General features: G+C 58.0%; 49 protein-coding genes. 23 read left to right on the top strand and 26 right to left on the bottom strand.

Annotated features, from left to right (window positions below; all coding sequences use genetic code 11):
• The first annotated feature begins 323 nt into the window (after positions 1–323).
• Entirely contained in the window at positions 324–539 is a 216-nt protein-coding gene (locus tag XH98_RS30820; protein ID WP_271620867.1) for a (2Fe-2S) ferredoxin domain-containing protein, read from the top strand.
• Positions 540–981: 442 nt separating this feature from the next.
• Here the strand turns inward: XH98_RS30820 and XH98_RS30815 are convergent, their stop codons facing one another.
• Positions 982–1,725, bottom strand: a complete 744-nt coding sequence (locus tag XH98_RS30815; RefSeq protein WP_271620866.1) for an OmpW/AlkL family protein — start codon at positions 1,723–1,725, stop codon at positions 982–984.
• Positions 1,726–2,174: 449 nt separating this feature from the next.
• Positions 2,175–2,588: an arsenate reductase family protein gene (locus tag XH98_RS30810; RefSeq protein WP_271620865.1), complete on the bottom strand. Its 414-nt coding sequence runs from the start codon at positions 2,586–2,588 to the stop codon at positions 2,175–2,177.
• Positions 2,589–3,159: 571 nt separating this feature from the next.
• Here XH98_RS30810 and nifH point away from each other — a divergent pair.
• From nifH to XH98_RS30775, 7 genes are all read left to right on the top strand, one after another.
• A complete protein-coding gene (nifH, locus tag XH98_RS30805; protein ID WP_271600172.1) occupies positions 3,160–4,044 on the top strand; it encodes a nitrogenase iron protein in 885 nt (294 codons plus the stop codon).
• Between the two features lie 146 nt (positions 4,045–4,190).
• Entirely contained in the window at positions 4,191–4,967 is a 777-nt protein-coding gene (locus XH98_RS30800; protein WP_271620864.1) for a nitrogen fixation protein NifQ, read from the top strand.
• Positions 4,968–5,452: 485 nt separating this feature from the next.
• Positions 5,453–5,590 carry a hypothetical protein gene (locus tag XH98_RS30795; RefSeq protein ID WP_271600058.1) on the top strand — a complete coding sequence of 46 codons (138 nt, stop codon included), beginning with the start codon at positions 5,453–5,455 and terminating at the stop codon, positions 5,588–5,590.
• Positions 5,591–5,842: 252 nt separating this feature from the next.
• On the top strand, positions 5,843–6,184 hold the full coding sequence (nifW, locus tag XH98_RS30790; protein WP_271620863.1) for a nitrogenase stabilizing/protective protein NifW: 342 nt from the start codon (positions 5,843–5,845) through the stop codon (positions 6,182–6,184).
• A 901-nt stretch (positions 6,185–7,085) separates the two neighbouring features.
• On the top strand, positions 7,086–8,195 hold the full coding sequence (locus tag XH98_RS30785) for an electron transfer flavoprotein subunit alpha/FixB family protein (RefSeq protein ID WP_271600060.1): 1,110 nt from the start codon (positions 7,086–7,088) through the stop codon (positions 8,193–8,195).
• An 11-nt stretch (positions 8,196–8,206) separates the two neighbouring features.
• The gene (locus tag XH98_RS30780) at positions 8,207–9,514 is read left to right on the top strand and encodes an FAD-dependent oxidoreductase (RefSeq protein WP_271620862.1); all 1,308 of its coding nucleotides are present in this window, start codon (positions 8,207–8,209) and stop codon (positions 9,512–9,514) included.
• 38 nt (positions 9,515–9,552) lie between these two features.
• Complete coding sequence (locus XH98_RS30775; protein ID WP_128947943.1) at positions 9,553–9,849, top strand: ferredoxin family protein; 297 nt, start codon at positions 9,553–9,555, stop codon at positions 9,847–9,849.
• A 230-nt stretch (positions 9,850–10,079) separates the two neighbouring features.
• On the opposite strand, the gene XH98_RS30770 is transcribed toward XH98_RS30775, so the two are convergent.
• From XH98_RS30770 to XH98_RS30750, 6 genes are all read right to left on the bottom strand, one after another.
• A complete protein-coding gene (locus tag XH98_RS30770; RefSeq protein WP_271620861.1) occupies positions 10,080–10,628 on the bottom strand; it encodes a carboxymuconolactone decarboxylase family protein in 549 nt (182 codons plus the stop codon).
• Positions 10,629–10,634: 6 nt separating this feature from the next.
• The gene (locus XH98_RS30765; RefSeq protein WP_271600064.1) at positions 10,635–11,189 is read right to left on the bottom strand and encodes a peroxiredoxin; all 555 of its coding nucleotides are present in this window, start codon (positions 11,187–11,189) and stop codon (positions 10,635–10,637) included.
• Positions 11,190–11,753: 564 nt separating this feature from the next.
• A complete protein-coding gene (locus XH98_RS41270; RefSeq protein ID WP_442868660.1) occupies positions 11,754–12,005 on the bottom strand; it encodes a DUF2478 domain-containing protein in 252 nt (83 codons plus the stop codon).
• A gap of 269 nt (positions 12,006–12,274) precedes the next feature.
• On the bottom strand, positions 12,275–13,429 hold the full coding sequence (gene modC / locus XH98_RS30760) for a molybdenum ABC transporter ATP-binding protein (RefSeq protein WP_271620860.1): 1,155 nt from the start codon (positions 13,427–13,429) through the stop codon (positions 12,275–12,277).
• 493 nt (positions 13,430–13,922) lie between these two features.
• A complete protein-coding gene (locus XH98_RS30755; protein WP_271620859.1) occupies positions 13,923–14,078 on the bottom strand; it encodes a hypothetical protein in 156 nt (51 codons plus the stop codon).
• Positions 14,079–15,496: 1,418 nt separating this feature from the next.
• Positions 15,497–15,808: a hypothetical protein gene (locus tag XH98_RS30750; protein ID WP_271620858.1), complete on the bottom strand. Its 312-nt coding sequence runs from the start codon at positions 15,806–15,808 to the stop codon at positions 15,497–15,499.
• A 714-nt stretch (positions 15,809–16,522) separates the two neighbouring features.
• On the opposite strand from XH98_RS30750, the gene XH98_RS30745 reads away from it, so the two are divergent.
• The gene (locus XH98_RS30745) at positions 16,523–18,169 is read left to right on the top strand and encodes an NEL-type E3 ubiquitin ligase domain-containing protein (RefSeq protein WP_271620857.1); all 1,647 of its coding nucleotides are present in this window, start codon (positions 16,523–16,525) and stop codon (positions 18,167–18,169) included.
• Between the two features lie 307 nt (positions 18,170–18,476).
• Here XH98_RS30745 and XH98_RS30740 read toward each other — a convergent pair whose 3' ends face one another.
• The 9 genes from XH98_RS30740 to XH98_RS30700 form a co-directional block, all read right to left on the bottom strand.
• Positions 18,477–19,172, bottom strand: coding sequence for a hypothetical protein (locus XH98_RS30740; RefSeq protein WP_271620856.1), 696 nt, complete (start codon positions 19,170–19,172; stop codon positions 18,477–18,479).
• Positions 19,173–19,231: 59 nt separating this feature from the next.
• Positions 19,232–19,981: a hypothetical protein gene (locus XH98_RS30735; protein ID WP_271620855.1), complete on the bottom strand. Its 750-nt coding sequence runs from the start codon at positions 19,979–19,981 to the stop codon at positions 19,232–19,234.
• Between the two features lie 1,207 nt (positions 19,982–21,188).
• On the bottom strand, positions 21,189–21,779 hold the full coding sequence (locus tag XH98_RS30730; protein WP_271620854.1) for a tetratricopeptide repeat protein: 591 nt from the start codon (positions 21,777–21,779) through the stop codon (positions 21,189–21,191).
• A gap of 44 nt (positions 21,780–21,823) precedes the next feature.
• Positions 21,824–23,908, bottom strand: a complete 2,085-nt coding sequence (gene sctV, locus XH98_RS30725) for a type III secretion system export apparatus subunit SctV (RefSeq protein WP_271620853.1) — start codon at positions 23,906–23,908, stop codon at positions 21,824–21,826.
• 9 nt (positions 23,909–23,917) lie between these two features.
• Entirely contained in the window at positions 23,918–24,346 is a 429-nt protein-coding gene (locus tag XH98_RS30720; protein ID WP_271620852.1) for a tetratricopeptide repeat protein, read from the bottom strand.
• Positions 24,347–24,348: 2 nt separating this feature from the next.
• Positions 24,349–24,885, bottom strand: a complete 537-nt coding sequence (locus XH98_RS30715) for a hypothetical protein (protein WP_271620851.1) — start codon at positions 24,883–24,885, stop codon at positions 24,349–24,351.
• Positions 24,886–24,918: 33 nt separating this feature from the next.
• Positions 24,919–25,812, bottom strand: coding sequence for a SctD/MshK family protein (locus XH98_RS30710; protein ID WP_271620850.1), 894 nt, complete (start codon positions 25,810–25,812; stop codon positions 24,919–24,921).
• 115 nt (positions 25,813–25,927) lie between these two features.
• Complete coding sequence (locus XH98_RS30705; protein WP_271600078.1) at positions 25,928–26,119, bottom strand: hypothetical protein; 192 nt, start codon at positions 26,117–26,119, stop codon at positions 25,928–25,930.
• A gap of 42 nt (positions 26,120–26,161) precedes the next feature.
• A complete protein-coding gene (locus XH98_RS30700) occupies positions 26,162–26,470 on the bottom strand; it encodes a hypothetical protein (protein WP_271620849.1) in 309 nt (102 codons plus the stop codon).
• A gap of 908 nt (positions 26,471–27,378) precedes the next feature.
• Between XH98_RS30700 and XH98_RS30695 the strand changes: the two genes are divergently transcribed.
• Complete coding sequence (locus XH98_RS30695; RefSeq protein WP_271620848.1) at positions 27,379–28,791, top strand: DUF1521 domain-containing protein; 1,413 nt, start codon at positions 27,379–27,381, stop codon at positions 28,789–28,791.
• Between the two features lie 678 nt (positions 28,792–29,469).
• Here XH98_RS30695 and XH98_RS30690 read toward each other — a convergent pair.
• The 3 genes from XH98_RS30690 to XH98_RS30680 all read right to left on the bottom strand — a co-directional run bounded on the left by XH98_RS30690 (position 29,470) and on the right by XH98_RS30680 (position 32,076).
• Positions 29,470–29,673: a hypothetical protein gene (locus tag XH98_RS30690; protein ID WP_271620847.1), complete on the bottom strand. Its 204-nt coding sequence runs from the start codon at positions 29,671–29,673 to the stop codon at positions 29,470–29,472.
• A gap of 536 nt (positions 29,674–30,209) precedes the next feature.
• On the bottom strand, positions 30,210–31,076 hold the full coding sequence (locus XH98_RS30685; protein ID WP_271620846.1) for a hypothetical protein: 867 nt from the start codon (positions 31,074–31,076) through the stop codon (positions 30,210–30,212).
• Between the two features lie 304 nt (positions 31,077–31,380).
• The gene (locus XH98_RS30680; RefSeq protein WP_271620845.1) at positions 31,381–32,076 is read right to left on the bottom strand and encodes a nodulation protein NolW; all 696 of its coding nucleotides are present in this window, start codon (positions 32,074–32,076) and stop codon (positions 31,381–31,383) included.
• A 172-nt stretch (positions 32,077–32,248) separates the two neighbouring features.
• On the opposite strand from XH98_RS30680, the gene XH98_RS30675 reads away from it, so the two are divergent.
• Genes XH98_RS30675 through XH98_RS30625 form a run of 11 tightly spaced genes read left to right on the top strand, consistent with a single transcriptional unit; the run spans position 32,249 to position 40,686 of the window.
• Complete coding sequence (locus XH98_RS30675) at positions 32,249–32,761, top strand: nodulation protein NolB (protein WP_333932786.1); 513 nt, start codon at positions 32,249–32,251, stop codon at positions 32,759–32,761.
• Between the two features lie 8 nt (positions 32,762–32,769).
• Positions 32,770–33,636, top strand: a complete 867-nt coding sequence (gene sctJ, locus XH98_RS30670) for a type III secretion system inner membrane ring lipoprotein SctJ (protein ID WP_271620843.1) — start codon at positions 32,770–32,772, stop codon at positions 33,634–33,636.
• 10 nt (positions 33,637–33,646) lie between these two features.
• Complete coding sequence (locus tag XH98_RS30665; protein WP_442868659.1) at positions 33,647–34,285, top strand: nodulation protein NolU; 639 nt, start codon at positions 33,647–33,649, stop codon at positions 34,283–34,285.
• Entirely contained in the window at positions 34,282–34,902 is a 621-nt protein-coding gene (gene sctL / locus XH98_RS30660) for a type III secretion system stator protein SctL (RefSeq protein ID WP_271620841.1), read from the top strand. Before XH98_RS30665 ends, sctL begins: the two co-directional genes overlap by 4 nt.
• A complete protein-coding gene (gene sctN / locus XH98_RS30655; protein ID WP_271620840.1) occupies positions 34,899–36,254 on the top strand; it encodes a type III secretion system ATPase SctN in 1,356 nt (451 codons plus the stop codon). The genes sctL and sctN overlap by 4 nt, the downstream gene beginning before the upstream one ends.
• A complete protein-coding gene (locus XH98_RS30650) occupies positions 36,230–36,766 on the top strand; it encodes a hypothetical protein (protein ID WP_271620839.1) in 537 nt (178 codons plus the stop codon). The genes sctN and XH98_RS30650 overlap by 25 nt, the downstream gene beginning before the upstream one ends.
• Positions 36,763–37,884 (top strand): type III secretion system cytoplasmic ring protein SctQ, encoded by a 1,122-nt coding sequence (gene sctQ, locus XH98_RS30645; RefSeq protein ID WP_271620838.1) that lies wholly within the window; start codon positions 36,763–36,765, stop codon positions 37,882–37,884. The genes XH98_RS30650 and sctQ overlap by 4 nt, the downstream gene beginning before the upstream one ends.
• Positions 37,877–38,542 carry a type III secretion system export apparatus subunit SctR gene (gene sctR, locus XH98_RS30640; RefSeq protein WP_271620837.1) on the top strand — a complete coding sequence of 222 codons (666 nt, stop codon included), beginning with the start codon at positions 37,877–37,879 and terminating at the stop codon, positions 38,540–38,542. The genes sctQ and sctR overlap by 8 nt, the downstream gene beginning before the upstream one ends.
• 2 nt (positions 38,543–38,544) lie before the next feature.
• Complete coding sequence (locus XH98_RS30635) at positions 38,545–38,820, top strand: EscS/YscS/HrcS family type III secretion system export apparatus protein (RefSeq protein WP_271620836.1); 276 nt, start codon at positions 38,545–38,547, stop codon at positions 38,818–38,820.
• A gap of 10 nt (positions 38,821–38,830) precedes the next feature.
• Complete coding sequence (gene sctT / locus XH98_RS30630) at positions 38,831–39,652, top strand: type III secretion system export apparatus subunit SctT (protein WP_271620835.1); 822 nt, start codon at positions 38,831–38,833, stop codon at positions 39,650–39,652.
• Entirely contained in the window at positions 39,649–40,686 is a 1,038-nt protein-coding gene (locus XH98_RS30625; protein WP_271620834.1) for an EscU/YscU/HrcU family type III secretion system export apparatus switch protein, read from the top strand. Before sctT ends, XH98_RS30625 begins: the two co-directional genes overlap by 4 nt.
• Positions 40,687–41,582: 896 nt before the next feature.
• Here the strand turns inward: XH98_RS30625 and XH98_RS30620 are convergent.
• The 3 genes from XH98_RS30620 to XH98_RS30610 all read right to left on the bottom strand — a co-directional run bounded on the left by XH98_RS30620 (position 41,583) and on the right by XH98_RS30610 (position 47,572).
• Positions 41,583–43,895 (bottom strand): S9 family peptidase, encoded by a 2,313-nt coding sequence (locus tag XH98_RS30620; protein ID WP_271620833.1) that lies wholly within the window; start codon positions 43,893–43,895, stop codon positions 41,583–41,585.
• Positions 43,896–45,582: 1,687 nt separating this feature from the next.
• On the bottom strand, positions 45,583–46,824 hold the full coding sequence (locus XH98_RS30615; RefSeq protein WP_271620832.1) for a hypothetical protein: 1,242 nt from the start codon (positions 46,822–46,824) through the stop codon (positions 45,583–45,585).
• Positions 46,808–47,572: a hypothetical protein gene (locus tag XH98_RS30610; RefSeq protein ID WP_271620831.1), complete on the bottom strand. Its 765-nt coding sequence runs from the start codon at positions 47,570–47,572 to the stop codon at positions 46,808–46,810. The genes XH98_RS30615 and XH98_RS30610 overlap by 17 nt, the downstream gene beginning before the upstream one ends.
• 1,158 nt (positions 47,573–48,730) lie before the next feature.
• Here XH98_RS30610 and XH98_RS30605 point away from each other — a divergent pair.
• Positions 48,731–50,263, top strand: a complete 1,533-nt coding sequence (locus tag XH98_RS30605) for a S10 family peptidase (RefSeq protein WP_271620830.1) — start codon at positions 48,731–48,733, stop codon at positions 50,261–50,263.
• A gap of 500 nt (positions 50,264–50,763) precedes the next feature.
• Here the strand turns inward: XH98_RS30605 and XH98_RS30600 are convergent, their stop codons facing one another.
• The 3 genes from XH98_RS30600 to arfA all read right to left on the bottom strand — a co-directional run bounded on the left by XH98_RS30600 (position 50,764) and on the right by arfA (position 55,966).
• On the bottom strand, positions 50,764–52,521 hold the full coding sequence (locus tag XH98_RS30600) for a hypothetical protein (RefSeq protein WP_271620829.1): 1,758 nt from the start codon (positions 52,519–52,521) through the stop codon (positions 50,764–50,766).
• A 920-nt stretch (positions 52,522–53,441) separates the two neighbouring features.
• The gene (locus XH98_RS30595) at positions 53,442–53,918 is read right to left on the bottom strand and encodes a hypothetical protein (RefSeq protein WP_271620828.1); all 477 of its coding nucleotides are present in this window, start codon (positions 53,916–53,918) and stop codon (positions 53,442–53,444) included.
• A 503-nt stretch (positions 53,919–54,421) separates the two neighbouring features.
• The gene (gene arfA / locus XH98_RS30590; protein WP_271620827.1) at positions 54,422–55,966 is read right to left on the bottom strand and encodes an arabinosylfuranosidase ArfA; all 1,545 of its coding nucleotides are present in this window, start codon (positions 55,964–55,966) and stop codon (positions 54,422–54,424) included.
• Positions 55,967–57,415: 1,449 nt separating this feature from the next.
• On the opposite strand from arfA, the gene XH98_RS30585 reads away from it, so the two are divergent.
• Positions 57,416–57,664: a hypothetical protein gene (locus tag XH98_RS30585; RefSeq protein ID WP_271620826.1), complete on the top strand. Its 249-nt coding sequence runs from the start codon at positions 57,416–57,418 to the stop codon at positions 57,662–57,664.
• The last annotated feature ends 7 nt before the right edge of the window (positions 57,665–57,671 follow it).

Genomic DNA, 57,671 nt, shown 5'->3' with positions numbered 1-57,671 from the left:
GACGCCAAGGTATCGATCGCTCATCTTCAGCGGCCACAGCGACCATGGCGCCCTCTCATTCCGGCTGCTTTCGCAAGGCGAGTGGGGATCAGTCCTATCCCATCGCACAATGGAGCGTTCAATCGTTAGACGTTGTGGCCGACCATGTGCTCGCACCTCATCCCTTCAGATGAAGTCTATCGGAGCATAGGCGGGTGAATTCAGAAAAAAATTTAATCTTCCTCAGCTCCTATCGGAATCATGTTTTCGGGTGCAACACGCAGCGTCCGCCAAGCATCCCCACGGCAGTTGCGCCGCCTCCGGCGCAGGGTCTCTGGGATCGAATGGGCGAGGCGATCGAAGGGCAAGGTCTCAACGATGTTGGCTTCGCGACAGCGGGCCGCCTTGGCTCTTGCACCTCTGGTCCCTTGCTGGTGGTCTATTCCGGCGCCGTCTGGTATCGCGCGAGTACGCCTGAGGACGTTGACGAGATCGTCAACTCCCACCTCAAGCAGGGCAAACGTGTCGATCGCTTTGTGATGGTGCTCAAGCGGAGCTAGAGGCGCCGCTTGCGACCACTTGCGCTGGCTGGCAAGGATGAACGGCTTGTTCGTCCATGCCGGCCGTTGGGAAACTCAGATCGTCTGAGGTTAACCGGGCACCTTGCACTCAGGAGTCCGTTGACAGCAGGTCATTGAGCTTGGCGCGGCGTACCGCTTCTATAAAGCCAAAATTGTAAAGTGGCTCCGCTGCACCGCGCGACGAAACAGGCATAGGACCATATGCCGTGTCGATGTTTGTGTACTGTCACTCGCGTGCGGCGCGATCCGTAAGTCGCAGCGGGCGCAATGCTGCGAATGAATCCCTCTCTTGCGAGCTGACGCGTCATTGACGCGTCAGCCGGCTTCTTGCCACAGGGCGGTGACAGTAGGAGATGTGCTCGATGGGCTCGCCGCGTCCGAGTTGATCAAACGAAGTCTCCTTTATGACCCCGTTCTCTCGTCAGAACTTGTAAGCGACGCCGCCGCTGACGAGCCATGGATCGATATTTGCGCGGCCGGTGACGGCAATCGCATTGTTTATTGTCGCCGAGTACTCCGGCCGCAGCCACAGCTTCTTCACGTCGAAGTTGAGGCCCCAGTGACGATCAAGCATGTAATCGAAGCCGAATTGGATTGCAGCGCCGAATTGGTTTCTGAGGTGTAGCTCGGTGACGGCAAGACCGGCGAGCGACGTGTTGGCCGCCGATTGGTTGAACAATACAGTGTAGTTGATGCCAACGCCGAGATAGGGCTTAAGCTGCCCAAAATCGGTGAAGTGATATTGCAGGGTCAGTGTAGGCGGCAACAGCCAGGTGTTTCCGATATCAAGCCCAGTGAGCGCGCCATTGCCGCTGATGTGATGTCTGGTCACGCCGAGAATGAGTTCAGCGGCCAAGTTCTTTGTGAAGAAATAGGTGATGTCCAGCTCTGGTATGACTTGATCGCTGATCGTAAGCCCAGAACTTGGTGATGAGAGCGATGGCGTCCGGGAAACGTTGACCGAACTGCCTGCGGTATCCGGCAAAACGCCGAGCACGCGCAGGCGGATCATCCATGGGTTGCGGGGTTCAATTGCAGGCGCTGTATAGTAGACCGGCGCCGGAGCCAGATCCGCACTACGTGCCGAGTTGCTGGCCAACGGGGTCGCTAGCGCGAGGACCGATGCTGTCGCCAAAACTGTTCTTGCTCTCATCGAATTCTCCATTCCAAAAAGTCGCACGAGAAGCCGCGCAAGGTCTCTGTCACACATTGCGACTGCCGGTGGATTTGATATCGATCAAAATGAGAGCGGCGGCTTGCGCAATCATCTTGGTAAGTTGCATTAGGATCACGCCCACGAAGCGTGGTGATCTGTTCTGATCTTTAGTCTATCCAAGAGGTCGTCTGAGCCAAGGCTCTTGAAGCAGCTGCCTCTCGGCTTGGTGCTCTGATCCAATCCAAGGCGCGGAAGTCATGCGTCACAAAGCAACAACTGCGGAAAACCCTCTCACGTCGCTAAGGCGGAAGGGCGGCATTCAAGCGCAATATTGGCGATGCCTCCGTACAGAGTAGGCACCTGCGCGGGCCGCCTCTGCAAGGGCCCACTCTGTTACTACTCGTGCAAGCCGCCAGTGGAGCACGTCATTATTGGCAAGGCAAACGCTCAATGTTTCCTTACGTCTGCGGGCAACGCGTGCGGTTTGTTTCTTGCAAGCATCCATCGAGCTCATCGTGAGTCTTGCGGCCAAGGAACGACAGCACGAGCTCATAATCGAGCCCAGCACATCGTGCCGCGTCTACGTCAATCAGGGGTCGTCGTGTCAGGACCGGATCGCCAACGATCAGTGCGAGTGCGTTTGCAACATCAACAGAATAGAGGGTGACTTCGCCTGACCTGGTACGCGGCGCGGCTCGGTTGAACCAGGCTTCGAGGGGCATATTGCGGAAGAAGCTGGGCAATTCGTCGGCGTGCCATCGCTCCGTCAGGATGTCCTTGACGACCAGGTCGTTGCCCGCGGATTGAGGCGGTTGAATCTGACGCGCATTTGTGGCGCAACCGGGCTTCCGATAGAAGATGATTGTCGCCACGGCAAACCGATCTACGCGTTGTGAGATGAACGGGTGGCACGGCGCTGCTGCATCCGGCGGCTCATTTCAAATGCCTGCTGATCATCTCCAATATCAGCGCACCAGGCGCCGTACCGTAGTTGCAACCCTCGCCCCGGGTCCGCCAGGTTTCGAGCCCGACCGGCGTGTTCATTCTCCTCAAATCGCCCGTCTCGTCAGAGGAGCGGCAAGTTCCGTTCCACAACTGAGACATCGGAATAGGTGCAGTCAATTCGGTTTTTGGCGCTGATGTTTGGGGTTGTTTGTTCGATGTCCGACAGCTGCGCAGATTCTGTCAGATCCAAAACGGCCAACGATCACGCACCAGCTGATGGCTTTTGCAAACGTAATCAGAAGCTTAAGCCACGCATCAAGCGATGGCACGGCCGTTGCTAATAAGCGGCAGCAACACTGAGTGAGGGCTGAGTGCAGGCCGACGCGTAAGGCGAGCGATGCGCTCCTTCCCTTCAACCCGTGTGCCCCCGCTTCTGCGAGGGAAACAACCTCGCGCGAGAAGCGCGAGCTTTTGGATAATCGGTTGATGGAGAGCAACATGGCTTCACTAAGACAAATCGCGTTCTACGGGAAGGGCGGTATCGGCAAGTCCACCACTTCGCAGAACACGCTGGCGGCGCTAGCCGAGCTGGGTCAGAAAATCCTGATTGTAGGGTGCGATCCCAAAGCGGACTCGACCCGCCTCATTCTACACGCCAAGGCTCAAGACACGATTTTGAGCCTCGCCGCGAGCGCCGGCAGTGTGGAGGACCTAGAGCTCGAGGACGTAATGAAGGTCGGTTACAAAGACATTCGCTGCGTGGAGTCCGGTGGTCCAGAGCCAGGTGTCGGCTGCGCCGGCCGTGGTGTCATCACGTCGATCAATTTCCTGGAAGAGAACGGCGCCTACGAGAACATTGACTATGTCTCATACGATGTGCTTGGCGATGTCGTTTGCGGTGGCTTCGCGATGCCAATCCGCGAGAACAAGGCGCAGGAGATCTACATCGTGATGTCTGGTGAAATGATGGCGATGTATGCCGCAAACAACATTTCCAAGGGGATCTTGAAATACGCTAACTCTGGTGGGGTGCGGCTCGGCGGTCTGATCTGCAACGAGCGACAGACCGACAAGGAACTTGAACTGGCGGAAGCCTTGGCCAAGAAGCTAGGGACTCAGCTGATCTACTTCGTGCCCCGCGACAACGTGGTGCAGCATGCAGAGCTACGCCGCATGACGGTGCTTGAGTATGCACCGGATTCCAAGCAGGCCGATCACTATCGGAAGCTCGCGGCCAAGGTTCACAATAATGGCGGCAAAGGCATCATCCCGACCCCGATCTCTATGGATGAGCTCGAGGACATGCTGATGGAGCATGGCATTATGAAGCCCGTGGATGAATCAGTCATCGGCAAGACTGCCGCCGAACTCGCAGCCTCGTAAGGGCCACGAGCCGCGGCCTTGGAAAGGCGCGCGACAGATGCCGGTCTCCCTCACCCTCCCCCGGGAGACCGGCATCCTGACAAAAGACGGTCGCCAAAACCACCGTGCGCCGTGACAAACCTAGCATTGTGAAGACCCACGGAGTTATGTCCGAGCCGCACGTCTTTCCGTTCGTGGCTGCTTGTGCTGTTGACGCTATCAGCCGGTCGCATAGGGGAATTGCAACCTACCGTCTGCTCACCGGTAGGCATCCTGCAGATGCCGATATCGCAATAGAAAGCAATCTCGATCGCCATGTTCTGGCGTCTATCCTAGCCGCTGCCACGATGGATGGTGGCTCTCTTCTTGAGAAGGTTGGTCTATCCAGCGCTGAATTGGCGGCCTTGCTGGAGCGGTACTTTCCCTCAACCGAGATCAAGGCCGCGGAGCAGGCCTCGCCTTTCAGGTGGGAAGACGACGAGGAGATCGCAATGCTTCGCGATCTGTTGCTCAATCAACGCTCGACCGAGGGGGATATCGGCCGCTGGCTGGCCGCGATGATCGCGCGCCGCGCCATTGAGCCGGACCATCTCTGGGAAGCTCTGGGTTTGCGCAATCGTGGCGAACTCTCGCTGATGCTGGGCCGGCATTTCGCGCCGCTCGCCGCGCGCAATGTCAATAATATGCGTTGGAAGCGCTTCTTCTACCGCATGCTTTGCGAGAATGAAGGCCTTGGGATGTGCACGACACCCGTGTGCACTCAATGTGACGACTTCAACATCTGCTTCGGTGAAGAAAGCGGCGAGAGCCGGATGGCCGAACGCCGGCGCGATTTGCTGTTGCAGGCTGCAGCCTGGCCGAATGTAGCCAGCGGCCGGATATTGGAAATGCCAGGAGAGTCCGCGGCCGCACCGTCATCCGAGAAGGCCTTGCCGGATTTGTAGGCCGTCCGGTGGTAGGAGGGCGTGGGTGAAGCCATTTGGATGCGAGCGGATGGCCATGGGTTCAAAGCGGCAGGATCGAGTGCTCCGCTACAATTCTCAGATCCCGGTGCGCCGCAACGAACCCGTCGTAGGGTGGCGCGTTCCGTTTCATGGCGCTGTCGCATTTGCGACAATCCATTTGCTGAAGACGATCAAAAAATGGCGTTAGCTTCTTCAATGGGTGGACTGTTACGGCCGGCTGGCATGCTTGTTGCTGGAGTGTCGGCAGTTCAATCTATGAGGAGCTTCCAAGTGGTTGCCGCCAGCACCGTCGCCAAATCGGCTGGGTCCAATACAACCGTGCGCCAATCTACCGCGGTAAACCAGACGCCATTACGCCCTGGCTAGCAGGCAGGTGGCGTTGCGTTCGCCGACGAGGAGAAGCTGGCGATTGCGCGGCCGCCGGCGTGGGGCGGAGCAAAAAGACTACGGCGGAAACACCGTCCATGGGCAACAAAGACATCGCTACATCCACGCCATCATCAAAGCGGATCTTTCGCTCGCCATCACGGGCTGGTGCGCGGACGCCGGAAGCCGGTCCCGACGTGGCGATCGAAGCAAAGGTGGCCACGATCAATACGTGATCCCAACCTACGATATCCAGGCCGGCTCCAAGCTGTGTGGTCATCAGGACTTAGGGGGAATGGGCGAATTAAGTACTAGGATATTCCGGAGGGCGAACATGAGCTCGTCGTCAATGATGAGAACTCCCTCCGCGCCATCACCGAGTTCTCATCAGATTGATAGCCCCGCGAAAGCCGCGCGCGCGTCGCTTTAGTATTTCAGACCCGCTCAGTGGGGGCGCTATTTAGAACTAATCCGAAGGAGAATGTTCGATGACCAACTCATCACCAGTAGCGGATATCTTGAATCAACTCGGAAAGGCCGCATCGGCAGAGGAATTTTTTTTGCTGCTTGGGGTCGAGTACGACCCCAAGATCGTGGATGTCGCGCGCCTTCACATTCTAAAGCGCATGGGACAATACTTCGCCCAGGAGCAATTTGCTGGTGCCGCAGAGCTGGAAATCAGAGCTCGATGCAAAGCCATGTTGGAACAGGCCTATGCAGATTTCGTAGCATCGTCACCGATCCAGGAGCGAGTGTTCAAGGTTTTGAAGGATGCCGTCGCAGACTCTAGGAAACCTGCGGCCTTTGTCCCTTTGAGCGAGTTGAAGTGACTTAGCGTTCCACTGTAAACGAAATCTGCCCGACGGAGCCGCGGCGCTCCGTGAATGCGAGCGTTCTATTCTCCGGGGCAAGTCTCTGCGGCCACCACCCCAGCAACGACTGTCGCATTCCCGGCCATGTCTGAATTGTCTTGTTCGTGACTACGACATCAGCAGCTGTTTGGAGTGTCGCGCAAGCCATTACTTCCCACCGACTTTCAATCGTCTTTGCAACTGGTACGACACTTGCCTGATGTCCTGCTGATCCGATCATCGATGCCGACAGATGGTAGCGTCGGCGATGATTTTGAAGGAGGAGCCATGATGCTGCTGTTACTGCCTGCCGAGCCGCCCTGCGCCGTCGTATCGAGGCGCACGATCCCGGCAGGTCCCTTCCCAACGGTCTCTGAAGCGGTCGCAGTTTCGTAGCGACGGTGAGATGGTGGTCAATGAATAAGTGTCCCCTTCGCGCTGCTCCTGTGGCGGGTATGCACAGCATCCGCATCGAATCGGCTCCCGATTCCGCTCGGATTTGTCTTCATCTCTTCGGAGATAGAAACGACGCCACGAAGAGCGGTAGCATCGGCCCATACGGACTGCTAGCGCAGGAGGCGTGGCGAACGGACTCATCAACCGGGCCTGGGAGCGGCCGGTTGGAATCAGCACGGCGTCCTGGCCAGCCGCGGTGGCGCTCGTCGAACCTGGCGCGCAAGGGGTCAGTTTGCAAGATCTCTCCAAATCCGACCGAACGGGTACGTCTATTGCGACGACACGTGTTGTTGTACGACCGGTGCGAGCACACAAGCGGGCAGACCAGCCAGCCACTTGCTGACCAAAAGTGAACTTCAGTTAACGAGAGCGAAAAAAGCAAACCGTGGCGCGGGTGCGCCTATCGTTGAGAGGAATTTAGACTATGAGCAACGTCAGCAGAAAGGCCATGCCACCCGGGGCCGGGCGCGGTGCAGCCAAAAAAGAACTGCCGGAGCACTTCAAGTCCTACAAGCACGTCTGGGTCTTCGTCGAGCTGGAGCGTGGCCAAGTGCATCCCGTTTCCTGGGAGCTCATGGGGGCGGGGCGCGGCCTTGCTGACAAGCTAAAGGTGAATCTTGCGGCCGTCGTTATCGGTCCGGAGGGGCAGCATACACGTAATGCAGCACTTGAAGCCTTTTGCTATGGCGCCGATCTAGCCTATCTCGTGAGCGACAACGTTTTGTCGGATTACCGCAACGAATCCTATACCAAAGCGCTTACCGAACTCGTCAACACTTACAAGCCCGAGATATTGCTGTTGGGTGCGACGACGCTCGGCCGTGATCTCGCAGGTTCCGTGGCGACGACTCTGTCGACGGGGCTCACTGCCGACTGCACCGCGCTGGACGTGGACGCCGATGGTTCACTTGCGGCGACGCGTCCAACCTTTGGCGGCTCGCTGCTCTGCACAATCTATACTCTGAATTATCGTCCGCAGATGGCCACTGTCCGCCCGCGGGTGATGCCGATGCCCGAACGGGTTGTGCGCGATCCCGCTCGTATCATCGTTCATCCGCTCGGCCTTGTCGAAGACGATATAGTTACAAAAGTATTGTCGTTCCTACCCGACCGCGATGCAGAAACGTCCAATCTTGCCTATGCCGATGTGGTGGTTGCGGGCGGGCTGGGGCTGGGATCGCCTGAGAATTTTCGCTTGGTGCGCGAGCTCGCAACTCTGCTTGGCGCTGAATATGGCTGCTCGCGTCCTCTCGTGCAAAAAGGGTGGGTTACGCCTGACCGGCAAATCGGCCAGACGGGCAAGACCATCCGGCCGAAACTCTATATTGCCGCGGGCATTTCCGGTGCGATCCAGCACCGAGTTGGCGTCGAGGGCGCGGATCTGATCGTGGCCGTCAATACTGATAAGAACGCTCCGATCTTGGACTTCGCCCACCTCGCGATCGTCAGTGATGCCATGCAATTGCTACCGGCGCTGACGGCGGCATTTCGAGCGCGGCTTTTGCCAGATTCGCGCGCCAGGATTGCGGTCTAGAGGAGATACTGATGATTGAAGAAAGATTCGATGCGATTGTGGTCGGAGCCGGTATGGCCGGCAATGCGGCGGCATTGACGATGGCCAAACACGGTATGAAGGTGCTGCAGCTCGAGCGAGGCGAATATCCGGGATCGAAGAATGTGCAGGGGGCCATCCTCTATGCCGACATGGTGGAAAAGCTGGTCCCCCAGTTTCGTGAGGAGGCGCCGCTCGAACGTCACTTGATCGAACAGCGCTTCTGGATGATGGATGATCGTTCCCATGTCGGCATGCACTACCGTTCGGAGGACTTCAACGAGGAGCGGCCGAACCGCTACACGATTATACGTGCCCAGTTCGACAAATGGTTTTCTTCCAAGGTGCGGGAGGCTGGCGCGATCGTGCTGTGCGAGACGACCGTCACAGAGCTCGTGCAGGACGACCGTAAAAGAATCATCGGTGTTCGTACAGATCGCCGAGACGGGGAAATACATGCCGACGTCGTCGTTCTGGCCGAAGGCGTCAATGGCCTGCTCGGCACGCGTGCGGGCCTACGCGCGCGTCCGACACCCGATAGCGTTGCGCTCGCCGTGAAGGAAATGCATTTCTTGCCTCGAGAGACCATTGAAGCGCGCTTCAACCTCGAGGGCGATCAAGGCGTCGTGATCGAGGCTGCCGGTACGATTTCCCGCGGCATGACTGGGATGGGTTTCATCTACGCCAATAAAGAGTGCATTTCGCTCGGCATCGGTTGCCTCGTCGCCGACTTCCAGCGCACGGGCCAAACGCCGTACGGCCTGCTCGATCAATTCAAGAGGCACCCCTCTGTGGCGCCCCTGATAGCAGGGTCGGAAGTAAAGGAATATTCGGCACATCTCATTCCCGAAGGCGGTTACAAATCCATCCCGCAGCTTTATGGGGAAGGCTGGGTCGTAGTGGGCGATGCGGCCCAGCTTAACAATGCCATTCATCGCGAGGGCTCAAATCTCGCGATGACCTCCGGCCGTATCGCCGCCGAAGCGATCGGTCTGATCAAATCGCGCGGTAAGCCGATGACTGCAGAAAATCTGTCAGTCTACAAGAAGATGCTGGACGACTCCTTCGTCATCAAAGATCTGAAGAAGTACAAGGATTTGCCACCCCTCTTGCATACCCACTCCCAAAATTTCTTTCTTACCTATCCGCAGCTTATCTCCAAGGCGATGCATAACTTCGTGCGCGTCGATGGTACGCCCAAGGCTGAGAAGGAGAAGGCGAGCCTGAAATCCTTTGTCAAGGCGCGGTCATGGTCAGGTCTGGTCGGTGATGCTTGTCGTCTTGCCCGGGCCTGGCGCTGACCGCAACAGTGTGAAGCCCAACAAAAAAAGGAAAAAGCATGAATGTCGAACCCTCCGTGCGCGTCGAAGACAAGCTGTATTACAACCGTTATCTTGTCGACGTCGGTCATCCTCACGTCAGGATACGCGCGCATAAGACGCCATCGCCGCAGCTCCTCGCACTTTTGAAGGCCTGCCCCGCGCGATGCTACGAGCTCAACGATGACGGCCAAGTCGAGATAGCAGTTGACGGCTGCATCGAGTGCGGTACCTGCCGCGTGATCGCCGAGCCGACCGGCGACATCCAATGGAGCCATCCGCGTGGCGGATATGGCGTTCTGTTCAAGTTTGGTTGATGAAAGGTCGCCGGGCAGGTGTGGGACCAACGTTAGGCGTCATCTCACCGTATCCGTGGCGCGTTCACCGTCCGTTGGGTGGCGAGGAATATTTGAGCAAGACACGCGTCATGGGAACGCTGCGCAAGGCATGACTTGCAGATATCACACTCGTTCGAAAGCCGCAAAGGGTTGGTTGTGGCGCCACTGAGTAGCGCCACAATGCCCTGGAGCGAATGGCAGAGGAAAGATCAGTCTCCTGCCCGAGGGGAGACAGGCCCAGCGGCCTCGATTGCAATCGCCACTGACTGTATGATCGCAGCAAAGCGCACGGCGGTCTGGATGGCTTCCGAATTGACGCCTGCGGCTTTCAGTGTCTTCTCATGGGCATCGATGCAGACACCGCAGCCGTTTATGGAGGAGACAGCAAGCGACCAGAGCTCGAAATCGGCCTTGTCCACGCCGGGATTGGCGATCACGTCTATACGCAGCCGCGGCGGCATCGACTTGTATTCCGGGTTGGAAGCGAGGTGAGCGAAGCGGTAGTAGACGTTGTTCATTACGACTACAGACGCCGCAGCTTTCGCTGCAGCGATCGCGACAGGTGTCATCACGGTGGAGGCCGCAGATTCGGCCGCGGCAATCAGATCTGAATTGCGGGTGGCAATCGCGCTCGCCACCAGCACCCCGTATTTTCGTTGCGGCGAAAGCGTCTCATCGGTCACCAAGGAGGTCAAGTTAAGCCTGACATCCTCCGCAAAATCGGGAATCCTGTCGTATAATTGTTCGATCGACGACATGCGGCGTCAAGCAACTTTCAATGTTTCGCCGCCGATTTCGCGGTTGCAGGGACAGAGCTCGTCCGTTTGCAGTGCGTCCAGGACGCGGAGTGTGTCCTTAGGACTGCGCCCCACGCTGAGATTCGTCGCATAGACGTGCTGGATCGTGTTTTGGGGGTCAACAATGAAGGTGTAACGATAGGCAACCCCTTCGGGCGAACGCACACCAAGACCATCGACGAGCATTCCCTTTGTGTCGGCAAACTGCCAGATTGGTAGATTGTGCAGGTCGACATGGGCGCGCCGCCAAGCGAGCTTGCAGAACTCGTTGTCGGTCGATCCACCGAGTACAATCGCATCGCGGTCAGCGAATTCCTTGGAAAGGCGGGCAAACTCAGCGATCTCCGTCGGGCAGACGAAGGTAAAGTCCTTGGGATAGAAGAAGATGATCTTCCATTTTTCCGGAAAGCTCATTTCGGTCAGCGTCTCAAATGCACTCTGTCCTTCTTGTTCGTGCGCTTGAAAACCGGGCTTCACGCCTGTGATTTCGAACGGCGGCAACTGACTTCCAATTCCGAGCATGCTGTCCTCACACATTTTGGGTTTTTGGATCGTGACCTCACTGGTGGAGCAAACTATATGCCACCCCTTCTTAGGACGGGAATGGGCGCGACAAGATGAGCCCAGCGGCTTGTTTACAGGCATATTCGCGCGCTTGGTGCCTCGATCCCGCTAAGCCGACGGTCACCTGGAGCATCTGCGCTCGCACAACGCGTTGGGGCCACCCTGAGAAACACTCCCTACGCCTGCAGACGAATGCCTACGATCGCGGTGGCTTTGAGCTCGACACAAGAGCGCAGGCTGGGCGGTTGGCGCGGACACGGCAGCCAGTCCTGAACCGTAGCAATTTCGTTCTCGACCGATGGCACTGCAGAGGCGACTAGGGATTGACGTCGGCTTGGGCCATTTAGCGGACGAAGCCGGTTGAACTGCGACCTTTCGCCATCGAAGGTCCACAATCGGCGCGTTCGCAGGGCATCGAGGTGGCCAGGAGCCAACGCCCGAGCTAAAGGTGGTTGCCGGAGATGGCCAGCGATTCCGATGGATGATTTCCGAGCCGACGTCTCGGCAGCCTCAATGTCACCTTCAAGTGGTCCGGTATCGTTGTGACCAATAATCGCAGCTGCTGCGCGCCGCCGCTTGAGATATGGAACCACTGCTGCTGCAAAAGTGGACGATCACACGACGGCGGCGTGTCAACGTTCGTGGTGAGGCTCGCCAGCCGGCAAGGCATGTTTTCGAAACGTCTGCTAGGACTGGTACGCCTCGGGTTATCGTAACGAATTCGGCGCGAAGGCCCCACCCAGCTGCTTCTCGTTGTTCGGCGAATTTGCCGATCTCGAGGCTCGGCGCCGAGTGGTTGGGAAACCTAGATCTTGTCCCGTCGCAACGTCGATTGCGAGCGCAATGTGTGCGCCATGTTCTCGCCTCGCGTGTCGCTGCGCCTGCGGCCGACGCCTACGCCCTGCTGCGCGACGTCGTGAGCGAATTCGGCCAGTACCTATCGACATCGTCTTTTGGAAGGTAGAGAACTGCCCACGAGGCTATTCGGATCTATTTCATCAAGATTACGGCCAAGATCTTGTTGGTATTTTTCAAGCATCTTGTCATATCTGTCGAAGGTTCTCATTCGGATGCGGCGGGCGTTGCAAGCAACCGCTCGGGAGCCCGAGCGGAACGGCGCGCGCGACCTCCGCGAATACTTCCGCTCCAATGCTGAGCCGTAGCACATCAAAGGAGCGGCGCGTGATGCGTGCCAAGAGCGGCACGCTAGAACGGCCGGTTTCAAGGCTCAGAACCAGGGTGACCTCGGCCTCGCCGTGCGGCAGGGAGGCTGTTATGCGTGCTCGAAATACATTGAGGATAGAGCTTCCGCGCGGGCGTTCGCACGCAATGCTGACGTCGTCGGCAGCAATGCGCAGCCGCAGCTGCGCGCCCGGTCTAAGCGGCACTCCAGGTACCCGAAGGCGCGCAGCCTTGAAGCGGAGCATGATCAGCCCATAGCGGCAGTCATAACCGCCGACCACCGTATCAAGACAGACTGCCGCGTCGCCGCGCCCGGCAAGCGCCGGCTCGCCCTGAACGACATTGAGCGGACCGGCCCCCGTCACGGCGCCATCTTTCATCATGACGAGCTGATCGGCAATACGCTCGATATCGGCCATGTCATGGCTTATGAAGATCATTGGCAGTGGGAGTGTTTGCCGCATGCGCTCGAGAAATGGCAAGATCTCGCATTTGGCGGCGCGGTCGCGCACAAGAAGTGGATCGTCCAGCAAGAGTAACCGAGGCTGGCCTAACAGCGCGCTGCCAAGGGCAAGTCGCTGTCGCTCGATCGCGGAAAGATGTGATGGCGAACGCTCGAGCAGTGGGGCCAAGGAGAGCAATTCGACCACGCCATCAAAATCGATTAGTGTCGGTTCCGATTTTGACGCGTTGTATAAAAGGGTGCGTCGTACAGACAATTGAGAGGAGAGAATCGGTGGCTGGAAGACATATGCGACGCGACGCATATGAGGTGGTCGAAACGTCGTCTCATCCTGCCAAATCTCCCCATCAATCGCACAGAATCCATTTGGTAGACGCTGCACGCCAGCGATGCAGCGCGCGAGTGTAGTTTTACCGCACCCCGGGGGACCAAAAATCGCTGTGACACCTTTGGCGGGTAGGCTGAATTGCGTATCCAGCGGAATGCCTGCGGGAGAGCCGTTGAAGGCAACTTCAATATAGCCCTTTTTAGCTTCTCTGATGAACCTGCGCATGTGCTGTATCGTTTCATCTGTGTCACGATCCCGGTGGCTGCAATGGAGGTGATCGCCAAGTGATCGCCATGCCTCCGACGATCCATTCTATTCCGCTCCAGCACGCTGTTTTCAGCTTGCGGGAGGGCCATAAGGTGGGAGAGCGGACCGCAGATCGGTGACAAGACCTCAGTCTTGTTGGGCATCTCCGAGCCGCTGGGCGCGTGGCAATGGGACGCTGTCCTGTGCGCTAGCCATCGAGAGGTAAGCGGCTTTCCAGCCGCGCGAGGTTCTCAGTCTGCTTGGTGGGCCGAGGGCTTCTGCTGAATGTTCGAATGGCACGGCTTGAGAGGTGTGCCGGCAAAGATGTCGGATCACGCCAGGGCTGAATACCGGCTTGGGGACGGAAATCGACCTCAAGCATCCCACAGTTTCGCGAGCCGATTTGAAGTTTGCCCCGGTCCCCATAATCGTGGCGTTTGCACTCTCAGGTGCGAGCAGCATCAAAGCCAGATCAATCAGGATGAATCGAATAAGCCTCATTGGAACCCCGGTCCGCCGCCACCGCTTCCTTCGCGGCAACTGGCTGATCCTCGCCCAGCAATCCGTGTGCCGCTTCGAGGAAGATCTGGGCGGCTAGTGGCAAGGCAGGCTTTGTATCGGTATCCACCCAGCGTCTAAGATCGCTGCATCTTATTGTAAGACTTCGGACGTTCGCGTCACCAACCGCACATGTAGGAGCTACGAGATGTCACCCGAAGATGATACGATGCCTCTCGCACACGACATGGTGCTTGACCAATATGCGACCGTAAAACTCGTCAATGATGCACAAGTCCATGCCATCCGATTGGTGTATTTCCGATCTGAGCAGAGGAGACGGTCGGCAGCCGGTCGTTTGGAAAAAAGCGCTGATATGAGATGATGTGCGGTGCCCGGCTTCTTAAAGCGCTTGAATCGACCGTAGCGTCAGGTTGTAGGCATAGCGAAGCAAATCGCGATATCGGGAGCCAACATCGGCACACAAGCGCTAAACGGCTGGTCCCTGTTGTATGCCGGTCTTCGCAATGAGTGTTGCGCGCTAAGGGACGATGATTCGGCCCCGTAATCATTGCGTCGGCGCGGAACAGCGAGCCAGTGGCTGCCGAGGCGCTCCAATCCGGTAAACGTATCCCCTCGCGGGGCAAGAAAAGTAGTGAAGCATATGCGGATTAAGAGAGGTGTGTTGAATCAGGGACGACGAATGGGATGGACTTGCAACGCGCATCGCTGCGCGGCCGCCCTCGCTGCGATCGCGATCGCAGCGACGTGGTTCACAGCACACGCTCGCGCGCGAGATCGTCGCGCCGAGGACGTCTTGGCGTCGTGCAAACCAGACCTGATCCGCTTCTGTGACCGCTTTACAGGCCGTAGCGATGTTGACGTGGCTTTTTTTTGTCTTAAGGACAATTTCAAAAATTTGCGCCGCGAATGCCGACGCATGGTGCCAACCGCCGCGGACGGAAACGACGGACCGAGAGAATCTCTGAACAGGCGTCCCGTAGACCTTCATCGAGAGTGAGGGCGGCATTTGCGAACTCGAACGATAGTGAGATGTTCGGACTGACTGGCGCTGGGGTTCGGCCAGCGTGGTGGCTGAAAGGCGATCGGGCTGGAGCATCAACCTGCCGAGGTACAGCTCAACTATCTGAGGATTGATCCGTGAATCGCTCGGCCTCGATTAGCGATAGACAGTGCGCCCACTCGTGTTACGAGGTGGTAGTGCGCCCCGAATTTCGATTTCGTCCTGCAGCATTTGTGCTTTATTTAGCGCTGCAGCATTCGGCGACTTCGAGGCATTCGTCAGAAGGCTATCGGTTCGCTGTAAGTGTCCGGCGGATAATCTGCGACAGCCGTAGAGATAATGGTCCGGACATATGCAGGAATTCTGTACTACTCGCCAATCTATGGTGTCGTGGCCGGCGACTAGGTATTTTAGGGAGGCGGCGAAGTCGGTTGTGACAGGTAGAAGATCATAACGGTTTTCTTACATTTCTCAGCTTGGAATTACCTTCGGCTGGACCGCCGGCCTCAGGGCAACAGATTGAGCTAGGAAACTCGTTTGTTTGCCGCTGATCGACTTGCCGAAGGTAACGATTCCATCGCGGCGTTCTCGATGACCGCTTCAGAGGAATCGCTTCGCCCGATCGTGGTGCTATCGACAGAATACACTTTGGACCCCAAGGCCAATGGAAACGCCGTCGACAAGAGCCCTTCAAAGGCAGAAAGCTGTTCAAGTAGACGCTTCTCAACGAGCTTGCGCTCCGCGCCAGGAAGACCAGCATTAAGCAACCGACGGCAGCGCCAGATTTCGTCTCGCAGCCATCTGATCTCACTTAGTGTTTCATCAATCGAAGTCATCACAGATGTTCGTCCCTGAAGTATCAAGCATGGCGATCGTCCTCGAGCGGCCGTCCCTCGGCTTTGCATTCCTGCCGATTAGTTGAGCCGAGGACTTGCGACTTCCTGCGCCGTTCTTCCGCGACGCGGCGAGCAGTTCGATGTAGCAACTCTTAGCCAATCAATATCACCCTACACTGCTCGTGTGACGATGAATCGCGGCAGATCCTCGCGTTTTCACGGCGCCGCGATCGTGTGTCCTGCACAATTCCAGCGCTCCACGCACGAGTCGGTCTAGCTCGAGCTTAGTCGTCCGCGCAGGTCCAAGCTTAAGCTTGAGAGCTCGATAGGGGCCATCAGTCTTGTCGTCGCTCCGCTGTCCGTCAGCTTGTCGACAGCTAGCCTCCATATGATGAAGATCTCTACTCGCTCGCAGGCTCGGCCCAAAGGGCTCAGATCTCGCAGCCGAGACCGGGGTGGACTCCGATATCAGCCGATCCACGGGTATCAGCCGATCCAAGGGCGAGATGTCGCCTGGTTCGCTGCACTGCTGCAGTTGCTTGGGGGGGGCGCTTGCAGAAGCGTATTCGCGCCGGTCGTGCGCGACAGCCTAATTGTGGGATCACACCTCGTTTCGGTCGGCTGGTGGAGTGTCAGCGATCGTGGGGGACTACCAGTTCTAAGATGCGCCGACCCGGCGCGTTCGCTCCATTATGCTAACGAAGAACCATATCGATGAACGCAGAACAGCTCGGCGCAGGTACTCCTTCCGCAACCTCCGATTCCGAAAGCTCCGAACCGGGCTCTCCGACCGCGTCGCAGTGGGGAGAGGCCTTGAGGGACGTGCAGGTGTCCGCTGCCGAGGCGGCTGCCTGGCAGGAGGAGGTGCTGGCCGACTGGGCTGCCGAAGACGGGCAGGGGCAACGTGAGGATCGGCAGCAGGCGGTCAGTCGAACGAGGGCTTGGCGGGGCACGGGTGATCTCGAGGAGCCGCTAGGTCTGTCATCTCTGTTCCTGACTGCGTTGTCTGCGCCCATTCTAGCTGGCGTGCGCAGCCTGAATGTCGACAACAATTGGCTGGCAAGCCTGCCCGAACACCTTCCAGCAACGCTTCAGGAGTTGGACGCCCGCGGTAACCGCCTGACCCACCTACCCCGGCTTCCGGCCGGGCTCGAGTATCTGAACGTCGAGTACAATCAGTTGACGGAGCTGCCCGAGCCTCTTCCGGCCGGGCTCGAATGGCTTAGCGCCAGCCACAACCGGCTGACCAACCTGCCTGCGACCGTCCCGCGCCAGCTGTTATGGCTCGGCGCAAGCAACAATCAGCTGACCAGCGTGCCCGAGACCCTGCTGACGCGCCTAAGCCGTGAGTCGAGCATTCATGTGGAGAATAATCCGCTCGCCGATTGGGTGCAGGTTGCCCTGGACACAGCGATGCAAGCCGAACACTATGCCGGCCCTCAGGTTTTCTTCTCCACCACGCATGGAACGTTGGAGGTTGCGGCGCGGTCCATGCACCAGGTTGCCGCGGACTGGCTCGAGGGCGAGCCCGCGGTCGTGGCCGCTTGGCAACACTTCGCCCATGAGCCGGGGGGCGCGGACTATGCACGCTTCCTTGACAGGCTCCGGGGCACCGTGAACTACCGTCACGAGACGTTCCGTCAGGCGGTTGCCGAAGATCTGCGGCAGGCAGCCGTCAGGCCGCGTTTGCGCGAGCAGTATTTCGAGTTGGCTTCGGGAGCGAACGCGAGCTGCGAAGATCGCATTACTTTGGTCTGGAACAGCATGCAGACCGCACGCCTGAACGCTGATGTCGAGGACGGCGTCTATGACGGACGACTGGGGGAATTGCTCCAGAACGGCCGCGTCATGTTTCGCTTGGAAGCGCTTGATGGGATCGCGCGCGAGAGGGTCAACTCGCTACGTCGTGCCGATCCCGACGCCGACGTCGATGAGATCGAGGTCTACCTTGCCTACCAGACCCAGCTGCGGGACGCGCTGGAGCTGGGGCACATCGCTCCCGACATGCGCTTCATGAACGTCTCTCGTGTGACCCAGGAGGATGTGGCCAGGGCCGAGGCATCAGTGCGGGACCAGGAGGCGGCGGAATTTCCGGACTATTTGGCGGCGCGCTGGCAACCATGGGAAAGCGCGGTGAGGCGCATCGCACCACAAGTCTATGCTGAAATGCAGGAGCGGCTCGTCGACGCCATGGGCGTACAGTTTGAAACCCGCTTGAGTGGGCGACTGGCCGAGCATGGCCTGACAGGCGACGCCGATGCCGAGCGGGTCCTCGGCGCCCAGATCAGACACGAGATCGCCCGCGAGATCAAAACTGCGGTTTTGCATCAGGTGCTCGGGAAATTCGACCTTGAGCTATGAGCGCCCTCCGAAGGAAGGAAGGCCCCGCCGATCCGCCTAACCGATCAAAAACTCAAGAGAGTCATCGATCCTTTCGAGGACGTGCTCTTTGAAAGAGGCATTCGCGAATGAGCCACCGTCAATTGCCCCTCGCGCCGTCTGTGGGGACGATTGCGGTAAAGATGGAGATCCAAGAAGAGTCGCGTACAAAACTCCATGCGTTCGCGTTGCGAACGCCATCGAAGTCAGGGGTCAACGACCATTCAGAGCACGGGCGAATAGATGGCGATCAGGCCGAACTCTCTAGTGGACATTGTGCAACGTAGGCTTATCGATATCCGTCCCCCAGCGGTCGAGCGGACTTTCGCAGCGTCACACTTGAATCAAGATCGCGAAACATGCTGTAATTCCGTCGGATCCATTGATGCAGCTCGGTGGACCAGTCCTTCTCGTTGCGTAGATATCCAGTGAAGGAAAAGCTAAGCCGGTCTATATATCTTTTGAGGAAGAGCGGAAGTGCGGAAATGCGAATCACCCGCTCGCTGTCCATCGCCTCGGGTAATCCGCAGCGCAGCACGAATTCATTGTGGACAGTGACCAGCGACGTCGGCGGAATTCGCCGCCGCAGCATTTCATAAGCGCGAAAGGAGACACGGTCTGCGGCTGCGACGAAGAGGATGATAGGGGCGACATAGCAGCGCGTTGTCTCCTTCATGAAGCCAATCTCCTCGCACATCTTGAAGAATTCGTCGAAGGCGTGAAAGCCGAGGTCAATTACCTTGGCTACACGATCGTGGATGATGAGAGGGTCCATCAGCTGCATCTTGCCGTAAGTGTCGATCACATCCGCGGTCTCCGTGATGCTGGGGAGGTAGTCGAGCAATGACGGCTCTTTCAAGTTGACATCAAACGACAGCGCTGTGCCGTTTTTCAGCAGCAAGAATTCGCTCATGGCGCGAGCGATGAGGGTTTTGCCAACCTGCGGGCTAGGAGAGCAGATGATGTAAATGGGGGTCGCTAACATAGCCAGCAGATCAATTTCGTTCCGTACGCGGGCCCGACCTGAGCTCGCCAGATATGCGACTACTTCTCGCCGGCCCGGGTGGCGGACTTGGCCCCGGCCAACTCCGTCAAGTTGATGCGATCAAATTCGCTCCAGACATTTGCCAGCCAGTGCCGGACATAGCCGCGCAGCACGAAGGAGTTGTTCGCAGGTTCATCATTCCGTCCCTTGTTCGCGACGAAGTCTACGAATGGGACGGACGCGACTTCCACCTGCTCATACGCCATCTCATTAAGCTTCGGGATGGTCAACTCAGTCGCATGTTTGATGCGATGAAAATAGGAATTATAAGTGGCTTGATCCCACTGGAAGAATTGAGTGTCGTTGATGAAGTTCTTGACCAGGTAGTACTTTGCACCGCTCATGAAAGTCGCGGTTTCCTCGATCTCGTCTAGCGACGCGATGGATGATCCCAGGATGTGGAACACGGCAAATGTGACCTGGCCAGACCGTGCTGAGTCCAGAAAGCCGATGTCGCGCAAAGAAGCCAGCGCAGAGGACAGTAGGCCTGCGCGAGCATCGATGACAGTGACGGACAGGCCTGAGTTCAAGGTATCGAAGATCTTCATCTGGTCCGCCGTCGCAGTCATGTCGACGATCTCAGTGATCCCGGGGTAAAAGCGCTTCAGCGTTCCCCGGGGCGACTCCGTGTCGAACGCGCGTGTTTGCACGTTATTGACGCCAAAGTAGTCCAGTAGCGTTCGTGATACGGTCGTCTTGCCGACTCCTCCCTTGTCCGCACCGACCACAATTACCACTGGCTTCACCATAGAAACATCTCCTGAGACTCTCGCTATCGCCGCGCGCGAAGTGCGCGATCGGCGCGTCTCTGCTTTGGTTGCGAACATGGCGGAAAGAAGGGGCGATGAACCTTCGATGCGAGAGTTCTGCAACTGATAGACGTTTTCAACATCAAGCGAGTAACCTCGTGTGATGATGCTTGCCAAAGAATGCGAGCAATCACTTGTAGTGTTGATTTACGTGAGGTTTGTGGGCAGCTGGAATGCGCGGGCGGTGGTCATTGTATTGCCATAGGGAGCTATGGACGCCGTCGCTGCCACCATCCAACTTTCATGAAGCAAACAAGTCTCGCGTTGCGTCAGATTGCGAGCTCGATGAGAGCGCAAATCAAGCCGATGCTATGCGGGGACCGACCATGGATTGGCAGACCATCAAAGGTCTGCTGGATCAGATCGTCTTCTTTTCGGATGAGAGCGAAGTGACTGACTAATTCCCGAGAGGTAACCCTGAACGACCGAGCTCTCATTCAGCTGAAGAATGTCGGGATATGAGAACGCTGAAACGCGCGCTCTACATAAACTCATACTCATCATCATGCGCATCGTTCGCGGCGCTGTCACACTTTCGGGACATTTGGCACTGCCGCTGTTGTCTTCAGTCGCGGCAAGATACAAAGGCAGTTTACCCGGGCCAATTGCCCCGTTGTTCTTCCATTTGTCCTAGCTGAATAAAGCGCGCTTTCTCCGAAATACATTTCGTGCCGAAGCGAAACGCCATGTCCGCTGTGCGTTGAGCCTTTTTCGAAATCCAGCGAGAGTATCGCTGCGGATTAGCAGTAATATCCTCTATGTCTCTTCTATAAAAGTCTGCCAACTTGTCCTCAACTGAAGCTCTTGAGATCTCGACCATCGGCTGCTCGTCAACCAGCGCGTATGCCGGAACTGCTCGCAAAGATGCATCAGAAGATGAGCTCGATGGCACCAAATTGAGATCAGAGAATACATCCGAAAACCTTTGGCTATCCGTATAGAAGTCGTCGGTCGCGCTCGTTCTCATTTCATCGGACCCGGAAGCATGTTCGCAATTTGATAGATTGTAAGTGTGCTTAAACGCAATACCTCCTGTTTGTGTCGACGAGGGCCGCGCCGATCGAGACCCCGCTCATAGTAAGCTTACTGTCGGCAAGCTGACAGCTATCATCATAATTTGCTATTCCGCCTCCCCCTTGATCGCCACTTATCTTGAACGAGCCAATGCTTTCCGGCCATCCGCCTGCGGTGGTGGGTTGCCATCGCCGGCCTCCGTTTTGCCTTCAAGGGCGAGGGACAGTCCGAAATTGTTGCGCAGCATCGGGTTCGCAGGTTCCGCCGCGAGAGCTTGGCGGTACAGTTCTTGGGCCTCCTGGTGCCGGCCCTCGTGATCGAGGACAACTGCTTTGGCATTCAATGCGCGCAGGTCGCCAGGGGCTGCCAATAACACGCCCTCGAGCACCTCGAGCGCATCATTCGGACAGTTGCGTGCCAGCAGGGCTCGCGCAAGAGGGATAGCCGCGTCGATGTTATTGGGCTGTTGCTTCAATGCATCGCGCAGAGCCGCTTCGTCAGGATCTCGGCCGAGCGCGTGCGAAATGCGCTCGCGCGCGGCTTGGTCAATCTCTTTGGTGTCTGCGAGGTCTGATGTGGACGTCTGCTGCGGTGAAAGACCATGTTTACCTGGGCTGGCGCAGCCAGCGAGCAGCACAATAGCCAGCACCGCAAGAAAAGTCGGCCGCGGCGTCGAACTGGTGGAGCACAAATATCGGCGGCACCTGGTTTCGTTAAATTTCATAGGCTACTCACGAGAAAATGCCGCGCACTTTTAGCTTGCAGTTGTTAGGAGGCTCCCGAGGAAGGCGCCTTGGGAAGCTTGACGGATCCAATCGGTTGGACCGTGAAGTCCGCGGCGAGATCTTGATAGGACAGAACAGGCAGGTCGAGCCCGTTGCGTGTCAGAAAACCGCGCACAAAACGCCGGATATCCATCGAACCCAGGACGACAGGCTGACTCTTACTTTGCGCGATGGTCGCATGGATCCGACGAAATTGCGCAAGCAGCTTTTCGCTCTGCCATTCGTCCAGGACGAGATATGGACCGACGGCCGTTTCCCGTACTGCGCCGCGGATGATTTCCTCGCTCTCACGCTCAATGATAAAGGCGACGACGACGCGATGGGCATTAGCATACCGAAAGCAAATTTGCCGCTTTAAGGTCGCACGAACATATTCGGTGAGAAGGACGGCGTTTTGCTCGCGCTCGCTCCATTCTGCCAATGCCTCGAGGAGCAAGCGGGTATTGCGGATTGGAATGCCCTCATCGAGCAAGCGGCGTAGGACCTCGGCGATCCGAGGGACGGTGGCTGTACGCAGCACTTCCTTCACCAGATCAGGATATTCCTGCTCCATCCGGGCAAGCAATTGGCGGGTTTCCTGGATACCCACCAGGCGCTGTGCATATCGCGTCAATGTGGAATGCAGACGTAAGGCAAGAACTTCGCTCAGCCGATGATATCCGATTCCGGCGGCCTTGAGAGCCGTTGCATGCCGTTCTTCGATCCAGACCTGATTCGTTTCAGGGTCTTGCTGAAAGGGGATGCCGCTCAATTCGATGTTCGCCACATCGTCGTTGAGCGCCAGGTGGCCAGGATTGATCACATCGCGCTCAACTGGCACACTATCGACATCCAACCGGAATTGCGACGAGGACAAGCTCTCGCCAATCTGGGCGGGGATGCGCGGAATTGTGATACCAAGGTCCGCCGATACGAGCCTAGAAACACGCAAAATGCTCTCTTCCAACTCGTCTTTGTCGATCGAATCCGTCAGGTTCGGTGCAAGGAACAACGCGATCGGAAGTGCTTCCGCATGTGCGGTCTGCTTCTGAGCCGCTGCAGGGGTCGGTGCCGAAGCAGCGGCGCTAGCCCCTATTTTGGCGGCAGGTTTGTCGCCTTTGGGGCTGACTTTGACGTAGCTTGCCGCAGCGAACAGGACGGCCAGCACGACAAACGGCGGCAAAGGAAAGCCGGGAACGAGCCCCATGAATACCAAGACGCAGGCGGCTAGCCTAAGTGCCTGCGTACTTGCGGTAAGTTGGTGAACGATATCGGCGCCGAGTTTGAGCTTGGAGGGTCCGTTGACGCGCGTGACAATGGTCGCGGCTGTAATTGACAGCAGCAACGCCGGAATCTGCGAAATGAGCGCATCGCCGATCGTCAAAAGTGTATAGTGATGCAGCGCTTCATCGAGCGACATACCTTTGGAGAGCAGACCGATGCTGATTCCACCCAGCATATTGATACAGATCACGATCAGGCCGGCGATCGCGTCTCCCTTAACGAACTTCATGGCACCATCCATCGCGCCATGAAGTTGACTCTCTTGCTCCAACGCGGCGCGCCGTCGACGTGCTTCGTGTTGATCAATGTGGCTGTTGCGTAGTTCCGCATCGATCGCCATCTGCTTGCCTGGTAGCGCGTCAAGCGTGAAGCGCGCAGACACCTCTGCGACGCGTTCGGCACCCTTGGCAAGAACCATGAATTGGACCATGGTCACGATCAAGAATATGACGATACCGACCGCAATATTCCCCGAAATGACGAAGTCGCCGAAGGTGTGGATGATGCTACCGGCGTCGCCCTCGGCAAGGATCAGCCGTGTTGTTGCAATCGTTAGCGCGAGTCGAAATACGGTGGAGATCAGAATGACGCCCGGCAAGGACGAAAAATCAAGCGGTGTGCCGAGATAGAGCGCAACCATCAGCAGCAATATGGCAAAGCCGAGATTGAAGCCGATTAGCATGTCGATCACGACGACTGGGATTGGCATGATCATCATGCCGATCGCCAGAAGCAGCATCAATGCAACCATGAAATCCGGGTGGGCCGGAGCGCGCACGATGAAGTCACGCAAGACGTTGGCCATGATAGATCCCTATTGCTCTTTGATGAGGGCTATGCTCGCGCGCAGTGACACATAGCGCTGGAAGACCTCGCGAGCCTCGGGCATGCGGCCTGCGTGCCGCAGGGCGTGACTGCGCAACAGCGTCATCGGCATGCGTGAAGAGGGTTGCTTATCAAGTGTGTCCAGCCGGTCCAGAATATGCAATGCTTCGTTGCCAAGGCCCTCGGAGATGAGCGCGTAGGCTAAAATGCGGAGTAAACCGACGTCATTGGAGTGCTCGCGAGCTGCAATTCGCAACAGAGCCAGACTCTGTGCGCTCTGCCCGCACGCGAGATGAACATACGACAGCGCGCAAAGCAGATCGCGCTCCGGCCCGGAGATCGACAGAATATCGTCGGATTTGGTGACTTCTGGAACCAGGGGTGCGGGGACATGCTGAAATTCATCAGGATCGGCCATGACTAGCCCTTGATCAAACTGTTTTGATTTTGCCTGAGCATCAATAACCGCTGAAGTTCTTGCTGCAGGATCACCAAACACTCTCGCGCCATCTTGTCATCCGGCGTCGCCTCCAACGTTCGCGTTAAGCGCTCTAGAAGAACACCATGCTTGTCGGCGCGCAGTACGTCCGGATGACGGAGGCGCGGAACGACGAAGGAGAGTAAACCGCGGGACAGATTGGGACCATAAAGCGAAGCCAACACCGCGCGTGGATCTATCTCACTTGCCCCTGCCTCGCTTTCGAAAAAAGTGACGCGCGAGATGGCGCGGACGGAATCGACCTCGAGTGCCGCTTCGCTCGTACCGTCAATTGGCAGATCATGCGGAACCGCATCCCGCCACGACGCGCGCTTCGTGCCGCTATCCGAATGGGTGCCTCCGACTTCGAGTTTATCACCTTGCGAGGGAGGCGAGCCGATGACCGCTGCGTGCTGGCCCGCGTCTAATCCCTGCGATGAGGTACCGGGCCCTATGGAGTGCTGGGGCAGCCTAGCCATCGCCTTCTCCTTCTTTCTTGCAGGGTAGAGAACTTAGTATGGCAAAGCCGCAGATCGGCCGTTGCGGCTGAGCAGAACTCGTCCATCCTCAATTCGATCAACGGTCCATCCATTACTTAAGAGCGCGCCGACGAAATACTTCTGCCCGGCAATAAGCAGATAAGGTTCGCTTCCACGCCAGACGGCTTGGACGGCAATCGAAGACGGCATCTTCTCCTCTTTCACCATGACAGCATTCACAAGGGTCGGGGTGCCATTGGTTTGACGATCGAACCATTGCTGGATTTCTTTCCATTTGGCGACGAGGTTCGGCGCAATCGTGCCTTCCGCGGTCACGACGCCGGGACCGCCCCCGATTTTGACGTCAAGAAGGCCCGCTCGTTCGATCTCTTGCCGCAGCGATACGGCCATTTCATCGGCAGTTCTCGCATCAAAATGGTCCACGGTTGGCTTAGCGGCAATTTCGGCCGCGCGCGATGACTCAGTCCTTGGCGCCACCGCCCTATCGCCAGGGGCGAACACAGTTGAGACGGTACCGATCACGACACAGCTGAGCAAGATCATGCTGAGGGTCACGATCGAGCTGCGGGACCGCCTGCTCGAAGCAACTGGCTGGACATCCTCTGTCGACCAGCGGATGGAGATTGCGCCGGCATGCACGACCGCGGGAAGGGGCACTTTGATGCGCTCACCTGAAGTGATGCTCGCGTGACCGTCTATGCCGATATTGGCGGCGAGCGCCTCGACCTCGATCCAATCGCGCTGCGGGGTGATGCGAAGGTGATGCGGTTCAAGCCCTTGCTCAACGAAGATCAGGTCAGCATCGAGGCCGCTGCCCACAATGCTGTCGCCGCCCGCCGCCTTTCCTTTGAGCCCGGTATAGAGCCCCGAAAGCACCTCGAACTCGAGCGAAATAGAGTCGTTCACGATAATCTCCTGAATAACGAGAGAAGCCGTACGGCAGTGCCGTACGGCTCATCCAGAGTTCGTCATTCACGGCGCGGCGACGGTAGCAACTCGGTGAGCCACCCGTCTTGCAGAATTACTGGACGCGCTCGTCGGCGACCTTTTTCTCGGACGAGAGTTCGGTCGTAATTCTGCGCATTGCCACGGCCTGGGCCTGAACCTTCTGGCTCACACGCTCGAATTCAGCCATCTGGTTCTGGAAACCCGAATCGCCGCTTTGCTGAACACCAGCAGCGCCGCCATTTCCGCCAACATTGTCAACCGCCATGTCTATTTACCTTTCTTTTAGGATAACCCTGGTTCTGATTTGTTACGAGATGCGGGCCGGCGAAACGATCGCAGGAATGGAAAGGAACACGGGCGTGCCGCCGAGCGTGCTGAGCCCAAGGTTCAGTTCCAGGCTCTTGCTAAGAGTGTCGGGCTTGGGTTGTATCTCGCTCTTTTCGCCGGCGTCTTTGTTGTCTGCGGCCTTATCATGCCGACTCTCGTCGGACACTAAGGTGTGGACTACCTTGTCAAAGACCTTGTCGACGGTACCTCCCAGTGCCGAGCCAATAGCCGCTCCGGCTGGACCGCCAAGGTATCCGCCGGCAGCGCTTCCGATCATTTCTCCGATCACCGCATTCTCCTATCTCGTCTTGTTGCGCTCAATAGACGACTGCTCGCCTAGAGTTCAGCGGCCTCATGCTAGGGGCGCTAGCTTTCGAAAAGCTGACGAGCCTAACGTTGAGACGAGTGGCGCGATCCTTTTGCGGCATGCTTGCATCCGCTCGCAATCATCGGCTCGCCCGGGCGTTGCTAGCCGCGACTATCGTCGGCTTGGCTTAAGGGTGGTTCAGGGTGTTTAGCTTCGTGTTCAGTAATGATTCTACCTAGCCGAGCCTGCGCAGACGTGTGGCCTGCAGGGTAGACCGCGGAAGCGGTATGAGGTCATCGTGTCGTGCGGGTCTCAGCCCTCGCTTGGTACGTTTGGCTAACATGGGCTGCTTGTGAAAAAGATCTGGGCTCGCGAAGTCGAAATGCTGAGGGAACTGGTTGACGCACGTGTTCAGGCTATCGATCGCTCCTCGCAGATGTGGGCACGACCGGCAGGAGCGCTGAGTGCGCGGTGAGGGCGGGATGGTTGGCTGAATACCGGCGGGCGTCGCGTCACTTGTCGTGAAGACGTCGGGGCGCCTCTGGAGCGAGGCGGGTCTTGCCAAGAGGGCATTGAAGCTCGCGACGAAGGGGGCGTTTCGGACATCCGATCGATGTCAAAGTGAGTGCGGCTTCGCTCGCTGATCGTCGTCAGCTTTTCGACAGGTATTCGGGCTACTATCTCTGTGAATTGAATGAGCGTGATGTGCTCGTGCGGTTACTGCGATGGGGCGGGAGCAAGGGCTGGCTGTTCTGGCAAGAGAAGTGGCGTTCCTTCGAATGAGCTAATGATGCGTTGGCGTGCAGATCTGAAGCGCCGCGCCTTGATTGACTGTGCGCGTAACGCTCACGGTTTGTACAGATTTCGTCTATGCAACAGGAGTGAACTAAATGCAGTATCTTCCCGTGGCTGGTCTCCCAGTGGTGGGCGCGCCCGACTCGATGAACGGACTGGTGCCAGAAGGCGTGGTTGTCACTCCCGCTTTCAACGCCTTGTTGGGGCCAGCCCTCGTTAGTTCTGTCGTCGGGAGTGTCGTGCCGGTCGCCGTGACGCCTACCGTCGTTACGACCCAGGCGTACATGATGGCGCCTCCTCCTCCCACCATGCTGATGAGCCAGCTGAATCAGAATTCCGAGCCTGCTGTGGATCCGGTGTGGACGCATGAGGTCAAGGATGGCAAGGCCACAATCAACCTCGGGGACAAGTATACGATTACGGCCGATGAGAAGGATGGTACTTGGACGGTTCGCAACAACCAGACCGGTCATGTCACGGTAGTTCATGGCGACCCCCACGTTGATGCCGACGGAGACGGGAAGGATGACTTCGATTTCAAGAAGGATATGACGTTTCAGCTCGACGACGGCACGAAAATTACTGTCAAAAATGTCGACTACGGTAATGGTCAGGCCATCTCTTCAAAGCTGACCATTACCAACGGTCACAACGCGATGGTTGTCGAGGGGCTCGGCGACGACAAGGATGGCAAAAACAATCTGAGGGTGACGCAGTCCAATGCTGGGATGACCATTGACGAGTTGACGTCCGATGGTGCCCAAACGATCCATGAGAGTGGCCAGGGATGGGTCGATGGCGCCGGACGCGCCGTGAATCAGGCGAGTATCGATGCAGGCGAACAGGGGCGCGGGCCGGCCAACTACCAGTATGCGAGCGCGACGCCTGCCTCTACGGTCCCCGTCTTCTTCGTTCCTCCTCCTCCGCCGCCTCTTGCGATGGTGCCTGTTGCGGCCGCCCAGGTGCCCGCGCAGTCGTCTCAGCCGGCGCCAGTGTGGTCGCATGAGGTCAGGGACGGTAGGGCTGAGATCAAGCTTGGTGATAAGTATTCGATCTCGGTCGACGAAAATGACGGAACAGTGCTCATTCGTAACAGTCAAACAGGCAAGACCACGGCGATTAAAGGCGATCCCCACGTCGATGCCAACGGTGACGGCAAGATCGATTTTGACTTCAAGAAGAACATGACTTTCCAGCTCGACGACGGCACGAAGATTACGGTCGACACCGTTGATATCGGCAAGGGCAAAACGATGGCCTCGAAGCTGACCATCACCAACGGCGACAATGCCATGGTCGTCGAAGGGCTTGGAGATCGCTTCGACGGTAAAAATAATCTCAAGGTGACACAGTCGAATGCCGGCCGTACGCTTGATCAGCTGACTTCGGATGGTGCACAGACGATCTATGAACAACCAGGCTCGGGCTGGGTCGATCGGTCTGGACGCCAAGTGAACCAGGCGATCATCGACAGCAATGAGAATCCAGGCACACCGTCGGATGCTTGAATTGGTCGTAAGCCCGGCTGGTACTGCGAAGCGATCCCAGCCTATCGAGTAAGTCACTGAAGCGGGCGCCAGCGCCCGCTTTTTGTGTTCGCCAGGGAGACGAAGATATTAAGTCGGCGGCGTATCAATCAGGATCGCCGCTCTCATCGCGCGATGGGGCCTTCTGACCTCGGGCACCAATCGTATCGACAAACACGCTATGACGTCAGGATCGGGCACCCCCAACATGTCTCGATGCTGGGGTCAGCAGTCCAGGAGTTGTGAAGATATGGGCGCAGCGATGCTGATGTTACAGAAAATCTTAGAGGATCTCTCTGGCGCACGATCTCGCGGGCGGCTGCAGAACCAATCGAAGATAGCCGGCTGACGCAATTGATCATCAAGCGGGAAGCGCTCGGTTTCGCTTGATCTCTATTGGCCTGGCTAAAGAGCGCTCCTGAGGAACGTTCATCGAAAATATGGGGTATGCCCGGGTGAGCAAGTCGCTGCGGCGCCTTCCCAAAGTTCCCAGTGTAATTGCGATCGGATTTGCCGACCGGCCGCACCGCTGGCCTGGAGGACCACCTAAGACGCGTCTAGCGGCTGCTATTGCTAAGTCCGCCTGCTTCGGCCGATCGTTCTCGGTCCGGCTTGCCTTCCGGCAGATCCTTCCCTGTGCGCGTCTGATTATCCGGCCCTTCACCCATCATCGAGCTCGCTCATAGCGTCATCCATATCTGACTGGGTATCGCTTATGACCTGGGTAGCGACTGCAACCAGAGCCTTTTCGAAGGCTCGCTGTAATAATGCTGCGGGCGAGTTGTCGCCGCCGTTCGCGGCGTTATCGTTGTTTGCGCCAGCTTCTGGCGCCGTAGCTGCGATATCGGCTGCGCCTGTATCCATGTCGTAAAACCAGATAGCGGCGGTGCCGCGAGATGACCTATTCTTGTCGTGCTAGCAGGGACAGCTTGCAAGAAGCTGACGAAGACAGAGGCTGAATTAATGCTGTGATTCCTGCGCTCAGTGCGTTCTCAGGTGGTCCCGTGTCGTGGAGATTTGATGCGCAAAGGACTTGCAATCATTCGGCCGGAGCCTGTCTGCCGAACATCGGCGCACATAGGTCCGGCTCCGACGTGTTTGAGAGCCAGTGGATCGGATGGACATCTGCGTTCCGCTACTTTGGGGTGGAGAGCTGGCCTTTGTCTCACGATACGAGCCAAAAAAATGCGCGCGATGGAAGTGCACCTTGTAGCTCGCGCGATCTTTGACTTGGCCGCTGCCCTGGCGCGAGCCGGTCTGGCACGAATGAAATGGCCTGAAAGGAGAAGCGTGGCCGCGGAATACCCACCTGCAAGGTCGCCTCTTACCAAGTGTCCTGCCATTGAAAAGGCCGGTATCGGCCCCGCGGGGATCGCCCTGCCGTTGCTCGGCTGCAGCCGTTAGCCGATGTGTGGATCTTCAGCCTCTACTGGTTGCTCTTGCTCTCCCTCTTGAGGCCAAAGGGCCGGATCTCGCGAGGGTGTGAGACGAATGAAGTCCTCCTCTCTCCATTCGGCCGTATGAGGCACGCCGAGAATGGTAAAGATTGTCGTCGGGTGGTGCTGGCTTGGCTTCACTCTGCTTCGCTCAAGCATGTCGATCTGAGCGCCTGTGGCTGTTTGAGACGTAAACACCCAGGAGTCCTTGGCGAGATGTCCGTCCCACATGCGGAACTCGGAAAGTTCGGGCGGAGCCGCGGAAGACTTAGCTCGGGACGGTCCCGCCTGCAATGGCTGGGCATGGGAGGGGCCGGCGTGCGACGGCTCACACTCAAAAGGGGCGGTGCGCGATGGACCTGCATGCGAGGTCCCCGCTTGTGGCTCACCCGGACGGGGCTCAGCATCCGATGGGTCGGCATCCAGAGTCTGCCATATCAGATCTTGATCGAAGCCGGGATGTCCCTCAATCGCCTGAGCGATGGTCTGCGGCGAGAGATGCCGGGCGCCGTTTTCCGGCTCTGGCGCGGCGACGGCTGCAGGCGCGGCATACAGATTATCCTGCCAACCTGAGCCTGCCGAATCGGGATGCGCTAAATCTGGGTAAGGCGGATAAAGGTACCCGGTTTCGAAGTATGGAGAGTAGGGATGGCCCGCATCCAGATAGGGTGAATAAGCCTCACCCTGCAGCACGGGATGGGCGAGGCCCTGCGCCAAAGCGGGAGCGTCTGCGCCGCTGAGCTGCCGCTCGAATTCGCTTGCATCTGTAGTCGTCCGCGCTGCATCGGGCTCCGGGCTCGTATTGGCCGGGGCGACTGCATTGAAATCCACCGTGTTTCTCCTTCCAACGGATGACGCGCATCGAGCCTATGCGAAGCCTCAGCTTGCTCGGAAGCATCCGCTCGCAGGCCACATTGATCTTGATGAAACGGGCTGCGTGCAAAGACAGCGCCACCCATTTCCCTGGCGCGTCCAGTCTCTGATCCATCTATCGGGGCTGTCACAAGCAAGGCAGCCGTCCAGACCTCGCAGGCTCATGCTGGGGATTTTAGCTTTCGAAAAGCTGACGATCGGATGATATAGGCGGACGCCGAATGGACCAGATTCGCTCGGAGCGGTCTTGCAGCTTTCATCATTACTTCTGGCCTGGACCGGCTTCGCGCAAAATGCCCTCATGGTGCGGCGTTTCGGGAGACGCTACCAGCCGCCCGTCCCGGAAGACCGTGCTCGATGAGCCGCGAAACAACATCAAAACCGACTCGTGTTGTGGCCTCTCGGCGGCGACGGGACCGCGCCGGGCCTGCGCTTCCGCCACAAGGCCTTTAAGGGTCTGGTCCACCAGCGCAACAAATCGGGGTGGGCCGGAAGCAAGAATGAGGCCCTCTCCCGGAGCCGGTTTCACGATATAGCGCTCATCCGAGATATTGAGCACGTCGAGCGCGGACTTGAGCACATCGAAGCCGATTGGGTTCAATACAATGAGCCGGCTTTGCGCCTCGTGGGCGGCGGAGATGTAAAGCACGAGCCCGTCGTAATACCACTGAAGATTGTACAGGGCAGTCAAACGGTCAAGGAATTCTCGTGGCGGCAGGTCCGGCATTCGTCCGCGAATCCGGCCCTTGACGTCGGCGCTGACATTGACCCTGATATTGAGATTGTTTCCGAACTCCTGCAGCGCCGCGGAAAGATCCTGATCGAGAACGGTGTAGCTATAAGGGGCGGACGGCAGCGAAAGGGATGCAGCAGACGAGCGCATTATTCCGACACAGATGAAAACGCCGGCACAAAGAACTGTTTTCAAACTATGTATCACCGTGGATCGCGCGAGCATTCCTGGACGCCTTCCGCTCATCAAGAGATTGGGGTTTCGTCCCAGCTTGGAAGCCAAACGTGATCTTTAGATGACGCAGGCAGACCGATCTCCGTCAGGTTTTCGTCAGCTCGCCGGCCTACGAACTTGATCGGTTCATCGGCTAACGCCTAGGTCTCAACAAACGAGCACAATGACTCACTCCATGTTGTTAGGTGCAACGCCGATCCCTCCCAATTCAGCCGACTGTCTCTCCAGTGCCTGCTCGCCGGCAGTTGCTGGCGAGCAGGCGCGCTTTGAGCAGTCCCTGGCGCAAGTAGCTTCCAACCAGGGATCTGCTGTCCCGCCCGCGGACCGGCTCGCAGCGGCTCCGCCGATGTTGGAGGTTCAGCGCACGAATGTGCTGGCGAGTCCGCCGGGTGATCGAATCCTCCAAACCCTCTCCAGTATCTACCAGGGCCGCACCGTTCCTCCGCCGATTGCGTCGGCTGCCGTGACTGGTGTGCAGCCTGGACCGGCTGCGCAGCCGCTTTTGCAGGCGGATAACGCTGGTGCACATGCGGCTGTTAAGCCGGTCGGGACCGATTTTGAATCGATGATGACGAATCTGCGAGACGTATACAGGGATGTTATTCAGGTTTCCCTCGTCTCCAAGGGCACGAGCGCCGTCAGCTCGTCGCTAAACAAGCTGCTATCGGCCGGCTGAGTAAGCTGATGACTAGCGATCTGAAGAGGGGTAGCTGCGGCGGCCATCAATCGTGGCGGCGGCTTCGCATGTGTTTTGCTATGCCCCTTCTCTTCTCGCTGATCGGTTGTAAGGCTGATCTATACACCAAAATTCAGGAGCGCGAGGCTAATGAGATGCTCGCGCTTCTCCTTGGCAAGGGCGTTGATGCTGTCCGTGTTGTCGCCAAGGACGGAACCAGTACAATCCAGGTGGAAGAAAAGCAGCTCGCTTATTCGATTGACCTGCTCAATATTGAGGGGCTGCCGCGCCAATCCTTCAAAAATCTCGGCGAGGTGTTCAAGGGATCGGGCCTCGTCGCCTCGCCGATCGAGGAGCGGGCACGTTACGTTTATGCTCTAAGCGAAGAATTGTCGCGCACGATTAGCGATATAGATGGCGTCCTTTCAGCGCGCGTCCACGTGGTTCTGCCGAGGAACGACTTGTTGCGGCAAGATGCGACCCCGTCCTCAGCCTCGGTCTTCATTCGCCATGGCTCCAGCGCGAAGCTCTCGGCACTGTTGCCGCAGATCAAGATGCTCGTCGCAAACAGCATTGAAGGACTGTCCTACGACAAGGTCGCGGTCGTCTTCGTGCCGGTCGAGCGCACTCCAATCGAACAGCCTGCCGCGCCGGCAGTCCCTACGGCTCAATCAGCAAGAGCCGGCTCAGCGCCGTTACTTGCGCTTGCTGTGGGAGGCGCCGGAGCGGTATTGGGCATCGTATCTTGCGTATTGCTGGGCCCGCGTATGCGTCAGTTCGGACAATCATCACGTAAGCTGAGCATATTCGGTGGGCGCTCGCGTGTGCCTGCTGACCAAGCGGCGGGCAAAAAGATGATTGCTGATGCGTCATAGTCTGGCGCTCATGTCGGCCCTAATGTCAACCACGACCACAAGAACCAATCCTTCGGTCACGCTTGCAGCCGATCGGCTGCGCGAGCTTGCTGCCTCGGTCGATCCCGGCCGTTTTGCTGCGTTTCTTGACCCGCTGCTTTCGCCTTCCACGTTGGCTCGGCTACAGCAGAGTGCCAGGCTGCAGCCAAGGCTCGCCGAACTGCTGCTGGGCAGCATGGTGGAGGCTAGTTGCGCCGACTGGAACGAAGATGTTCTCTTCGGGCATGACCCGCGGCGGGCTGCGCTGCTCGCGGGCAGCATCTGGCATGCACGCTCCATCCTCAAGCTGGTTTCCAGGCACGATCTACCCTTATTGGTAGAGTTGATCGGTGCCGAAGCGCACGTTTTCGCTGTTCGACATTTGTCAAGCGCCGTGGCAACGACCCCAATCCTCGATCCAGAGCAATTGTCGCGACAGATCGAATATGACGGGCATGCTTGTCTCGGCGCCTGGCTCGAACAGACTTCCTCCCTTAGTCGTTTCCGCGTGCTTCTACGCTTGCCCGTGGGGACGGCCGCCGAGAGTCCAATTGCTGAGCACCGTAGCGCAGCGGGCCCGCTGATTTCCCTCGTCTTGGCTCATTTGCGTACAGAGGATGCTGGAGCATGACAGCCGATGCCCTAGGATCAACCGCGTCCCCGCAGATCCGGCCTGTTGGACCGCTGATAACAGCTGCGCAGCTTGAGATCTGGCACGATGCCGTACGGGCGCGTGCCGCTGCCGAGCGGCATCTGCAGCGGGTGCGCCGGTGGGCACGCCAGGCTTATGAGCGGGAACGGGCGCGGGGCCGCGCCGAGGGCGCAAAGGCTGGCGCAGAGGAAATGGCTCGGCTTATTGCGCAGGCGACTTGTGAACTGGCCCAGCGCAAGGCGGTTCTGGAGCGGGAATTGCCGCAAGTGGTCTTTGAGATCGTTCGCGATCTGCTTGGCGCGTTTGATCCGGGCGAGATGCTGGTCCAGTGCGTTCGTCATGCCATCGAGCAAAGATATAAGAACACGGAGGTTTGTCTTCACGTATCCCCACTGAAAGCCGACCAGCTAGCCAGTGAGTTCAAGGACTATGACGGAATTGAGGGCCGTCCGAAGGTCAGGATCGAGACGGATCCGGCGCTGAGCGCGGATCAATGTGTCTTGTGGAGCGAGTTTGGCAATGTCGATCTTGGACTTGCAGCGCAGCTGCGCGCGCTGCGTCTCGGCTTTGGCTTGTCAGAGGAAGCTGAATCGTGACCGTGCAACGATCAATCTATCATGCCGCGGCCGCAGAAGGAACTGTAAAGGCCGCACTCTCGTCCCTGAGATCTTCAGCCAAGAACATCGATACACGCGCTGTCCGCGGCCGGATTACGCGGGCCGTGGGCACGCTGCTACACGCCGTCTTGCCGGAGGCCCGGGTCGGTGAACTATGCTTGTTGCAGGATCCTCGCAGCGGATGGTCGCTCGAGGCCGAGGTGATCGGTCTGTTGCCGGACGGGGTGTTACTCACGCCCATCGGGGACATGGTGGGGCTGTCCAATCGCGCGGAGGTGGTAACGACTGGGCGAATGCAGGAAGTGGCTGTGGGCCCCGATTTGCTCGGCCGCGTCATCGACAGTTTTGGACGACCGCTCGATGGCAAGGGCCCGATAAAAGTCGCCGAAGCCAGACCGCTGCGCGGCAGGGCACCCAATCCGATGAAGCGGCGCGGGATTGAACTACCGTTTCCGCTCGGCGTCCGTGTCCTTGATGGTCTTTTGACATGCGGCGAAGGTCAGCGGATCGGAATCTATGGTGATGCCGGTTGCGGCAAGTCGACGCTGATGTCGCAAATCGTAAGAGGCGCGTCGGCCGACGTCACTATCGTTGCGCTGATCGGCGAGCGCGGTCGAGAGGTGCGCGAATTCATTGAACGTCATCTTGGTGAAGCCCTTCACCGTTCCGTGGTTGTGGTGGAGACCTCCGACCGTTCGGCGATGGAGCGGGCCCAATGCGCCCACATGGCGACAGCACTGGCCGAATATTTTCGTGATCAGGGCCTTCGCGTCGTTCTGATGATGGATTCTCTGACGCGCTTTAGCCGCGCTATGCGTGAAATCGGCCTTGCCGCAGGAGAGCCGCCGACGCGGCGCGGATTTCCGCCATCCGTTTTTGCGCTGTTGCCGGGCTTGTTGGAGCGCGCCGGCATGGGCGAGCAAGGCTCCATTACGGCCTTCTATACCGTGCTTGTCGAAGGTGATGGCACGGGTGATCCAATAGCGGAAGAATCACGCGGCATCCTTGATGGCCACATCATTCTCTCCCGCGCGCTGGCCTCTCGGGAGCATTTTCCGGCTATCGATGTGCTGTCGAGCCGCAGCCGCGTCATGGACGCGATCGTGTCCGTGCCACATCGCAAGGCGGCATCCTTCTTCCGTGATCTGCTCTCACGCTACGCCGAGGCCGAGTTCTTGATCAAGGTGGGTGAATACAAGCAAGGCTCTGATCCGTTGACCGATCGGGCGATCGCCTCGATCGAGCAGCTGCGGGCCTTTCTGCGCCAGGGACAGGGTGAGGCGTCCAGCTTTGAGGAGACGGTCGCATGGATGTCGCGTTTGACCGCCTAAGTCCCGCTCACGCCTCAAAGCTGCGGCTCGTAAAGGACATGCGGGAGCGAAGCGCCGTTCGTGAATTGTCTGACATGGAAGCCAAGCACCACCTCGCGACCCAAGCTGTCCAACAAGCTTGCGACCACCTTGCACTTGCCGAAGAGCGCCGCGCAAAGGTTGAGGCGGAGCTCTATCGGGAGATGCTCGCAGCCGATGCGATATCTGTGTTCGAACTGCAGCGGCGCTACCATCTCATCATCGGGCGACTCACAGAAGAGATCACAGCGGCGCAGCGCGTTCTTGACAAGGCCCGTGCTGCTCAAGAGCAAGCTGAGGCCGCGGTTCTCGAGGCGCGGGCTGTTTGGACCAGGCGTTCAGCGGCGAGCCAGAAATGGCGTGAGATCGATCAGGACGTTCGGCGCATCACGAATGCTCATTTCGAAGCCGCCGCCGAAATCGAAGCCGATGATGAAGTCTTGCTCCGTTACCGGCGAGGCCCATCAGGGCAGACGGGAGGTGAGCCAGCATGATCGCAGATCCTCTCCCGCGCGAGCTAGCGGCCTGCGGCGCGGAAGCCGCACCGGCAGCATATCGGCCGGTTGAGCCCGCAGCCTTCATGCCGGCGCTGATCCTCTCGCGCGCCGTAGCCTCGTGGCTTAACGAGGTCGCAGCGTTGCGTGCGCATGTACAAGGTATCCTCGGCGAGAAGCCGCTCTCTGTGCGCGTGAGCCGAACCGTCTGGCAGGCGGAGCCGGCTGCGACGTCGATGCTTGACTGCGTCTTCGAAGTAGAGGGAGAAACCTTGATCCTGTCCTTGCCAGGTAAGCTTGTGGAAGCGCTGGTCGGGACCGTGCAGGATGGGCTTACCTTGCCTTCTGAGCCGACACGTTCGCTGGTCCTGGAACTTGCGCTTGAACCCTTGCTTGCTTCGCTGGAAAGAATGACGCAGCGGAATTTGCGGCTTGTTCGCACCGAGGAAGCGCGGAGCACGAGGCCTTATCTTGAACTTGACATCGCCTATGGTGAGCTCGCCAGCAAGGCTCGGATGCTTCTATTCTCGCCACTCGACGGTCCCGTTCCGCTGGCTTTCACGGTCCTCGGCGAACTGCTCGGCCGATTACCGCGACAGACGGCCAGGCTGCTTTCGGAGTTCCCCGTCATCGTTGCAGGCCATATCGGTTCGCTCCGCGTCGCGATCGGCGTTCTTCGCCAAGCAGAGCAAGGCGACGCGCTGCTCCCGGACGCAATTCCACTCGCGCAAGGCCAGATCATTCTCGCTGCAGACCGATTGTGGGCCCCTGCAGAGGTCGGCGGCGACAGGCTGGTGCTGCGAGGCCCATTCCGCCTGCGATCCAACCCCCTAAAAAGTGAAGATGTGATGCCCCAAAGCCCGTTGCAACAGCAGCCCCCGTCAGATGCGGATATCGACAGCATCGAGATCACACTCGTATTCGAATGTGGCCGCTGGCCGATGCCGTTGGGAACCTTACGAACCATCAACGAAGGCCACGTGTTCGAACTTGGCCGGCCTCTTGATGGGCCGGTCGATATCGTTGCCAACGGCCAACGTATCGGCCGGGGCGACATCGTGCGGATCGGCGACGAGCTGGCCGTCAGGTTGCGCGGCAGGTTGGCGCTTAATGACTGAGATTCAACCCAGCATCCTTGCGCTTCTTGCGATAACCGTCGGCCTTGGCCTCCTGGCCTTCGTTGTCGTCACAACGACCGCCTTTATCAAGGTCTCGGTTGTTCTATTCCTCGTGCGCAATGCGCTTGGGACTCAATCGATCCCGCCGAACATCGTCCTATACGGAGCGGCACTGATCCTGACCGTCTTCATCAGCGCTCCGGTCTTCGAGCAGACGTATAACCGCCTTACCGATCCGCAACTTCGCTACCAGAGTTTCGATGACTGGGTGACGGCCGCCAAAGAGGGACAGGAGCCGCTGCGTGCTCATCTGAAGAAATTCACCAATGACGAGCAGCGCCGCTTCTTCCTGTCGTCCACCGAACATGTCTGGTCGGAGGAGATGCGCGGCAGCGTAACGGCAGATGATTTCTCAATTCTTGTTCCATCGTTTTTGATTTCCGAACTCAAGCGTGGGTTCGAAATCGGCTTTCTTCTCTATCTTCCCTTCATCACGATCGATCTGATCGTCACGACGATTTTAATGGCCATGGGTATGTCGATGGTGTCTCCCACGGTGATATCTGTCCCTTTCAAGCTATTTTTGTTCGTCACTATCGACGGCTGGTCACGTCTCATGCACGGGCTGGTACTAAGCTACTCGACTCCAGGAGGTTGACCATGAACGAAGCCAACATCCTTACGCACCTCAGCCAATCGCTCGTGCTCTTCATGATCTGGGTTCTGCCGCCGCTGCTCGCAGCTCTCATCTCCGGACTGATCATTGGCCTCATCCAGGCGGCAACTCAGCTCCAGGATCAAACCCTGCCACTGACCGTCAAGCTTCTGGTCGTCGTCGCCGTGCTCGCCGGGTTTTCTTCTGTACTCAGCGCTCCACTGATCGATCAGGCCGAGCACATCTTCAGCGAGTTTCCAGCACTCACCGCAAGATATTAGCAGAGCTTGAATGGCTGGCCTGTCACCCGCAGAGGCGCAAGCTCTCGTTCAGGGCACGATCGAATTCGTCGCCGCAACCGGCCTGAGTGCGGCGCGCGCCCTCGGCATCACGCCGGTGCTTCCCGTCTTCACCCGGCCGCGTATCAGCGGCCTCATTCGAGGAAGCCTGACGATTGCGATCGGCCTGCCTTGCCTCGCTCAGATCAAGCTCGGTCTGCAGACCCTTGACCCAAACACGCGGCTGGTTAGCGTTACCATGCTTGGCTTGAAGGAGGTGTTCGTCGGTCTTGTGCTCGGCATTCTGCTCAGTATTCCACTATGGAGCATACAGGCAGTCGGCGACATCATCGATACCCAGCGAGGAATTTCAAGCCAAGTTGCGGGGGAGGATCCCGCGACGCACAGCCAAGCGTCCGGTACCGGGCTTTTTCTCGGAGTTACGGCAGTTACGATCTTCGTTCTGCTCGGCGGGCTGCAAACCATGGTAAGCGGCCTTTATGGCAGCTACCTGGTGTGGCCGGTCTATCAGTTTCTGCCTGCCGTGACAGCGCAGGGGGCCATGGAGTGTCTCGCCCTTCTCGACCGTATCATGATGACGACCTTGTTAGTCGCCGGTCCGGTGCTGGCCCTGCTGCTGCTGGTCGATGTCTCAATTATGATGCTCGGCCGCTTTGCACCTCAGCTCAAGATGAACGATCTCTCCCCGATGATTAAGAATGTTGCATTCGGGGTCATCATGGTCAGCTATACCGTCTATCTGCTTGAATACGCCGGAGCTGAAATCCTGACCTCGAACAACATGCTCGGGTATCTGAAGAAGCTGTTGAAATGAGCTCTACGAGCGAGGAGAAAAAGCTACCTCCGACGCCCAAGAAGCTGCGCGATGCGCGCAAGAAGGGGCAGAGCGCGCGCAGCTCCGATCTTGTGAGCGGCGTCAGCGCCTGTGCCGGTTTCGGCTGCCTGTGGTGGCGAGCGGGTGCGATCGAGGACAAGTGGCAGGAGACGGTTCGCCTGGTCGACAAGCTGCAGGAGCACCCGTTCACAAACGCGGTGCCGCAGGCACTCAGCGGATTACTAGAACTCTCGATTGCCACTGTTGCTCCGTTGCTCGCTGCTGCCGTGACAGCAGCCCTTCTGGCCAATGTTCTGGCCAATGGCGGCTTTATGTTTGCATCGGAGCCGCTCCAACCGAAGCTCGAGAAACTGGATCCAATCAAAGGCTTGAAACGCATCGCCTCAAAACGCTCGGCCATTGAGCTTGGCAAGACCCTGGCTAAGGTGGTCTTGCTTGGTGCGGCCTTCTTTCTAGTCGTGACCGCGAGCTGGAAAGCGCTGGTGTACCTGCCAGTTTGCGGCATGGGCTGTCTTGGCGTCGTCTTCACCGAGGTTAAACTGCTGATAGGGATTGCCGCTGGGGCGTTTCTGGTCGGCGGATTGGCTGACCTTCTAATCCAGCGCTGGTTGTTTATGCAGGATATGCGCATGACGGAAACGGAGGCCAAGCGGGAGAACAAGGAACAGCAAGGCAGTCCGCAAGTGAGGCGAGAGCACCGGCGTCTGCAGCAAGAGTCCGCCAACGAGGCTCCGCTCGGCATCAGTCGGGCCACGTTGATATTGCGGGGATCGGCAACATTGATTGGGCTACGCTATGTTCGCGGCGAAACCGGCGTGCCCGTCTTGGTCTGCCGTGGCGAGGGTGAAGTTGCTTCACAGCTGCTTCGTGAAGCGCGCGCGCTGCGCCTCAACATTGTGGATGATGATGTTTTGGCGCGTCAACTGCTCGGCAAAGCCAGGCTTGGGAACCCGGTTCCTTCGCAATATTTCGAGTCGGTCGCAAAAGCACTCTATGCGGCTGGGCTGGTCTAGATCATTCTGTGCTTGCGCTGCGATCTGCAACATACGCATCGATGGATGCTTGGATCTGTTGCGAGAACCCGATGGACTCGCCCGATAGCTCTTCAGCCCGCGGCTTCGCCGCCGGGACACCAAATCAGCTGCGGCGCCAAGCGCAACAAGATGTTTGACGATTGCGACAAGTTCAGCGCCTGCATGCTCGAGGATGTCGGCTTGTATCGTCTTGGCTAGAGGGCCGCTGGCCATCGGATGACAAGCCGGTCGTGCTGATCGTGAAGTACGCCGGCTTCTATCCGGAGCACGCTCTCAGCCGCGCCTGTTTCTCGATGGTCACCTCGCGAGCAGCGCTGCTACGGCCTGATAAGATCACTCCGTTGCACCGTCTCAGGCTGAACGCGGAGCATCACAGACCGCTGAGAGGTTTGGGGTTCTCTTGTGCCCGGAAGCTTACCAGTTGGCTCGGCACGGCCGAGATCGTCGTGATCGCCCGATAATGTCTCACGGCGCATCGACAACTGCGCCCTCCTCGCCAGGGAGACCGCTCCACGGGAAAACCTCGCAATGCCGAGCGCGCACGGATCAGCGACCAAAAAAGCGCGCGCGCCACACCGCAAAATATCTTCACGAGTGCCGAAAGCGCAATGATTCAGAATCACTGTGCTGAGACAATAGGCCTCGACCGGTTCCGCACTCAACCAAATTATGGCGGAGGGAAGAGAAGAACGCCGCCTCCCACTAGTCTAATACTGTCTGGATCGGACGAAAGCGTTCAGGTCCGGCACGATGTATCCAAAGAGACGCAGAACTGTACATTTCGTGCCGCAACGAAAGCGCCCATGACCCACCGTCAAAAGCGCTTCACAACGAACGCTGAATCGGCTCAATCGTCCGGTCGTAGTACGCGGACATCACTTGTGAGATTCGATCGAGCTAATTAGTTTTTGGCCATCACGTCCTCGCATCCGGCACCGGCTCAGCGACTCGATCGAAGCCGCGTTCCAGTTAGGAGGTGTCTGCCAAAGAATGTTGCGAACGAAGAAATCCACGAGCTTTAGTTCGCAGTAATTGCCTGGCACTCCGTGGTTCGCGTTCGGCACCACAAGCATGTCGAAGAATTTTCCTGCGTCGATAAGACGGTCGGCAAGCTGGAAGGTGGATGATGGATCGACGTTTTCATCCAGTTCGCCGACAATTAGCAACAGCTTACCTCGTAATCGGTGCGCGTTGTCGACGGCGGAGGATTGTGAATATTCGATGCCGACAGGCCAGCCCATCCACTGCTCATTCCACCAGATCTTGTCCATTCGGTTGTCATAGCAACCGCAATTGGCGACCCCAACCTTGTAGAGCTCAGAATGGAAGAGGAGAGCGCTCACCGCATTCTGACCACCGGCGGACGCACCAAAAATGCCAAGGTTTGAAATATCGTACCACGGATAGTTTACGCTCGCCGCCTTGTGCCATAGGATTCGGTCGGGAAGGCCACCGTCCTTAAGATTCTTCCAGGCGACGTCGTGGAACGCTCGCGAACGGTTGTTCGTCCCCATTCCATCGATCTGTACAACGACGAATCCAAGTTGCGCGAGCGGTTCGGCCGAGGCTGAGAATGACTTCGGAACGAAAGAACCGTGGGGACCAGCATATATTCGCTCAACGACCGGATATCGCTTGGTTTGATCGAAATTAATGGGAAGGTGAATGACCCCCCAAATATCAGCCTCGCCATCTCTCCCCTTCGCATGAAAGCTGAGCGGCGGCGTCCAGCCAGCGGCCACGAGCTCCGAAATGTCGGCGTTTTCGACCTGCATGAGCTCCGAATTGTCAGTGGTTCGATATAAGATCAAGCTCGGCGCAAGATCGATTCGTGAACACAGGTCTACATAGTAGTGGCCATCTGGCGAGAACTCGATGTGATGATTTGCCGCTCGAGGCGTGAGGGCAGTCAAGCCCGTCCCGTCAAATTTGATTCGGTAGCCATGGATGAAGTAAGGATCTTCGCTTGGGTTCATTCCGCTCGCGCCAAACCAGATCTGGCGCGTCACCGGATCGACAAAATAGACCGTGCGGACCACCCACTTGCCTTTGGTGATCTGATTTTTAATCTCGCCGGTTTGGCCATCGAATAGGTAAAGATGCTCGTATCCGTCGCGCTCGGACGCCCAGATGATCTCCTTCCCGTCTGCGATGTTATACTGAAAGATTTTGCCAGTGCACTCCTGGTCCATGTTCAGCGGCTCATAGTCGACGAAGGTCTTGCTGCACTCATCGATCAGCGAGCGGACTTCTCCGGTGGCTGCTACCACTTCTAGAAGGCGATAGAGCTGATGACCTCGTTGATTATACTTAAAAGTGAAACCTCGACTGTCCTCCCACCACTCGATCGGCGAAAGTTCGTAAGGATTTCGGAATAGATTGTTGTCGAGACGGATCTCGCGTCGGCTGCCGATCTCAAAGAGCACCGGATGTGCTTCTGTCAACAGGTCGCCAGGTTTAGGATACGTCATGGTCCGGCGCCTCGGATGAAGCTGGTCGGTCGGCGACGATTCGATGAAATGAATCTTACGCTCGTATCCGGGTCGGAACCGGTATCCCGCAAGATAGCGCGAGTTCGGAGACCACGTAAGCGTGGACAAGCCGTAGTAATTGCTCTCGGATCCGTCCCACGTCAAGGGCATGTCCTGCGAGCCATCCTTGCTGCACAGGAATAGATTGTGCCTATTGATATAGGCCAGCCATTTACCATCAGGAGATGCGCTTTTTTGCTTCGGATCATTTTCTACCGGAGGGCTGCCATAGGGGTTCTCCTCATGGACTTCGGAGGAAGCGTTCTGGTTTAGACAGGTGTAGCTCACAAGATCGCAGCTCCACCTGGTGCTATCGATCTGGAAGCTGATCTCGCGACCATCGCTAGCCAGGTCAAAGCGACGGAACGGCAGATTGCCAGCGTCGCAATGTCTCTGCGTTGCTCGGGTCAGGGCGGCAGCTAGCTTATCATGATCAAAGGCCAGCTGCTTTGCGCCCGTGACAGCGTTCACGAGGATGAATTCGCGCCGGCCCCTTACCCTTCGGCAATAAGCAAAGGCCTCACCACCTGACATCCAGAACGGCACGTCCGCGACATTGACCGTGAGCTGAGCATAGTAGCCATTGATCGAGAGCGCTCGTTCGTAATCCGCTACCTGCAGGATCTCGTGTCCCAGAGTATCTTTCCGGCGGTCCACGGCTACCTCCTCATCTGAGCTAACGGAGCGATCGTTAAGGTGCCCCGTATACGAAAGGAGCAATAAGGCTCGCTGATAGGGTGCGGCTAAGTCGTGCGCCGAAAGATTTCCAGCCCCCTTTCGGTTCGATCCTCCTCGAGCTCCGTCCAAGTCCTCCCTGCAGAAATGATGCCATCGAAGCTGCAGGCGCTATTACGTTGTTATCCGATCCCCTTGTCGGCTAGAGCACAAAGAGTGACGCGAACACGAATGTGTTAAATCAAACACAGCCTAGGAGTCCGCAGTAGCGGCAGGTCGAGCGAACAACGTTAGGCAGCGGTCATCTTTCGAAGCCGTGACTCCTAGAGAAATATGAACCTGCTTCGGACGCGAGTGCGAGGGCATACAACACACACAAGGACACGCGACCTTGCACAGTTGCGCCACAGTACGCGGTTTCAAGTGGCAGGTAGTTGCCAGAACCTCCGAGCCGGCGCGGATGTCGGCTGCAGTCTCGTGGACATTTGTTCGAAGGACGTCCAACGTGTGTTTGATGCAACCTTGGCTGAATTACTTCAATCCTGTCGTGGGCGCGGCTCTTGCCGCGCGCGACGCTTAGTTCGCAGAGATTCCACCAGAATGCTATGGACCGGCCCAGGAACATATCTCCTTGAGAAACTGAACCCGAGCATCTCTGCCCGTAAGCTCACTAACGAGGTGACGATGGGCTCGGTTAAGCGAACCGCTCCAAGTTGGAACGAGAAAAAAGAAGGTTTAAACCCCGTCCCAGGGGCTAAGTTTTAGCGCTCGGGAAATTCCGCTTTGCTGGACGGCCAGCGTCCAGCCGCTTCGGGCCACTCCGCGAACAGGAATTGCAGTGGATTGCTATGTGCTGCCGATGCTGCTTCGGCGCGACAAACATCGCGCCGGGCGATCACATCCCGTGTCAGTCACCGGCTTTTCGACTTCGTCCGCCACCACTTCTTTCAAGCCGTTCGTCTGGCTTGGGGCTACATGGCATCGTCGCTGGGCAGTTCAAGCCGGCGAGGGGTTCGATGAGCCCGGAATGCCTTCTAGACCCCTCGCGCGAACTGGCGCACCGCTGAGTGCCGTCTAGCCGCCCGCGAGCACAAACTGATTTAGCAGAAATACGACGGATCCTGCCTTCAAATGCCGCCGAACGTCATGGTTGCGATGTTAATGTCCCTCGACAATCGGCTGGGGGAACAAGCATGGCTCAGGCATTTCGCAGTACCGTCATGGCACTCACTTGCTGGATGACTACGTCGCGTCCGGCCTCGCGCTAGCCGCTTCATTCACCGCCGGCTTTTGCGTCGAGCGCGCCTTCATCAAACGGTCCCAGCGCGAAATGATCCGTCAATACGGCGCAGGCTGGCAGGCTGGTAGCGAGCGCATAGAGTCTGGCGGACCAACTAGTTAGGCTTTCGGCCGGGTAGAGCTGGCCGTGGATAAAGAAACGGTCAGTGGAACGTCTCGGCTCGGCAGAAGACCCAGGCTCTGCAATATGTCGATCACGGGAGGCGAAACCTGTTGGGGGGCGTGCGTGCAATCGTCGCTCAACAACTCTGCCAGTTCAGGCACTTGTGGGAGTGGTTGATGGCCTGATGCCGGTGCGGCAGACGGCAGGGCAAGGTTCGGCGCCAGCGCTGAAGGAACGTCCCCAGGCCATTCGATCTGTGCCGGCGAATTAAACCCTGGCAAGACCGCCGTAGATATCTGAAGAAGTCCCCGGTGCCGCAGACGTAGCTCCGCCCGGCAAAGCAGGCCCAGGGTGGTGAATGAGCTGAACGTCCTTCGGCCCCTCCGGTCCCAAGATGGCCGTGTACCGTTCGCCGCCAATCTCCAAGTTCATGATTGGATGTTCCGCAACAGGCAAGAAGTCCCACTCGCCCAAGGTGGACAGCATCATGTCGGGTGCCAACTGGGTGCCATGGGAAAAAGTCTTGGGAACCGCGAGCGAAACATCAAACGTATCTCCGATAGCGGGCGACCGCAGATGAACGAGCTGAACATCTTCGATCCCTCCCGGTCCCAAGACGGCCATATAGCGTTCACCTCGAATATCGTAGGCCTTTACCCGTTGTCCGGCATCCGGCAAGAGGCCCCAACGGCGAAGCCTGTGCATCGTGTTCGGCGCCGCTTGAGTCCCGTGGGAGAAATCTTCGGGCACGCATAAAGACACATCGAAGGCCTCGCCGATAGCCGCGAACCTCCGCTCAGGCCTGGTCTGGGTCGCGGCGCCTTCATTCATCATCTGTCCAGATTGGTGTTCAGAGCCGGAATCTGGCTGCCGAAAACTCGGCTGCCAAGTCGCGGCATTGAAAAGGTCTTCTTGAGCAACACTTTGCAGCGGCAACGCGATGGTTCGACTCATCGTTGGCCCGGGCACCGGTGCATCGAAGGTCGGCGCCGGCATGAGGTTCTCGCGATCCGCAGCATCGAAAAGCGCGTCTTGAGGGACACCTTGCACCGGCGATGGGATGGTTGAACTCATTGTTGGCCAAGGCACCAGTGCATCGAAGGTCAGTGCCGGCATGAGGTGCTCGCGATCCGCGGCATCGAAAAGCGCGTCCTGAGAGACACTTTGCACCGGCGAGTGAACGGTGGAACTCATCGTTGGCCAAGACAACGGTGCATCGGAGGTCGTTCCCGACAAGAGGTTCTCGCGGTCCGCGGCGTCGAAAAGCTCTTCCTGAGCGACACTTTGCACCGGCGAGTGGGACATTGAACCGACTGTTGGCCCAAGCATTGTCGCCAGCAAGAGGCTCTCGCCATGGGCTGCATCGAAAAGCACATCCTGGTCGACACTTTGTACAGGAGAATGGGCTAACCCCACTCCATGCCAGACCTGCGGAGCATTGAGCCCGGGCGGCAATGAGTCGCGCCCCTCCGCAACCTTTCCTATCGGCTGCTCATCGGCCGGCCGCATGGGCGTGGGATCGGACGGCTGAATGGCGCGAACTGCCTCCTTCCCCGCCCAAAATATTCTGCCTGATCGCGCGATAGTCGCGAAGGTCGTTCAAGGCGACGATGAGGTGCTTGTCATTCGGAAACAATTTGCCCGCGTAGCCAAGCAGGGTATCATCATTGAGCTCGGCAATGGACAGGGGGCGGAGCGTTGCCGCCAACTTCCGCAGTGTGCTCGCATAGCCCTCGGCCGTATTCTTGCCGATTGGTCGACCAAAGCGTGCCTTGGCGGCCTCCCTGATGAGACTCTCATCTTCCCTGGAAGGACGGTAATGCGTTGAGAGGGGGAAAGCGTCGCCGTCAGGCTGGCGGTACCTACTGACCATTGACAATGCTGGGGCGATGATCTTGTCGAGTGGCAGCAGCTTCCTTGCGTAACCGAGTAAAGCATCGTCTTCGAGCCCAGCAATTGATTGGCCGTACTGCTTCAGCCCCTCGGCTAATTTGCGAAGCCGACGATCATAAATTTCGACGGTGGTCTTGCTTGGCGGTGGCCCTTCATCGAGGGCCGCGGCCGATGCTGCCTGGATGAGGCGATCGTCTTCCTCAGTGACATCATATTTCGCCGCGTGAGCACATATGGGGCCCGCTTCTCGCGCGCTTGCCAGGTGCTGCTCAAATGCCGGATGCGACTGTTGCCGCTGTTCCACGTCGGCGTCTGACGCAATGGACCCTTTAGTGGCTGAGTTGATTGTGTTGAATCGGTCCATGTCGGCAAGCCTAGCTTTCTTCGTGCTTGCTACTCACGTGAGCTGTCCAAAACCTGACGCGGTCGGGAGGAAAGGTCGAATGAAACGCGAATGGTGCTGGCGGGCGCCTCTCTGGCGCTGCACTGGCACGCACGTCGCTACGAAGAGGCACCGATCGTCAGGGAAGTCGCGTTCAGGCACCCAGGAAGGATTCCTCATGCTCCCATTGTTTGAACCGACGTGCCCTTTACAGAGGATGAAGGGACGGCAGCCGCCGTATTCGCTCAGAAAATGCTATTCAAATGATTGGATGGGGACGACGACTGCGGAAAGCAGTCGACAGCGCTTGGCATGGAGCTTCGATAGGAAGGCGCTCTAGCCATAACGGGGTGGCGCGAAACGACCGACCCGGGCGCAATGATCGCTGATCTGCGGTTCTGAAATCACCCACAATATTGAGGCGCGCTATGCCATGCAATTCTTCCTGGCGTGCCGCCGCCACTCCTAAGTTATGCCCAGAGACACGCCACCTAGATCTACGGCCTCTCGCTTCCACCATCTCTCCGGCAAAGCCCTCAGACAGCTCGTGGCGGACTTATTGAGCACCCGCACGCCACCTCAGAATTTCTTGCGAACTCGAGTCGAGCGGTTGAACAAGATCCACCAACTGTCTCGATGGGACCCAAAACTAAGGACTGCAGCCATGTGGCCCCAATGAGGGGCGCCACCATCGCGACGCATGGGGCCGCGGCATGCTACGGCCTGCTGACGGCGCTCAAGCTCGAGCTCTTGAAGAGCAACTCCGGAAATGCGACTAAAAGCGCTTATGGGGCTCTTGAAAGAGCCAAAACTTTCTCCCCAGCGTCTGGGTCCAAGGTTAGCCCCGACCAACTATCCGACAGGCGGCTTGGTGGACCAACTTGGAAAGCGGCTACGATTTCGAGTCACGATCTCAGACTCAATAGTATTGCAGACACAGTGGGTGCGTTTGCTGTAGCTGTGGAGGCACCCTGTCATCGGCTAGGTTGATGCCCTTCGCTCAACCGTATCCACGCGATCCACCGATAGTGACGGCTACTGGATTTGGTAGGTTTGTTGTCTCCTGGCTTGAGCTAGTGGTTAAAGCCGCTTGAACAGAGTCCCCGCGCACGGGGTGCGCGCCGGGACGGGAGAAACTCGATGCCATCGACCGCGCTGCGCCGCACCTTTTCTGCAGTGATCCTGTTTGCCTACGCGGGAATAGGGACCGCGGGGGCCGACGATTCGCCGCCCCCCGTGCAGGTCGTGACGCCGGCCGGACAAAAGGCTGGAGCCAGCCAAACTCCTAGTATGCCATCTGCGGCCGAGCAGCATCGGCTGCCGACCGACTCGAGCACCAGACAAACGCTTGAGCTTCCTGGAAGGACGCTCTCTTTCCTCGCCACGGCCGGCTCCATCCGTCTGTTCGGCGACAAGGGCGAGCCCCAAGCCGACATCGCCTATACGTCCTATCAGCTTGACGGCACCGATCGCGGCACCCGCCCTGTAACATTCTTTTTTAACGGCGGACCCGGCTCATCGTCGGCCTGGCTGCAACTCGGCAATGCCGGACCGTGGCGGTTACCGATCAATGCAGCCGAGGTCACTCCATCGACCTTTCCGGAGGCGAGTCCGAACGCGGAGACTTGGCTCGATTTCAGCGATCTAGTGTTTCTGGACCCAGTAGGTACCGGCTATAGCCGATTCTTGGGTACCGACGATGATGTACGCAAGCGGCTCTATTCGGTTGACGGCGACGTCAATGCGCTCGCAGTGGTGATCCGCCGCTGGCTCGAGAAGCATGACAGGCTATTGTCGCCAAAGTACATCGCGGGCGAAAGCTACGGGGGCATTCGAGGCCCAAAGATTGTCCACCAGCTGCAGATGCGGGAGGGCATAGGCGTTAAGGGTCTCATCATGATATCGCCCGTGTTCGACTCCGAGGCCCGCGCGGGTCTATTGCAATACGTCGCGGCTCTGCCAAGTTATGCCGCGACATTCCGTGAGTTGAAGGGGCCGGTCAAGCGAGACGATCTCATTGAGGTGGAGGCTTATGCACGCGGCGAGTTTCTGGTCGATCTTATGAAAGGTCAGCAGGACAAAGAAGCAACCACGCGTCTGGCCGACAAGGCCGCGGCGCTGACCGGAATCGACCAAGCGACTAGTCGTAGGCTCGCGGGCCGAATTAAACTCGCCGAGTTCCGCCGTGAGTTCGATCGTAAGAGCGGCAAATTAATCGGAAACTATGATGCATCGGTCCGTGGTCTCGATCCGTATCCGGACTCCAATTTCAAGCTTTCGGGCGATGCCTCGAGCGATACGCTGCTAGCACCGCTGACTAGCGCTAGTGTCGATCTCCTTACACGCAAGCTTAAATGGCGGCCGGACGGCTCCTATGAGCTCATCAACCGCACGGTTGGACAAGCTTGGGATTTCGGCCGCAGCCCTCCGGAGTCAGTTTCCCAACTGCGCCAGATCCTTGCAACGGACCGAAAGTTGAAGCTGCTGGTCGGGCACGGCCTGTTTGACCTCGTTACGCCTTACTTCGGATCACAGATCGTACTCGATCAATTGCCACCATTTGCCTCGGCACCGCGCGTCAAGCTTGTAGTCTATCCGGGCGGTCACATGTTCTATTCACGCGACGCTTCGCGCCAGGCCTTTCGTGCAGAGGTCGAAGCGATGATGAAGTAGCGCCGGTGGAGCCCACCAACTGCGGCGAGCTGATACAGTAGCGATAGCTTCGCCGTCGGTTTGTTCGCGCCGGCGAGCAGTCTACTTAACTTGCAACTATATATAAACGATACAGCACCCCCTAGCAACGACGGATGCAGCACGTGCAAAGCAGGCTCCAGAGCTTGCTCTTGCGGCGATCAATCATTTGTTGGATCACGATTTTGACGACCCGTTCAATAGGCCTGCTGTGAAGGGCAGGTCATCGCTTTGATCCGGATCTAGGAAGCCAAATCGACGTCTGCTCTCTTCGCCGGACGCTACACCCAAGGATTCCGCATCGGCAACAATGTCGAGATCAAAGCCGTAAAGACAAGCGCGCTTTGCGGCCAAGCTCAGGTACGATCTGCTTGCAGCGGCTTGACCGCGACCTGACTGAAGACGCTTTTGGCGGCAGCGCTGCAAGTAAAATCGATTGAGTCGATCGCAGGATGGTTGGCCACCTGCCGGGCCTGCGCCCCTCAGGTCCGTCCCCCGCGCGCGGCAAAACGCTGCTTTGCAGTCGCGATGTCTGACATCACCGCTTCGCGCTGCGTTGTGAAGGTGTCATCGACGAAGGTGATCGTTGGGATCTGCGGTTGATCGAGGATGACCGGATGGTAACGGCCGAAGCCGTATTCGTGGATGCCTGTCGATCCGCCGCCCGGCGCGGGAAAGCTCAGGTGGTTGAATGAGGCGACCACGCCGAAATTGGCTTGCGGATAGAGCGAATAGCGGGGCACGTGGCTCATCGGAATGAACCCCATCTGCGCATCGTACTGCATTTCGGCGATCGGTGCGACGCCGGGAAAGCGCTGCGCCAGTTCGTCAACTAGCTGGCGGGTACCTACCAGCATGTCACCGTCGCAATTGTTTTCCCACAGGCCGCAAATGTCGAGGAAATAGGCATCGATTGCAAAGCGGCTGACGATACTAGCGATACGCTCGCGCAGATGGTTGCGCCAACTCGCGACGGCGAGGTTCATGAATACCATGAAGCCATCGCCCTTCCGGTCACCATCCCAGTCGACGTAGTTGGCGGGAAAGAAGTCGCCGTTGCCGTCACGCAGCCGTGCATCGGCGATTTTTGGGAAGTCAGGGTCGTTTCTCCGCGCGACGTTGCTGCCGAACATGACGGCGATACGATAGCCAAGCGTTTTCGCCTTTCGCACCAGCCTGGCGAATGCCACCTCGCCACCGGTGCGAGCGCCGACCTCGAATCGCGGATAGTCCCAGTAATAGCGTCCGTCCCAGCCGTTCAGGAACACCATCACGTTACGGGGATCGATCTGCTTGGCTGTCCAGCGCAGTATCTCGAGCTGCTGGTCGAAATCGTTGTGGACGTAGCCGGTCCAGTGCTGCCCGTGCAGCGACAGCACTAGGGCAAGTTTCTTCATCCAGTCCGGCGCGTCGGAGCGCTGCTGGAAGTCGGGGAGTTGCCAACTTTTGGCGACCCAGTCGAAATGTGTTTTCGCGACGCTTGCGAAATCGGGTGCTGCGACGATGCGCCATTTACACGTCGTTGCAGCCTGCGGCCGCTCCCAGGCGCCGGGCTCGTACACGAGTTCGGTCTTGTAGCCGTCCGGCCCCGCTAGAAAAGCGAAGCGAGCCGGTCGCACCTCGGTCTGCAGCGCCGATATGCCCCAGAAGCGCTTGTCATGCCCCTCCACCACAGCGAGGGGGGTAGCCATGCCGCCCCCGAGCGCCGGATATTCGAAAACCTGCTCGTCATCGCCGAAGTCGCACCACGCCTCCGCCGCCAGGGAGATACGCCCACGCGGCAGGCCACGGACGATCGTTTTGATCGCCTTAATCGGCGCGTCAATCGCCGCCTCGACGGCCCATTCGATGGCACCGGCGGCGGTTAGCCGCAGTTCCGCGCTGACAAGCCCTGCCTTCGATTCCTGGCCACCGGCCCAGCGCAACCTGGTTCCAGCCATCCGGACGCGATCTATGCGGCGTTCGATCGTCACGGCCAGGGGATCAATCCCAAAATTGTTCTCGAAACTGATGACCTCAAAGGCGAACAGCAACCCCGCGAACTGGATCGACGGTTCCGGGTTGGAGAAGCTGAACTTCTGAATGCCCCAGCCTTTGGACGGCGTGAATACGCCGTCCGTCGAGTTCAACGGCTCCATCCCGCCCAATGGCGGAGCCGCCTGCGCGGGACCGGTGGCATCGATCTCCCCGAAACCTGCCGCAGCTCCGATGAGCACCGTGTGCCTCGTGACATCAATCATCAATCGACTCGCGTAAAACAGTGTCGTCAAGACGGGTAAATATCAGCAGAGTCAGTATGCCTCTCGATGCCACTCCACACACGCGCGACGGAAAGTGCTAACCAGCGCCTACGCTGCCGACGCCCCTTGAGCTGCACGTGCTTCGGCGGCACGGCGGAATCCAAATCGCTGCTGCTGATTTGCACTCCCATCGCGGCAGCACCTATGAGCGTGTTCTAACAAAGAGTCGGTCTGGTTGGTTTCCCAGACGGGGCGACACTGCGTGGCGTCGGTTCCAGCCAATCGGGAAGGGACGAGTGGCGAATCGGAGAAGAACTCGATCCCTTCCCTTCAGGCCTCTTCCCGGGAAAGACAGCATCCCGTACACGTCACGGCCTGCAATAAAAATAGTCTTTCTAGACTTCATCTCATACCGAACATTGAACACATTACTTAGACTGGATGTTGAGCTGGATAATCCAACTTGGCTCCCCAATTCACCTCTCAAACCTGATAGGGCGGGCACAAGATGCTTTCTGAGCGGTCAACCGTTGCCAAATCGGTATTGGCTTGACCTGCTTCCGATTGCGAGGGCAATGAGTATCTGATTCTTGTTTTCCCCCGGCAACAGTTTGGCGCATTCCGGCGGTGTAGACAGTACCAGAAATCTCGCTCGAGAGGACCGTCGTCGCGCAAGCGCGTCAGCGCCTCTTCGAAGGCAAGCATAAGCGACAAACTCCGATGATGCCGCCTTCCTTCCCGCTGCAGTGTCGGAGAAGGCCTGGCATGATTCGCGTTGCCTGCCTCTCCAATGCAGTTGAACGACCGCGATTCGAGCATAATGTGAAACCCTTCTCGTCCCTCGCGTGTAGAGCGTCAGTAACGGCTGTGCCTGTGGTTAAATATGCGCAGGCTGCCGGCGGCGCGTCTTCATCTGTCAGTTAAACGGGAAAGGGCGCGCATTTGAATTGAGATAGCTCGTGACCTCCTTTGGTGAGGTCGAAGTCAAAAGAGACATCAGGTAGGCTGACCTTAAGGCGCGCTGAATGCCTTAAGCGCTTGACTACTTCTTTGCCATCAGATTTCCAAAGCCAGAGAAAGCGGTCAGCCCGGCTTACCATCGGATAGCGCTCTGCCGGTCCATCGTCGAAGCTGAAGCTAACCTCAATTCCTTCCCTTCCAATGTGCACGCCGAACTCTAGCGCAGGTGTCACCTCGCCATGGAGGCAGCCGACATACAGAGTTGCGCCGGCGCTGCGTAGGACTGCTGTCGTCTCGGTGTGTCGGCTCGATCGGCTACCGAACTGATAGATCTCCCAGCCAACCGCCGAGTTTGCGCTGGTAGCGCACAGCGCAATAGGCAGGATGTGCCTCTTGATCGAAGCGTACCAACTTGAATGGAGCCAGGACGATTGCATCAAACACTCCGAAACAAAATCTGCAGTCTAAATCGCATCCGCGGAGCCATTCCGACCGAAGCAAGTGACGTGCCGCCTAGTCGAGTGTGGTGATTGGTGAAGTGCGGATTTTCGACGGCAATAATCCGAGCACGTGCGCACTCAGCGCGTTCGGTGCGAGACAACCCAGTGATGAAGCCAACTCGCGCAGAGTAAGATGCGCGATCTTCTGGGCTTTTCGCCCTACGAGGGCCCTTCTCGAATATGGACGCTTCGACCTCGCTCAACATTTGCGGTCTGGTCGTACAGATGAATGAGCGCGACTCCTCTGTTGCGATAAGCCCGAGCCATGGCTGCTTGGGGGCGCTAAACGCGACGCTGTTGATACATCTAGGACCAACTCTCCACATTATTACATCTGTCCAAGCCCAGGGTTAGGCACTGTCGACTGGACAACTTGAGGGCGCTGCCGCTGCCCGGCCGATTGGTTTGGAATCACGGTCTTCATCCGTGCGGAGGCCTCTTCAGGGTGTCGTCAGATGGATCACGTTCCATGATGCTGGCTTGAGGGTCGCTTTCAGGAGCCTGCCATCCAAACTTGCGACTTCCAACGAGGTTGGCGCGACCCTGCCGGGCGCGTGCTTTGTATTGGTAGCGTTAAGGTCATCGTGCCGGAGCTCGAGCTTTTCCTTGAGCGCCAGCCGACCGAAGCTTCGAAGATCGAAGGTCACTTCCATCTCCTTTTTAAGATCGCGATTGATCAGAAAGAGTGACAAGCCGCCGCCATCCTCTGCTATCGCTGCTATCTTGAGATACGCAACGTTTTGCGTCGTGAAGTTATGTTCCTGGGGGCCGCCCGAATTATAGTGGGGCGCATCGTAAGCGTCAGACTCAGTCAAAGTGCGCAACACTCTGCCACGAGCGAAGCGGCTCATATGAGCGAAAGGGAAGAATATGGTTTGACGCCAAGCGCCGCCGCCCGTCTCGGTCATGATCGGAGCGATAACATTGACGAGTTGCGCAATGCAGGCGACTTTCACCCGATCAGCGTGATTGAGCAACGAGATACAGGCCCCGCCAAAGGCGAGTGCGTCCTCCATCGTATAGATTTCCTCGAGAATGGGCGGTGCAATGGGCCAGCCGTCCTCCGCCGCTCCAGCCTCGCTGCGACAAGTCCGATACCAGACGTTCCATTCATCGAAGCTTAGCATCAGGCGCTTGTCCGAGTGCCGCTTGGCGGCAACGGCATCGGCCAATGCGATGACCTCATCGATGAACTTGTCCATCAAGTCGCTGCTGGCCAGAAACGATGCGGTGTCCTTACGGAAATTCTCAAGGTAAGTATGGATTGAAATGTAGTCGACGTGGTCGAACGTATATTCGAGGACCGTGGCCTCCCATTGGCCGAAGGTTGGCATGTTGCGCGATGACGAACCACACGCGGCAAGTTCGATGCTTGGGTCCACTCGGCGCATCATCTTGGCCGCTTCCCTTGCAGCCGCCCCATAAGCGGCGGCGCTCTTTTGCCCTATCTGCCACTGGCCATCCATCTCGTTGCCGAGGCACCATAGCTTGATTTTATGGGGCGTCTCCCAGCCGTGCTTGCGGCGCAGCTCCGACCAGGCCGTTCCGCCGGGATGGTTGCAATATTCAACCAAGTTGCCAGCAGCATCACCGCCCCTGGTCCCGAGATTGACGGCCATCATTGGGCTGACATCAGCAGCTCTACACCAGTCCACGAATTCATTGGTGCCAAACCTGTTCGGCTCCGTGCTGGACCAGGCGAGGTCGAGGCGCGCGGGCCTGCTCCCCACCGGACCTACGCCATCCTCCCAATTGTACGCGGACACGAAATTGCCGCCTGGATACCGAACGAGCGTCGGGCCAAGCTCTTTGACGAGTGCCAGCACGTCCTTTCGAAAGCCATTCGCGTCGGCTGTTGGATGGCCAGGTTCGTAGATACCGCCGTAAACGCCGCGGCCTAAGTGCTCGATGAATGCCCCAAAGAGACGAGGATCGGTTCGGCCGAGCGCGAAGTTGCGGTCGATCAGCACGCTTGCTTTTCTCATGTTGCTCGATGGTGACTTGGCGTCGTTACGCGATTGGCTGCTAGATTCTGGTAAGGTCCTTGATCAAGAATCATGCCGAGTCTTCGGGTGGCGTCACCGGCTTTGTTCGAGGTGAAAGGCGAGCGCGAAAGCGCCCCTATGTCGTGGGTGCGACAAAACCCGACAATGTTTGCGTCCGAACGCTTGCGGCGCTGCGGCAAAATCGTATCGCATGAGCTCGTGATGGCCTTCGTTCCGCTCTGGGCGCTCCGTGTTGGTGGGCTCACGCGAGCCCAGCCCTAGAAGGGCTGCGGCTGTGGCGTGCATATTCCGAGCTGCAATCGGCGGCTGGCTTTTTCGGCGTGGCGAAAGGCTGCTGGGACGAGTCGTCCTTGGAGTGCAGGGCGGAACTGACCCAAGTGAAACGGAAGCTGTGTCGAACTCTTTAATCTTTTCTGGTGATTCAAAGCACAAACGTGTCTGCCGCATGTGTCGTTCGGATCGGCTGGCGCCACAACGCGGGTGGACAGCTACCTGCAAGTGATGCGTTCGGGCGCTTGTACGAGGGGCGAAATTCGGAGCTGAAGATAGAGGCACACGGCGCGTGGCTCTTGCCAGGAAATCGGGTACACGCGCCGTGTGCGTTCCGCAAAATGCTCAATTGGAACAACATCCGCTACCCGCAGGATGTCTAAGCACTTCGGGCAGCAATGGCATAGCTTGACGAGCTGACGAGAAGCTGACGACCATATCCCGGGCACCCGTTTTTGTCCTTGATGTCGCGACCTACACGGCTGATGTAACGGCGATCACTCATAGGGCGAGCAGGTGGATTAGCTGACCGCCCATCTGGCCCATCTGGCCCGTCGTGCCGATAATTGTAAGCAGGCCGATCGGCGTTTTCAGGGCCTGAACGTCCTAACGATGTGAGTGGGAAGCGGCCCTGGAGCCACTTCTCTTTGTGAATTGCCGCGCAGGTCTGTCAGCTTTCAGTAAGCTAGCCCGCATACAGAGCCTTTGAGGTTGACGGGATGTGGCAGGGACAGTGCTATCTCACCAGAACGGTCGGCGCCGAGTCATGTTTCTCGTCAGCCTCATCAGCAGTGCGGATGCGGCAGGGGCCTTGCCTTCAACTCAGCCCCCCGGCGGGTAGCTCCGACCGCGCCCGCACTGCCTCCAATTTTCGGCCTAATCCCGTGCGAGTAGTTTCGCCCGTTATGCGAACTATGACCCCCTCCGGCTTCTTCCGCTGCTTTGAGGCTGGCTATGCGGAGTGCTGCCGCTGGGCGGAGGTCCGTCTGACAGTCGGGAAGGTCTGGAAGACTGGTCGAATGAGAAAGGCGACGTCAAGGTTCAGGGTGGGTGCGGCGCCCTTCTGGGGTCATGTTGGCCGACCAATTCTAGTAGGTGCTGGCCGGAACTTAGAGCGTAAGATAGCCGGCCACTTCCTCTAGATTGAAGAGCAGCACAATGGACGAGCCTCGCATCAAAGCTCTCCGGGCGCTTATCAAAGATCAAATTGAAGCCGTTGCAGAGGCGGTCTGCGAAGGTAACAGCCCGTTAGCGGCCGCGCTTCGTTTGGAATGGCTTACGCGCGAGCTAACGATCGAAGAGAGCGCCCAAAGCGTGATCACCCACCAGAGCAGGTCAAAACGCCTTTGCGATCGGCTGCGATGGGGCTTTCTGTTTGCAGATTGTCGCGCGCAAGAGTTCCGTTGAACTCAGA

Source organism: Bradyrhizobium sp. CCBAU 51745, from assembly GCF_028128715.1.
GTDB lineage: Bacteria > Pseudomonadota > Alphaproteobacteria > Rhizobiales > Xanthobacteraceae > Bradyrhizobium > Bradyrhizobium manausense.
The sequence above is the reverse complement of the archived record's forward strand: the minus strand, read 5'-3'. Positions and strand labels throughout refer to the sequence as shown.

Excerpts from the sequence above, each read along its gene's own strand:
- XH98_RS30820 (WP_271620867.1), top strand. The coding sequence starts at position 324 with ATGGGCGAGGCGATCGAAGGGCAAGGTCTCAACGATGTTGGCTTCGCG.
- XH98_RS30815 (WP_271620866.1), bottom strand. The coding sequence starts at position 1,725 with ATGGAGAATTCGATGAGAGCAAGAACAGTTTTGGCGACAGCATCGGTC.
- nifH (WP_271600172.1), top strand. The coding sequence starts at position 3,160 with ATGGCTTCACTAAGACAAATCGCGTTCTACGGGAAGGGCGGTATCGGC.
- XH98_RS30800 (WP_271620864.1), top strand. The coding sequence starts at position 4,191 with ATGTCCGAGCCGCACGTCTTTCCGTTCGTGGCTGCTTGTGCTGTTGAC.
- XH98_RS30795 (WP_271600058.1), top strand. The coding sequence starts at position 5,453 with ATGGGCAACAAAGACATCGCTACATCCACGCCATCATCAAAGCGGATC.
- nifW (WP_271620863.1), top strand. The coding sequence starts at position 5,843 with ATGACCAACTCATCACCAGTAGCGGATATCTTGAATCAACTCGGAAAG.
- XH98_RS30785 (WP_271600060.1), top strand. The coding sequence starts at position 7,086 with ATGAGCAACGTCAGCAGAAAGGCCATGCCACCCGGGGCCGGGCGCGGT.
- XH98_RS30780 (WP_271620862.1), top strand. The coding sequence starts at position 8,207 with ATGATTGAAGAAAGATTCGATGCGATTGTGGTCGGAGCCGGTATGGCC.
- XH98_RS30775 (WP_128947943.1), top strand. The coding sequence starts at position 9,553 with ATGAATGTCGAACCCTCCGTGCGCGTCGAAGACAAGCTGTATTACAAC.
- XH98_RS30770 (WP_271620861.1), bottom strand. The coding sequence starts at position 10,628 with ATGTCGTCGATCGAACAATTATACGACAGGATTCCCGATTTTGCGGAG.
- XH98_RS30765 (WP_271600064.1), bottom strand. The coding sequence starts at position 11,189 with ATGCTCGGAATTGGAAGTCAGTTGCCGCCGTTCGAAATCACAGGCGTG.
- modC (WP_271620860.1), bottom strand. The coding sequence starts at position 13,429 with ATGCGCAGGTTCATCAGAGAAGCTAAAAAGGGCTATATTGAAGTTGCC.
- XH98_RS30750 (WP_271620858.1), bottom strand. The coding sequence starts at position 15,808 with ATGACTTCGATTGATGAAACACTAAGTGAGATCAGATGGCTGCGAGAC.
- XH98_RS30745 (WP_271620857.1), top strand. The coding sequence starts at position 16,523 with ATGAACGCAGAACAGCTCGGCGCAGGTACTCCTTCCGCAACCTCCGAT.
- XH98_RS30740 (WP_271620856.1), bottom strand. The coding sequence starts at position 19,172 with ATGTTAGCGACCCCCATTTACATCATCTGCTCTCCTAGCCCGCAGGTT.
- XH98_RS30735 (WP_271620855.1), bottom strand. The coding sequence starts at position 19,981 with ATGGTGAAGCCAGTGGTAATTGTGGTCGGTGCGGACAAGGGAGGAGTC.
- XH98_RS30730 (WP_271620854.1), bottom strand. The coding sequence starts at position 21,779 with ATGAAATTTAACGAAACCAGGTGCCGCCGATATTTGTGCTCCACCAGT.
- sctV (WP_271620853.1), bottom strand. The coding sequence starts at position 23,908 with ATGGCCAACGTCTTGCGTGACTTCATCGTGCGCGCTCCGGCCCACCCG.
- XH98_RS30720 (WP_271620852.1), bottom strand. The coding sequence starts at position 24,346 with ATGGCCGATCCTGATGAATTTCAGCATGTCCCCGCACCCCTGGTTCCA.
- XH98_RS30715 (WP_271620851.1), bottom strand. The coding sequence starts at position 24,885 with ATGGCTAGGCTGCCCCAGCACTCCATAGGGCCCGGTACCTCATCGCAG.
- XH98_RS30705 (WP_271600078.1), bottom strand. The coding sequence starts at position 26,119 with ATGGCGGTTGACAATGTTGGCGGAAATGGCGGCGCTGCTGGTGTTCAG.
- XH98_RS30695 (WP_271620848.1), top strand. The coding sequence starts at position 27,379 with ATGCAGTATCTTCCCGTGGCTGGTCTCCCAGTGGTGGGCGCGCCCGAC.
- XH98_RS30690 (WP_271620847.1), bottom strand. The coding sequence starts at position 29,673 with ATGGATACAGGCGCAGCCGATATCGCAGCTACGGCGCCAGAAGCTGGC.
- XH98_RS30680 (WP_271620845.1), bottom strand. The coding sequence starts at position 32,076 with ATGCTCGCGCGATCCACGGTGATACATAGTTTGAAAACAGTTCTTTGT.
- XH98_RS30675 (WP_333932786.1), top strand. The coding sequence starts at position 32,249 with ATGACTCACTCCATGTTGTTAGGTGCAACGCCGATCCCTCCCAATTCA.
- sctJ (WP_271620843.1), top strand. The coding sequence starts at position 32,770 with ATGACTAGCGATCTGAAGAGGGGTAGCTGCGGCGGCCATCAATCGTGG.
- XH98_RS30665 (WP_442868659.1), top strand. The coding sequence starts at position 33,647 with ATGTCGGCCCTAATGTCAACCACGACCACAAGAACCAATCCTTCGGTC.
- sctL (WP_271620841.1), top strand. The coding sequence starts at position 34,282 with ATGACAGCCGATGCCCTAGGATCAACCGCGTCCCCGCAGATCCGGCCT.
- XH98_RS30650 (WP_271620839.1), top strand. The coding sequence starts at position 36,230 with ATGGATGTCGCGTTTGACCGCCTAAGTCCCGCTCACGCCTCAAAGCTG.
- sctQ (WP_271620838.1), top strand. The coding sequence starts at position 36,763 with ATGATCGCAGATCCTCTCCCGCGCGAGCTAGCGGCCTGCGGCGCGGAA.
- sctR (WP_271620837.1), top strand. The coding sequence starts at position 37,877 with ATGACTGAGATTCAACCCAGCATCCTTGCGCTTCTTGCGATAACCGTC.
- XH98_RS30635 (WP_271620836.1), top strand. The coding sequence starts at position 38,545 with ATGAACGAAGCCAACATCCTTACGCACCTCAGCCAATCGCTCGTGCTC.
- sctT (WP_271620835.1), top strand. The coding sequence starts at position 38,831 with ATGGCTGGCCTGTCACCCGCAGAGGCGCAAGCTCTCGTTCAGGGCACG.
- XH98_RS30625 (WP_271620834.1), top strand. The coding sequence starts at position 39,649 with ATGAGCTCTACGAGCGAGGAGAAAAAGCTACCTCCGACGCCCAAGAAG.
- XH98_RS30615 (WP_271620832.1), bottom strand. The coding sequence starts at position 46,824 with ATGCGGCCGGCCGATGAGCAGCCGATAGGAAAGGTTGCGGAGGGGCGC.
- XH98_RS30610 (WP_271620831.1), bottom strand. The coding sequence starts at position 47,572 with ATGGACCGATTCAACACAATCAACTCAGCCACTAAAGGGTCCATTGCG.
- XH98_RS30605 (WP_271620830.1), top strand. The coding sequence starts at position 48,731 with ATGCCATCGACCGCGCTGCGCCGCACCTTTTCTGCAGTGATCCTGTTT.
- XH98_RS30600 (WP_271620829.1), bottom strand. The coding sequence starts at position 52,521 with ATGATTGATGTCACGAGGCACACGGTGCTCATCGGAGCTGCGGCAGGT.
- XH98_RS30595 (WP_271620828.1), bottom strand. The coding sequence starts at position 53,918 with ATGCAATCGTCCTGGCTCCATTCAAGTTGGTACGCTTCGATCAAGAGG.
- arfA (WP_271620827.1), bottom strand. The coding sequence starts at position 55,966 with ATGAGAAAAGCAAGCGTGCTGATCGACCGCAACTTCGCGCTCGGCCGA.
- XH98_RS30585 (WP_271620826.1), top strand. The coding sequence starts at position 57,416 with ATGGACGAGCCTCGCATCAAAGCTCTCCGGGCGCTTATCAAAGATCAA.